Here is a 42,967-nt window from a genome sequence, read left to right as displayed (position 1 = left end):
CGCAATCGGAGCAGCTATCATGCCAAATGCTATTTTCTCGTAAAACAAAGCAAGGCAATGCCATTTGCTTTTTCTATTCTCAATCGCTATGAAACAAAGCTGGCAGAAACAGTAGTCGCTAATAATGAGCTATTGGCTAAGCCTAAGAATATTCGCGATGCTTATAGTTTCTTACGCATCAAAGAAATTGACAGTCTGGCGCTGGCCAATGCCATTCAGAACTATCATAAGGCTTGGAATAACTATCGCAAAATCGGGTATGGAATCCCGACTTTCCACAAGAAACGCAGTGATTGGGCTTATCAGACCAACTGTCAATACATTAAGCAGGATGAAGCTTATCTAAATAATGGGACAGCTAAATTTATTGACGCTAAGCACGTTAAATTGCCTAAGCTGGGTGTTGTCCGCATTGCTGGCTTGAGAAAGCTAATTAAAGAGCGTTTGTTTAAGCACATTCCAACTAGAATCGGAACAGTGACGCTTAAAAAGACCGCTGAAGATCAATTCTATTTGTCAATGCAGTCAGGCAGCGATTTAGCTTTTGTTAAAGAGCTGCCCAAAACACAGAATCAAATCGGCATTGATCTTAATTTAGACAACTTCTTGACCAATTCTAATGGTGCCATGGTCGCTAATCCGCACTTCTACCGCCAAGCTGAAAAGAAGCTCGCCCACGCCCAACGAGTACTCTCTCGCAGACAAAGACGGGCTAAGAAAGCAAGGCGCAATTTGCGGACGGCAAAGAACTATCAAAAGCAGCGCCTAATAGTCGCTAAACTGCACGACAGGATTCGCAGACAGCGTGAAGACTTCTTGCAGGTCCTCTCAACTGCATTAATCAAAAACCACGATTTAGTAGTTGCCGAGGAGCTAAGAAGCAAGAACCTGTTAAAGAATCATGCCTTGTCCCAAGCGATCTCTGATGTTGGCTGGCGCAAGTTTCTTAACATGCTTGCCTATAAAGGCAGGCTATACGGTAAAGAGTTCATTACTATTGACCCTAAGTACACGACTCAACGCTGTCATGCTTGTGGCACAATCATGGGACATAATGGCTATAAGAAATTAAAACTAAAAGACCGTGAATGGACATGTCCAATTTGTCATACTTACCATATTCGTGATTGGAATGCGGCGGTAAACATCCTTCAAAAAGGATTAGGCAGTTGGCAGAATCCTAAAAAACAAGCCACTTAAAAAGGTTGGAAGTCCGTTAGCAACTCGTGGACTAAAAAGGCTTTGGTAATTAGGCGACCTCTATCACTAATAGTCATAAGAATATTAGTGATAAGCCCAGCCCGTATCTAAGCAAGTTGGTGTTCTGGTTAGCGCAAGCTAACGAGCCACCAAGCCCCAGAATTTATTCTGGGGTAGTTGACTTGAACAATTTGGTACAGGAATTCAAAGAATTCGTGCAGCGTATGCTGAAAGTAAAATTCAGCCCCAGTTTTTAATTTTTGAAAATTCAATCAAGATTGTTTTACCGGTAATTAAAAAAGAACTTCAGGGTGTTTCACCAGATGCTAGTGAAATCTATACAGTGCTACAGACTGGATCATTATCAAGCTCTAATATTAGTAAACAGACTGATTTTAGTAAAAACAAAGTTCTAAAGTTACTTGATGAACTAATTCAACTAGGTTATGTTGTCAAAGTTGGTAATGGACGTGGAACCAAATATCAACAATCAAAATAGAATTTCTTGAATAAAGAAGCATCTCTTTTATTTATAAGAGGTGTTTTTTCGTATATAATGAATTTGTATATGATTTTTGCTCAAGAGAGGTAGCTATGGATAAAGAAGAGCTTCATAAGTTATTACATCCAATGAAGGTAATTGGGTTAGGCGGTAACCCAGCATTAAATGAAAAAATTGCTTCAATTTTGCACCAACCATTAATTGAAACTGCAGTCCATCACTTCAGCGATGGCGAAATTCAAGTTAATATTGGTGAAAGTGTCAGAGGTTGCGATGTTTTCGTTATTCAATCTATTCAAGATCCAGTTAACGAAAACTTCATGGAACTAGAAATCGTTTTAGATGCACTTCACCGTGCTTCTGCTCATGCTATTAATGTGGTTGTGCCATACTTAGCATATTCACGTTCAGACACTAAGACTGGTTCACGTGAACCAATCACTGCTAAGCTAGTTGCTAACTTACTTCAATTAACTGGCATGGATCGTTTAATTACAGTTGACTTGCATGCTTCACAAATTCAAGGCTTCTACAACATTCCTGTAGATCACTTGCACGCAATCCCACTTTTAGGTCAATACTTCTTAGATAATGGTATTGCTACTAAGGAAGACGATGATATCGTAGTTGTTTCACCTGACCACTCAGGTGCCAAGCTTGCTCGTAACTTTGGTCAATACTTCAATGCTACAATTGCTATTGTTGACCAAAGAGGGGCACGCTATGATACAGAAGTTCATGATATGATCGGGGATGTTAAGGATAAGAAGTGTATCATTGTTGATGATTTAATTGATACTGGTTCACGTATTTCATCTTCAACTAAGTCAGTGATGGCAGCAGGTGCTAAAAAGGTTTACGTTGCTGCAACTCATGCACTTCTTTCTAAGAATGCAACTGAAGTATTGAATGAATTGCCAATTGAACAAATTGTGGTAACTGATACTATTAAGCATAACCGTTACCCAGACAGAATGGTTCGTATTTCTGTTGATCAACTTTTGGCTCGCGGGATCGATTACGTTTACAATGATCGTTCAATTCACCAAATCTTTGACGAACAAAATCGTTTAAAGTAAAATCTATCTAACAGTTGATATATGATAATCCTCATTAAATTGAGGATTATTTTTTGTTAATGAATCATAAAACTATGTATAAATAGCAATGATTGATATAATTGACATGTATTGTATAGAAAGACAAAGAAAGTTAGAGGAATAACAATGGCACGACGGAAAAACATGAAGAGACGAAGAGTTATTCTGGGCAATACTTTTCATCTGATTAGAGAGAATGGAATGGATAATGTTTCTTTGCAAATGATTGCGGAAAAATCAGGCATTTCAAAGTCGCTTCTACAATCATACTATCCGCATAAAGCCAAATTGACTAATGACATTATCCGTAATCTTTTTAATACTTTAGGTCAACAAGTCAATAATTATGACATGGCTAACAGCAATGTCCCTTATGCTAGAACGAAGGCATTTATTTACACGATTGCGATTTTGGGGATGCATGATGAAGGGCTAGATCGAATTATTTCTGAAGCCTTTGTCAGCAATGCAACTCTAGATAATTGGGATATAATGCTTAATGATTGGATTAAAGAAAATCATTTGTTTGATGGCATTGATATTGACGAAAATGAGTTGGAAATTGGGATTGCCTTTGTTACAAGTGGTATTGGTCGTTTGTACCACGATCGTAAGAAGCATCATTTATCAGCAGAAGCCTTGGCGGATTATGCCACAAGTGCACTGATGTTTAGTTTCTTGCATTGTTCTTCAGATGAGATCGATCAAGCTTTGAAGGAAGGACATGAAATTATCGAATCAGCTGATATGGAAGTCGTTCACCGTGCAATTGATACGATGTTCGATGAAGGAAAAGAAATTTTCAGCTAAAGGGGAATCGTCATGGTGGAAGGCAGAAGAGCCGATTTGCGCCGAATGGGATCCGAACAGAATGCTCAGTATAAACGGATACTGGCATTTGTGATCTTTTTGACAGCAGCCTTGAGTTTGATTACAGCCACTTTTTTGAATCCGCATTTTATGAAGGGACAGATTCGAACAAGTTACAATCGAGCCGTAATCGTCCGTCAAGTGAATAAAAATTTTGATAATTTAGCCGATCTGGTTAATGCGCGCAGCGAGGATAATGCTAATCTGCTGGCAGAAGCGCAAACGGAACCGATTGCCGACCGAATGATTGATTATGCGCTGGGGATTCACTGGTTTAAAGTTAGCAATTTAAGTTTGGCTCAGCAGATTTTAAATGACATTGATCAAGGTATTGATAAGGGCTCGTCAACGGGCGCGCAGATTATCAATCGCAAATTGAAAAAGCAAGGCAGTAGCGCACCATATGCAATTATTAAAGCTTTTAACTTAAATGTGGTTACATTAGGTGCCAATATTGCTGGTTTGTTGCTGATGGTGAATATTATTATTGTCATCGTAACGATTATTTCGTTGTTCTCATTGATTAATGACATGCGTTCCAAAACAAACTTGCGTCTGCTGATTCACGATATTGCAGCAGCGGGGATGTGGGCTGGCTTTTGGCTAATTTTAATTTCTGGATTATTGGCCCTGGTTCCAGTGATTTTCGACGTAGATAATGTTGAATTTGGCTTTTTGCTAGAAATTAGCAGCAGCGTCTTCTTAGAATATGTAATTGCTGGTGTAATTATCTATATAATTTGTGCGATTCCATGGCAAGCTACATCAGCTAAATAAGAAAAAGTGAGTAGAGAAATTCTTTACTCACTATTTTTATAGCTTGCATAAATTGAATTCATTCTTTATAATTAAAAATAATTAATAAAAATTTAATAATTAAAAATAATTAATAAAAATTTAGACACATTTAACGAAAGAGTTAGGCGAACTTTATGAAAAAAGCAAAGATTATCAATCTATTTCTTGCTTTTATGACACTAATTTCAACTCTTTTTTTGTTTAATCAACCAGTTAAGGCCGCTTCTACTAAGAAAGTAGCAGACGGCACAGTGATGAAAAAGATTAAGCAATCGAAAGAGTTAGTGGTGGGGACATCAGCCGATTATCCTCCACTTGAATTTACTACTAGTGTTAATGGCAAGACCAAGTATGTCGGAGTAGATATTGAATTGGCTAAGGATATTGCCAAAGACCTGCATGCTAAGCTAGTTATTAAAAACATGAGCTTTGACTCGCTTTTAGTCGCTCTTGAAACGGGAAAAGTTGATATGGTTATCTCTGCGATGACGCCTAATCCTGAAAGAAAAAAGAGCGTAGATTTCTCTAGAATTTACTATAAGCCAAGTGGCGAATACTTCTTAATTAATAAGCGTGATCAAACCAAATATAAAAAAGGCAAGGATTTTGCTGGACAGACAGTTGGTGCTCAAACTGGTAGTATTCAATACCAATTGATCCAATCCCAAATGAAGAAGTCCAAAGTTAAGGGCTTAGGCAAGATCAACAACCTAGTTTTAGCCTTAAAGTCTGGCAAGATGTCTGGCGTGGTTATGGAAGAACTGACAGCGAAGTCTTATGCGCAAAACGATAATAGTTTAATGGCAGTTAGAAGCGATTTGCGTGAAGCACAAGCAGGTAACGCTGTTGCCATCGCTAAGGGACAACCTGATTTAGTTAAGGCAGTGAATAAAACCGTTAACCGGGTTGAAAAGCAAAATCTGATTAACAAAAAGTATTTACCAGAAGCTGCTAAATATATGAAGACGGCTCAAAAGACTAACACGATGGCCAAATATGCGCCATATTTTGTTAAAGGCGTCGGTTATACTATTGTCATTACCGTCTTTTCGGTTTTGATCGGTATTATATTAGGAATGCTCTTAGCACTAATGCGTTTGTCCAATAACAAGCTTTTGCATTGGATTGCAGTTTGCTACATTGAGTTTATTCGTGGTACGCCGCAAATGGTACAAATTTTATTCGTCTACTTCGGGGTTGGTGTTTTAATTTCTAATTTATCAGCTTTGGTAGCCGGAATTATTGCGATTGGGCTCAATTCCGGTGCCTATGTGGCTGAAGATATTCGTTCCGGGATTGCATCTGTGGCTAAAGGACAAACTGAGGCCGCAAGATCATTAGGATTAAGTCAGGCAAAGGCTTACCGTTATGTTATTATTCCCCAGGCTTTAAAGAATATCTGGCCAGCTTTGGACAATGAATTTATTACTTTATTAAAGGATAGTTCATTGGTCTCAGTAATTGGGGTAACTGAATTGATGTACCAAACCGAATTGATTCAGACATCAACTTATCGTGGCGTATTGCCATTATTCATTGCCATGATTATTTACTTCATTATGACCTTTACTTTAACTAGATTGCTTAATTACTTGGAAAGACGGATGAAACATAATGACTAATATGCTTGATATTCAACATTTAAAAAAGACTTTTGGCGAAAATGAAGTCCTAAAAGATATTTCAGCTTCAGTAGAAAAGGGCCAAGTAATTTGTATCATTGGTCCATCAGGATCAGGCAAGAGTACATTTTTGCGTTGCCTCAACGTATTGGAGCATCCTACTGCTGGAAAGATAATGTTCGATGGTACGGATCTAGCTAGTCTAAAGGACGGCAAAGAACTGGATCAATTACGTGAGAAAATGGGCATGGTGTTTCAAAGCTTCAACCTTTTTCCTAATATGAACGTCATTGAAAATATTAAGTTAGCACCTATGAAGGTTAAAGGAATTAGTGATCAGGAAGCCGAGCAAAAGGGCTTGGCTTTGCTTGAAAAAGTAGGGTTAGCTGATCGTGCGCAACAGTTTCCGGCCAGCTTGTCTGGTGGACAGCAGCAACGGGTAGCGATTGCTCGTGCTTTAGCCATGGATCCAGAAGTTATGCTTTTTGATGAACCGACTAGTGCTTTAGACCCGGAAATGGTCGGTGAAGTTCTGAAAACGATGCAGGATCTAGCAGATTCCGGAATGACAATGGTCATTGTTACTCATGAAATGGGTTTTGCACGAGAAGTAGCTGATGAAATTTGGTTCATGGCAGATGGCTACTTACAAGAAAAAGGCACGCCGGAAGAAGTCTTTGAACATCCAACTAGTCCTAGAGCAAAGGACTTTTTATCAAAAGTTTTATAAAATAAAAGCCAAGTGTTTGCTTGGCTTTTTTCGTTAGATTTTTTTCTTAATTCGCACGGTTTTGTGGAAATAATTTTGATTCCAACCCTTCTTAGTTAGTGTATGCAGTAAATCGTTTGTCTCGTTGGGGATAATAATTGTTTCCGAGGCGATAGTTGCCTGCAAGAGCTTATTTTGTAACACGAATGGTGATTGAACTGCCGTCTGACTGCTCATAGAAGCATTAGTATTGGTCTGGGGCTTAATATATTGGGTTGTGTCGGTAGTACCGTCTTGTTTGAAAACCTTGAAGCGATATTTATAAACGCCCTTAATATTGATCTCGTATTCATGACCAGCAACAATGTTGGTATTGCCTGGTGAGTAGGTAATAATCGTTTTAAAATGGCCATAGCCACTTGAACTGTAATTTTTAACTCGCGTGCCGTTAGTAGTAATGCCAGTATCTAGGTCTTTAATTGTAATAACCGGAATTGAGTTATAGCTCTGATCGGATAAATAAAGAGACCATAAGACATTTTTTCCTTTAGCTAGTTCTTCGGGGAAAAGTCGTACGCTCGGATAAGCAACAATTGGCTGACTGGCGGCGCGGAACATGTCATTACCGTTCAAAACTTTTTGGACAGAGTAACGGTAACCATTCTTGCCATATGCAGCTCCGATACCAGTGGTTGATAATCTGCTAGAGAGCAACCAGGCGCGGTGACCAGTGTCTGAACCAGTTAAATTATAATGATCTGTTACTAGGTCGGTGATTACATCGCCAGCTGACTGATGAGAGACGTTAAAGTTTAGGTTAGAAGTCTCCGTTGTGTATTTAGCCAATTTCCAAGTTGACTTAGAAATAAAAGATGGTTTTACTTCATTAGGCAAGCCATGCTGATTAACAAATGGATTGGCGTTAATCGCGGCCATTACAGCTGCTGTTTTTTGCGCATTAACGTTAGAAGTCTTAGTTGTATTGACACTGGTTAAACCAAATAAAGAACGATAATAATTAATATAATCAACTTGCGTCCGAATGTAGGCAGGTTTTAATACTCCGGCCTTGAATTTCTTTTTTAAATGCGGCTTTTTAGCATAAATATTAGCTTCTGTGTAACGTTTATGACTGAGATTAGCGTATTTTTTTTGAAATTGATGGATCTCATTGACTTCTTGCGTACTAAAATTAGCTGCTTGAGCATTCTGTCCTATCAAAGGCATTAATAAAAGAAATGCGGCAGCAGTGATTGAAAATTTCCGTAGAAGCATTTTAAACTCCCTTCTAGGGTTTCTTAGTCTATTTAATTAATTATAAACCATTGTGAAAAGGCTTTAGTAAAAAATATTCTACTATTTTAAGTTTCTCTGGTATTCTTTGTGTATAATAAAGGTTTAGAACATTTAAAAGAGGTAAAAAACAATGACTAAAAAAACACAAGTTGGATTAATTTTTGGTGGCAATTCATCAGAATATGAAGTATCAATCGTTTCGGGTCGTAACATTTATAAGGCAATCGATAAGGATAAGTTCGATGTGCACCCAATTTGGATTACCAATGAGGGCTACTTCGCTGATGAAAAGGAAAGCTTCAAGGTTTTAGAAGATCCTGCTTACCAAGTTAAAAACCCACATAAGGTTAATAATATTTCTAACTTAATTGAATTGACGAACTTACCAGAGATTGATGTCTTCTTCCCAATCGTGCACGGCAACTTAGGTGAAGATGGCGTTTTGCAAGGTTTATTCCGGTTGATGAATAAGCCATTTGTCGGTGATGATGTCTTAGCTGCGGCCGTAACCATGGATAAGGAATTCACCAAAATTCTGGCTCAAAGAGTCGGTGTTCCAGTTGCTGATTGGATTTCAATTAAACGCTTTGAATATAACGACAAGAATAATGATAAACTTAATTACGAGAAAGTTGCTGAAAAACTGGGTCGCGATATGTTCGTTAAGCCATCCAACCAGGGTTCTTCAGTTGGTGTAAACCATGTCACTAGTGCTGCTGAATATGCAGCAGCTTTAAAAGAAGCATTCAAGTATGACGACAAGGTTTTAGTTGAAGAAACCGTACCAGGTACTGAAGTAGAAACCGCGGTTCTCGGCAATGACAAGCCAATTGTAGCAGGCGTAGGTCAAATCACCAATGCCAAAGGCTCATTCTACACTTATGAAAATAAGTACGCTGACAACTCAACTTCTAAATTGCAAATTCCAGCTGATTTGCCACAAGAAATTATTGACACTGTTAGAACTAACGCTCGTAAGGTTTACGAGGTAACTGAATGCAGCGGCATGGCTAGAATCGATTCTATGCTTACCCCAGGTGGCAAGGTGGTCTTGACTGAGGTTAATGCTTTACCTGGCTTTACCAACATTAGTATGTATCCTAAGTTGTTTGAAGAAGCTGGTATTAAGTACAGCGATTTGATTACCCGCTTGATTGAAGCAGGAATGGAACGCTTTGACCATAAGAAGACTTTGCTTCATAAGCATGATTAATGCCAAAAATTATCGAGGTAGATTTTAATGACGACTAACAAGCATGATTTTGAAGAACTGGCTGCTCCTAAGGCAGCTGCTAAAGAATTAGGGATTAGTGTAGCTACATTAAGAAAATATTCCTTAATCGTGGAAAGGGTGACGGGTAAAGCAGATTATTTTGCCCGTACTAAGCAAAAGGCGCGTTTATATCATCAAAAAGATATTGACGATCTAAAGGCTTTTCACCGCTTATCTAAAAATAGTGGCTTAACTTTACAAGAAGCTGCTCGTCAAATTTATGCAGTTAGTGAAAAAGATGAAACTCCAGTAGCTAAAACAAAAACTGAGTATACGCCGCAAGATGTGATGGATACTCAGCAGGTGGTTAAATTGCTGAATACTCTGCAAAAGACAATTTCTAATCAGAATGAGGCGATTAGTTCCTTGCAAAAGCAGCTTAATGTCATTCAAAAGCAAAATGAAGATTTGATCAAAGCACAAAAGCAATTGGCAGCTCCTAAGGATAATACCGACAAGATAGAAGCTTTGCCTGATATTTCAGGAATTGTGCTTGATGATAAAAAGCCTAAGGATCCTGAAGAAAAGTGTGAAGAAGTAAAAGAGGACATGCATAAAAGCCAAGCAGAAATGCATGATGAAATTATTTCTAAAGCGAAGGAAAATGCCAAAAAGCGTGCTACTGCTAATGTTCACCGAACTTTGGAAGATATGCAACTGCCAGAACAGAAGGAACACTGGTGGCAAAGAATCTTTAAGTTTTAAACAAAAACCTTAAGAATTGGAAGACAACCTAACATTAGGTTGCCTTTTGTTTTAGAGTAAATACTATAACGATACATAATAGGAAGTTGTGAAAAATGAAGTTTAAATGGAAGAAGCGCTATACGGCGGCACTGATCGTCGCGCTTATCGGAGCAATCTTCACGATTTTGGCATATTTTGCGACGGATATTTATCAAAAAGATGACGTGGCAATTATCACCGATGCCAACATTAAAGATACGCTCGTCGAGAAAAACGAAGACGTTTATAAGAACCAGGATCAAACGCGTAAGCAGATCCTGCATTTGAAGGTTTTATCGGGTAAACACAAGGGTAAAACTTTTACGACGAAAAATATCTATTACCCTTCCCAGCTTACGACACAGAAATATCGCGCGCATCAGCGGATTTTCGTCAATATTAAAGAAGGCGATCCAGCGATCGTAAATCCAAAGCGTGACTGGGTCTTAGTCCTGGTTGTGACGATTACGATTGCATTGATGGTCGCCATTTCAGGTAAGCATGCAATTTTACTAGTAAGTTCGATGGCCCTCAGTTGGTTGATCTTTTACTTGATTATTATCTGGGATGTGCACTTGAATGGGTCACATATTATTTTGCTATTTAGTCTGGCCAATATTATTTTCTCATTCTTTAGCTTGCTAATCGTGCAGGGCCTTAATAAAAAGATGCTGGCTACTTGGCTAGCCACCTTATTGGGTGTGTTTGTCTCATTTGCACTGTGTTACGTGATCATGAAATTAACCGGTGAATCTGAGATGAAATATGAGACGGGTGATTATGCAACCCAAGACCCAAGAGGATTATTTTTGGCGCAAACCTTAATCGGAATCTTAGGTGCGGTCATGGATGAAGCTACCGATATTATTTCTAGTTTGTACGAATTAATCCAAACTAAGAAAGACATTACGATGAAGCAGCTAATTAAGAGTGGTCGAACCATGGGCCAAGAAATCATGGGGCCGCTGATCAACGTTTTGGTTCTAATTTTCATCGCTGGAGCTTTGCCTGAAACAATTCTATATTTGCGGGATAACAACACCCTGGGGTCAACCTTTGGCTTCACCTTGTCGCTAGGAGCTACACAGAGCGTAATTTCCGCAATTGGGATTGTCTTAACTGTAATCTTTGCTACGGGATGCAGTCTGCTCTTTATTAAAGATAGAGATTGGAAGAGCTTGTTTAAGAAAGAGGGTGAGAATAAATGAGTACCTTAACTGCTTTAATTATTATCTTGGCGATCTTGATGACGATCGTTGGCGGTGAGACGGGAATCCGTAGTTTCTTTAGTGTAATTATTAACACCCTGTTGCTAATTTTAGTAGCAATGTTGATCTCATGGGGCTTGAACATTGCAATTTTGACCTTGATTTTTATTCCACTAAAATTAGTAACTATCATTTTCTTAGGCACGCATGATTATACAGTTGCTAAAAACTCATTCTATTCTGCCTTCTTGGTGTGCTTGATTACTAGTTTATTTATTCTAGGTTGCCAATATTTGGCGCAAGCTGCCGGTTTGGGGCCAGAAGCAGGAGAAATTCTGGTTGGTTTATCACAGATGCCAGGATTGAGTTATCCAATGATCGCTGTTACTGTTGCGATTTTCTCAACGCTAGGTGCGATTGCGGAAGCCGCGGTAGCGATGAGCTCAGGTCTGTTAGAAATTAAGAAGCACAATCCGGATATCAGCGAAGAAGACTTGATGGGTAGTGGTACTAAGATCGGCAACGACGTCTTGGGGACCGCCATGAACACTATTTTATTTGGGATGTTTGGTAGCTTCCTATCATTATTCTTATGGTATTTCCGTTTGCATTACACAATTGGTGAAGTTCTTAATGAGAAGCTTTTTGTTAACGAAGCCTTGATTATCATGTATTCTTTAATTGGAGTTATATTAACAGTACCGCTGTCATCATTTATGTTGTCTAGAGGGATGAGCAAGAAGAGGTTAAAATATGGAAACAAAAAATCTAACGCTGACTAATTTTAATAATCGTGAATATCAAGTACATACTTATATGCTGGAACCGAATCCAGAACTAGTAGAGCAAAAGCGACCTTTGGCAGTTGTTGTCCCTGGTGGCAGCTTCGATCATTTGCCTAAAAGAGAAGGCGAACCAGTTGCTTTGGCTTTTAATAATCAAGGCTTTAACAGTGTGATAGTCGATTACAATTTAGTTAGCGATCCAGGCAAGATTTATCCTGATGCAGGGTTAGATGTTTTAACCACTATCAAGTACTTTAGAGAGCATGCGGCGGAATATCATTTGGATGTTGATAAGGTTTTAACGATCGGTTTTTCGGCAGGCGGTCATGTGGTTAGTGTAGCTAATAATATGGCGCTGAATGGTGATTATCAAAATAAATATGGCTTTACTAAAGAAGAAGTTATGCCGAATAAAACGATTTTAGGTTATCCATTGATCAATATTGCTAAAATTGGTTTTCCAATTCCGGATGATGAAAAGGATAAGATGCCGGAAGAGGCAGATTTATTAGATAGTGCGGTTGGTGTTACACGTGAAACACCGGACACATTTGTTTTTCAAGCATGGGATGATCCGGTTGTTTTGATTGATAATTCGATCGAATATATTACAGCATTGAATAAAAATAAGGTGAAAACTGAGGTTCACTTGTTTAATCATGGCTATCACGGTTTCTCTTTGGCTAGACATAATGTGCAAACCAAGGGATGCGAGTGGCAGGAAAATCCACATGTCGCTCATTGGTTTAATTTAGCGATGGAATGGCTGAAGAGCGAGTGGGGCGAATAGGCTCACAAATACAGTAAAAGAAATAAGATCTCTATTTTTCGATTGGGAAGAATAGAGATCTTTTTTGCTAATTTATTAAGTATAGTTAACAAAAATACTACTTTTCATTAACTATACTTAACGAAAACATGGTAATCTGTTAAGTATAGTTAATAAGGTGGCAAAAATGATAAATACAGATTTAATTAAAAGTGTAATTTACCTACAAAGAAGGATTATTAAAAAGCAAAAGATTATCCCACGAGATTATTTCTTTGAACCCAATGACAATTATGTGTTAGTAGGGATGCGGCGAGCTGGTAAAACGACAATTATGCATAAATTAGCTCGTGATTTGGTTGAAAAAGGTGCAGATTGGAATCAAATTATTTATGTTAATTTTGAAGATGAACGCTTAAACGAAATGAAGTTAAGCGATTTGGATACAATAGTCGCTGCGGCCAGTGAAATGACGGATAAACAACCATATTTCTTTTTTGATGAAATTCAAAATATTGATGGCTGGGAACGTTTTGCAAGAAGATTAGCCGATCAAGGTGAACGAGTTTACATTACTGGTAGCAATTCCAAGATGATGAGCTCAGAAATCATAAGTAGATTAGGTGGGCGATACATGATGAAGTATGTTACGCCCTATAACTTTACTGAATATCTGACTGCTAAAAATATCCAACACGATGAAGAAGCAATGCTGACAACGCAGATGCGAGCTAAAATAGTGCAAGGCTGTCAGTCTTATTTAGAAAATGGTGGCTTGCCAGATAGCTTAAACCAGATTGTACCGCGTAATTATTTGACTAATATCTATCAAAATATTTTCTTGGGAGATATTGTGACTAGGAATAGTGTTAGAAATGTTGAATCCTTAAGACTTTTAATCTCGAAGATCGCAGAGACTGTGATGCATGAGGTTAGTTATAGTCGTTTAGCTACTAGTGTTAAACAGACCCAAAATCCTATTAGTACGCAAATAGCGATTAAATATATTAATTATGCTAAAGAAGCATATTTATTATTTGATATAAAAAATTATGCTAGCAAGTTTGCTGAACGAGAATCTACCCCTAAATTTTATTTTTTGGATAATGGAATCTTAAACCTGTTTTTATTTCAAAAGGATCCCGTCTTATTGGAAAATATGGTGGCAATTACCTTATATAATAAATACAAAGAGGATATGTATTATCTTCACTCTGCAAAAAATAAAATTGATTTAGATTTCTATTTGCCCTCTGTTAAGACAGCCGTTCAAGTAGCATGGGAGTTAGACGATTTCTCAAAAGAAAGAGAAATTGCGGCATTGACGACCTTAGCTCAAAAAGATAAGAAAATTGATCATTTTGAGATAATTACCTGGAACCAAGAAGAAACTATTGAAGCTAATGAAATCCAAATACAAGTAAAGCCACTATATAAATTTTTGCTAGCTGCAGAAAAACACAATTATTAATCGCACTCAAAAAAGCCCTCAATTAAGAGAGCTTTTTTCATTTAGTCATTATTTTTCTTTTCTCTAAAGAAGATAACTTCCTTAGCAGCGACAAACGGACCAGATGATTTATAGACTTTCAGTTTAATTGCCTTAGCTTCGACATCTCTCAAGCCGACAACTTTATTCTTGCTGTCTGACTTCCAAGCAAGTCGTTCGCCGTATGGCTTGAAGTTAGTACCATCAGTTGAAGTCTCAACGCTAACTTCGACTGGATTGCCTTGATGATCAATTTTTCTTGGCACCCATACCATTCGACTTAGGTGCTCTAATTGATTGAACTTGAAGTTAAGTACTAATGGCTTGTCTTCGCTAACGCCATTAATCGTTTCCCATTCGCTAGCTAGCTTTAGGTCAGTCAAATATTCGATTGGATGATCTTTTTGGCTGATTAAACTGCTAGTAGCTTGAATATCGTCAATCGCGTAAGTCATCGGATCTGGTTTAGTAATAGCACCGAACGGGTCGGACCATTCAGAAACTTTGTTTTTAGCAACGTAGCGTAGACGTAGAGTGTAGCGCGTGTTTGGCACTAATTCGTGGAAAGTGAAGGAGTTGCCGTCAATTCCATCATGCAGAATACCATTGACTTCAATTTGAACTTGATCAGTTAATTGTGGCCAAACTACTGTCAGTGAATGTGAGCTAAGCTTATCAGGATCAACTGTTGGCTGCTTAGGTGAACGCAATAGCGAATCTGTAATGGCGTGGACTAAAGTCTCATTGCCATATCTAAAGTTGCGGATCGTAATTTCAATCTTAGAATCCGTGATATCACGCTTAGCCAATTTAATCTGCAAAGCCGTTTGTTTCTTTTCTTGGTATTGATCAAACTCTGGTATCCAGCTGTAATTGGTATTAAAGAAGAATCCTTCCTTAGCATGAGCAAAGGTATCAACTGTACCATATTCTTGCATATTGATTTCGTGATCGTTGACTTTAACAGTAATGCCGTCAGGATAACCATCACACATGATATTGAGGTTGGTCGTATTTTCTGTTTGGAAAGTGCTGAAGTCGCCTTGAGTTGGATCGATAGTAATGGTTAACTTGCTGGCTTCTAGATCACTGCTGATTTGCGTTGCTACATGATTTCTCGAATAATCATTATAGCCGTTGTCATCGTAGGTGACCATCTTGCTTCTGCCTTGTGGGTAGAGAACATAATTCCGATCGCCTAAGTCAAAGATTGACCCACCACGTACGAAGACCGGTAAGTGCCAAGATGGATAAGACTGTTTGTTATAAACGCGGCCACCTAAGTATTTTTGCCCATTGAACAAGTCGACCCACATTGTCCGATGATTTGGCAGATAGAGATTGTCCTTTCTCGAATTGCCATTGCCATCTTCACGACCATTAACGATTGGAGAAATTAATAAGTTAGGTCCCAACATAAATTCATGTCCAACTTGTGGCGTGTAGTTGATCTGCTCATGTGGAAATTCTAAGAATAGCGGCCGCATGATTGGCTCACCAACTTGAGCACGATAGATTAAGGTGTAGAGATAAGTCTGCAGCTGCTCACGCAATTTTAAGTAAGCGCGGTTAATCTTGGTCATCTTGCTGTTATAAGCAAATGGCGTTTTGCTAAAATCGCCTTGGTCGTCTAGGTTAAATAAAATTGGCGTAAATGCCTTCCACTCAAAATCACGAATGCTAATCTGCGCGTTGCCACCTCCGGCGGTTCCGTCAACGGCACTACCAACTAATGGCTGCCCTGATAAGCTCGCACCTAAAAAGCCTGCTACTTGAGTAGGGATGTTCTCCCAATTGCCACCAATATCACCGAAGGCTAGCATGGTTCGATACTGACTGCCAGCGATTCCTGTATTAGAAAAAATCAGTGGCCGCTTGCGTTTCAAATTATCGCGCAAGATTAGCGCGTCATCTTTTAAAATTTTGGGATCACTAGTATTAGTTTGAATAAAAGTAGTGTCAGGCGTGGCTTTAGGCGTTTCATGTTCGCTCCATAAACCAGCGTTCACGCCGTGACTAGCTGCATAATCGCTGAAGCTAGTCATTGCCTCCGCGTCAATATCTTGGACTTGATAATTAGGAATCATCCAGCTTAATTTGAAGTGCTGCTTTTCATAACGGTCTACCATTGCTCGTGCAGAGAATTGAAATTCTTCTTCGCCGTTAAGTGAAGCCTTGCCGTTAGAATGCTCAGGATTAGTGGTACGAGTATAGTAGTTGCCATCTTCAAACATAGTAGCATTGCGTTCTTTAGCTTCGCCAGGCTGCCACATCGTGGTTAAAAAGTTGCCAATATGGCCTAAGCCTAATGCATACTTAGGCGGCATTAGTGGTTTACCAGTCAGTGCAAAGTATTTAGTCAAAATATCTTTAGGTGAGTTGCCTAATAAGTAAAAGGTATCGAAAATAGCAGTATCATGTCTTAAAATAGTTGCTTCTTGACTAGTCTTGCCAAAATCATAAGTGCCACTAGCTTCGGTATTTCTTAATTCACCAAAACCGGAATTAGCCCAGAAAAATGGTATTTGGGTAAGGACGCCACCTTTACCAGTAATATGGTCACGCTTAATATTAATAATTTGACCTTTATGACTGAAATAGCCATTCTGCATCCCACCGCCAAAGTAAAATTCATTGGTGTGCTGTTTCAAGATTTCAGTAGTTTGTCCGCCACCTAATTCTAGCGGGCTTGATTGCATTACTCGGCTGCGATGCAGAGTTTCATCAAAGATATTCATCACAGCAGGTTTTTGTTGGAAAATAAGCTGATAATTGCCTGAACTGATGATTAAAGAATCGCTAGTTGCTTTAGGCTTGGATTTTTCGAAATAACTATTATTAAATTGCGATAGGTCAACGAAAGAAGAATGATTCTCGTCAAACTTCTTAGTCGGATCAAGAAAATAACGGAATATTCCTTCAGCTAAGATATAGAGACGAGCGATCTCCCCGGTGGAGTAATGAAGCTCATAATAATGATCACATTTATTAGCACCGATAAGTTGGCCTAATTGGTGTCTTTCTGTTTGCGTATTTTGTGTCATATTGCTTTCTTCCTAAATTAATTTGTTACCTTTATTATAACGAAAAAAAGAAAAAGTTTTTGTGCAAATGTAATAAAACTGGTATTGACCAATTTTATTAGATATAATAAAGATATTGAAAGCGATTATTATTAAAAAGTAAAGAGAGAAGATTCATATGGCTTATTACATTCATGCAGACAAGTTTTTCTTAGAAAATAGAACGGAAAATGGCGGCTACTTGGAAATTCAAGATGATGGCAAGTTTGGCTTCTTTTATCCAGAACAGGAAAAGCCGGCGGGCAAGATTGTTGATTACTCCGGTAAATGGGTGGCTCCGGGCTTAGTTGATACGCACATTCACGGTTCGCTTCGTGAAGATACAATGAAGAGCGACTGGGAAGGCATTAATAAGATTTCTAAGGGATTGCTTAGCGCAGGGGTAACTTCCTGGATGCCAACTACGATTACGGCTGCTAGCTCAACTTTGATCAGAATTTGTGAAATGTTTGCAAAGCACAAGGGTCAAGAAGAAGGAGCCAAGATTCAAGGGATTCACTTTGAAGGACCATTCTTTACCGAAGAGCATGCTGGTGCAGAAAATCCTAAGTATATGATGGATCCAGATATTGATGAGTTTAATAAATGGCTTAAAGCTTCTGATGGGATGCTGCGTAAGATTTCAATGGCGCCAGAAAGAAAGGGCTCTAAAGAATTTATTCGTGAAGCAGTTAAGGAAGGAGTCGTTGTAGCCTTAGGTCACTCAAGCGCTAGCTTTGAAGAAGCAGTGCGTGGCGTTGAAGCAGGGGCAACAATGTTCACCCATACTTATAACGGGATGCCTGATCCAAGTCACCACACCCCATCAATCTCTAATGCTGCCATGGCTTTGAATAATGTAACCGATGAATTGATCTGTGATGGTCACCACGTTCAGCCTTCAATGGCCAAGGCCTTGATTAATGCCGTTGGTCCAGAACATATTGCCTTGATTACTGACTGTATGGAAGCTGGCATGATGCCTGATGGCGACTACATGCTAGGTGAATTGCCAGTTTATGTAAAAGATGGAATGGCTCGCCTGAAGGATGGCGATAACTTAGCCGGCTCAATTTTGCAATTAAAGCAAGCAATTAAGAATGTAGTTGACTGGAACATCGTTACTCCGGAAAAGGCTGTGATGATGGCAAGTTACGTTCCTGCTAAGAGTGCTCATATTTTGGATCAATGTGGGACAATCGCACCAGATAAAGATGCTGATTTCTTAATTTTAAATCCAGATATGACTTTGAGCGAAACTTATTTGAACGGCAAATCTAGATATAAGGCTTAAGAATGGGGATACTTGCTAGTTGTTTGTGACTAGAAGTATCTTTTTTGTCATTTTAGATGTAAGCGCTTTTATTTTTTGAAAAGAATATGGTATATTATTGGTGTAACGAAGATGAAATCAATAAAGAAAAGGTGAGTCCAATGACCTAGTGATGAATGAAGTTAGGTTTTAAGAAAGGTTTGTGATACCAATGGGCACTGAAAATTGAATTTCACGCGTTAACCAAACTATCAAAAGAGTGACATTTTACATACCAGGCTCGCAAGATGGAGCATAGAATAATAACTTTAAATAAAAGTCACTTGAAATAATTAGAAAGATACAATTATTTATGATAGATCAAATTAAAAAATGACCCTTTGTGCAAGAATAACGAAGGGTCATTTAGTTTGCTTAATTTTTTAATAAACCGCGCCGTCGTAGAAGTTAAAGCGTGGGCGGTTGAAGTCAAAGTCTTTTAGTTCGCTGATCTTGATGACGTTGTCGCAAACGCCCCAGCTCATTAAGTTGATTGGTTTGCCATAATCTTCGTCAGGAATGACGAGCAAGATATATTTGCCCTTTGATAAGGCATAACCAAGTTCCATGCCAAGCCCCACATCTTCTTCTTCGGGCAGATAAACGCCGAGCATGATATCGGAAGACTTAATGCCAACCAAGTCATTATGGTAAGTAGCTGAAGCCCATTCAATATCGTGCAAGTATTCGGGATGTTCATCCACGCGGATGCCTTTATATTGATTATCCAGAGGCACGTAGCTATTTTCTAAGTCAACTGTAGGATTTTGCTTCAACGCTGCCATTGCTTCTTGATAAGCTTTATTTTGCTTTTCGTTGAACCAACCAGCACCAAAATAAAGAGTCTTTGTTTTTGCCATTATTTTTTCCTCCATCAAAAATTATTAAGTTAACTTTACCATCTTTTGGGTTGAAAAAAAGATCTTGTTAACTTATGGTGAAAATGTTAGTTCCACATTAGGGAGGAAAAATCCAATGACAAATACTAGAAATCTTTTCACACCCGATGCAGTCTTTGTAACTGATCAAACTAAGCAAGATTTGGTTTTAAAAGAAGTTTATGATAATTTATTGCAGCGTGGCTATGTAAAGGGCAATTTTTTATCTCATATTGTAAAGCGTGAGCATGATTTCCCTACAGGTCTAGATACCTCAACTTTAGGCAAAAATATTCCCAATATTGCGATCCCGCATACAGAAGGCGAGTTCGTTAATACTCGGCTTATTGTTCCCGTTTCATTGCGGGAACCGGTAGTTTTTCATAATATGATTAAGCCGGATGAAGCATTAGAAGTAAAGTTTTTGTTTATGTTGCTGGATAATGATCCAGATGGACAAGCCCAACTTTTGGCAAGCGTGATGGATTTTTTGGCTAAAACACCAGCTAACGAGTTGCGCGAAGTCTTTAATTTTACCGATGCGCAAGCGATTTATGCATTTTTAGAGCAGAAATTCATGGCAAAAATAAAAGAAGGCTGATGCCTTCTTCGCTAGAAATTATTTTTCAAGATAAATATTGCGTAGTTGCATAATGTCGACGCTGGAGAGCTGCATTACCTCGCGCAGATAATTGTTAATACTGCCGTAATCATCATTTAATACCTTGACCGCATGGTCTAGATATTCAGGTCGAACGCTTTGAATGTCGCGGATTGATTGTAAAACATTATCGTTCCGACCATTTTGGCGCGCATGTTCAACCATGTTGTCGATAAAGTCCTTAGTAGTGATGTTGGTTAACAGGTAATCTTTTTTGATGATGTTTAGTGGCACGCCTAATGCTGTTAAGATAAGCAGCGCACCAAAACCGGTCCTGTCTTTACCCGCGGTGCAGTGGAAGATGACGCTTTCGCCATCGCCAGTATTTTCAAGTAAAACATCGAAAAATTTACGGTAAGCTTTTTGGGCAGATTTGCTTTCGATCATGTCTTCATAAGCATAATGCATATGGTCGAAGCCAAAGTCCGCGTCATCGTGAGCTTGCGTGTTTAAGTCATTGATACTCTTAGATGAGTTGGTTAAGTCTTCGCTAAAGACAGGATCATAAATATATTTCACGCCATCAGGTACGCGATCTGGCTGCTGATCGACTTCCGCTTTACTTCTGAAGTCAACGTCGTATTTCACGCCATAGTCAGTCAAGAATTGCTTGTCAAATGGTGAAAGATCAGCTAAATTGCCGGTTCTAAGCAATTTATGCATCTTGATTTTTTTGCCAGATAGAGTTTCGTAGCCTCCGAGTTCACGGAAGTTGCGACCACTGGTGACGCCGATTAATTGATTGGTTAATTTTTTAGTCAAAAAATTCTCCCCTTTCTTTAGACAGTTTCACGAACAATATTGTAACAACAAAAAACGCATCAAACAATCATTTGAAAAAGTAACAGCTTACAAAATTATGTTAAAATAAGAGAGAGTAAATATTAGTACAACTTATAGGAGATGAACAAGATGGCAAAGGATAAAGAAAGCATTTTAGTTCCAGTAGATGGTTCAGAATCAGCTGAAAGAGCCTTTGACAAAGCAGTACGCGTTGGATTAAGAGATGGCGCCCACGTTGATGTATTGAGTGTCATTGATACCCGTCAATTCATGGGTGAAATGCAAGATACTTTAATTTCAGGCGATACGATCTATCAAATGACCCAAGACTCTGAAGAATATTTGAAGAGCTTGAAGAAATGGGCTCATGATAACTACAACTTTGATGATGTTGATTATCACATTCGTTATGGCAGTCCTAAGCGCATTATTTCTTACGACTTCATTAAAGACCACCATGATGATTTAATTGTCATGGGTGCAACTGGTTTGAATGCCGTTGAAAGAATGCTCATGGGTTCAGTAACTGAATATGTTAACCAACATGCTTTAGCTGATGTATTAATCGTTAAAACTGATATGGCTAATAACCCAGTTAAGCCAACGATGAAAAAGAATTAATTAAAATATAAATAATCGCTAGATGTACATAAATACATTTAGCGATTTTTTTGTAAAAAAGTCTTAAAAGCCTTGATAGAACCCGAATGCTTTTGGTATTATTTTAACAAACGAACGTAGAAGCATGAGGGGGAGTTGATGAAGTTGCTTATGCAGGGAAAAGATTTTAATGATGCTTTTGTTGCTGCGCTTAAGTCTTCCACTCGTGAAGGCGCTTTTCTCGTTCGTTTATTTAATAATGATGTTATTTAGAGACTTAATCATTGATCGTCTTTGGCGATTCGTGGTTAAGTCTTTTTTATAACTTTTGTTTATTTGTTTTATCACTATATTTTGTTCATGGAGGACATAATGAAAAGATTTAAAAAAATCTTGGTAGCTGTAGTGGCACTTTTTGTTGCAGTAGTTGCAACAGCGTGTTCAAGCAAGGACAGTAGTTCATCAAAGGAAAACTACACTCCAAAGTCATTAACTATTCAATTTGTGCCAAGTCAGGCTGCAACTAAACTGCAAGCTCGTGCTAAGCCGCTTGAAAAGATGCTTTCCAAGAGATTGGGCATCCCTGTTCATGTTTCTATGTCAACTGACTACAACACCGTTGTAGAAGCTATGAAGTCAAAGAAGGTTGATGTAGGTTTCCTTCCACCAGATGGATATGTTTTAGCTCACAAGCAAGGCGCTGCAGATCTTCTTTTGCAAGCTGAACGTTACGGCGTTAAGCAACCAGGTGGTAAAGCAACTAAGAACTTAGTCAAGAATTACCGTGCCGAAATTTTGGTTAAGAAGGGTTCAAAGATTAAGTCCTGGAAAGACCTTAAGGGTAAGTCAATTTCAGTTCAAAACCCAACTTCATCAGCTGGTTACGTATTCCCAGTTGCTGAACTTAAGGAAAAGGGTTTGGATGTAACCAAGGATTCTAAGTTGGTTACTGTAACTGGTCACGACCAAGCTGTTTTGAACGTATTAAACGGCGATACTGATGCTGCCTTTGTCTTTGAAGATGCACGTAACACTGTTTTAAAGGATAATCCTAAGATTATGAAGCAAGTTGTTCCAATTTACTTCACTAAGCCAATTCCAAACGACACCATCTCAGTAATTCCAAGCATGTCTAAGTCATTCCGCAAGAAGCTGGCTAAGGCATTTATCGCTGTAGGTAAGTCAAAGGAAGGTCAAAAGGTTATTGAAAGCGTATATAGTCACGAAGGCTACGATTACGCTAAGGATAGCGACTTCAACATCGTTCGTAAGTACGACAAGATGGTTGAATCAACTAAGAAATAATAATTCAAATTAAGGGAGTTAAGTTTAATGGCAGATAAGCCAATGATCCAATTAAAGGATGTTTCTAAGGTCTATGACAATGGTACTGTCGGTCTGAAGGATATCAATTTAACAATTAATAAAGGCGAATTCGTAGTAGTTGTTGGTCTTTCTGGTGCAGGTAAGTCAACCTTGCTGCGTTCAATCAACCGTCTGCACAATACAACTTCAGGCGATATTTTGATCGATGGTCAATCGATTATTAAGGCCAAGGGTAAGCAGCTGCGTGAATTGCGTCGCGATATTGGGATGATTTTCCAGAACTTTAACTTAGTTAAGCGTTCTAGCGTTTTGCGCAACGTCTTAGTTGGTCGAGTAGCATATTATCCAACTTGGAAGACAACGTTTAACTTGTTTTCTAAGGAAGATAAGCAAAGGGCCTATGAAGCTTTGCAAAAAGTGGACTTGACTGACAAGGTTTATACGCGAGCAGATGAATTATCCGGTGGTCAGCAGCAACGTGTTGCTATTGCACGTGTATTAATGCAGAACCCGAAGATCATCTTAGCCGATGAACCAACTGCCTCACTTGACCCGCAAACTTCAGTCAGAGTCATGAATGACCTGAAGATGCTTAATGAAAAATATGGCATGACAGTTCTGGCTAACTTGCACAGCATTGAACTAGCTCAGCAATTTGGCGAACGCGTAATTGGGATTCGCGCTGGTCAAGTAGTTTACGACGGCAAGATGAAGGATACTCCTAAGTCAGTCTTCACCGATATTTATAATGGTGGCGACGGCAGCGAGGAGGCAGAATAATGCCTGATAAAGCTTTACCTAAGCGTAAGTTCAAGATCATGAACTTGGTCTGGACAATTATCATGATTGCAGGACTCTTCATTTCAATCAATGTTACTAACACTCATATCAGTGCATTGTTTGAAAACTGGAGTCAATTCGCTGATATTTTTGTTCAAATGTGTCATCCGGACTGGAGCTATCTGAATGTTGTCTGGCCGAAACTAATTGAAACTATTAAAATGGCCGTATTGGGGACCGTAATCGGCTCAGTGGTCGCATTTATTTATTCACTATTAATTGCGCGTAATATTATTAAAAATAAGGCGGTAACTGGCGTACTTCGTTTTATTATGAACATCGTCAGAACTATTCCTGACTTGTTGCTCGGTGCAATCTTTGTAGCGATCGTGGGTATTGGTCCAGTTGCTGGTATTATGGCTTTGGCAGTCTTCACCTTCGGTGTGGTGGTTAAGCTGTTTTACGAAGCAATTGAAACGATTGATCCTGGTCCAATTGAGGCTTTAACTGCCGTTGGTGCTAACAAGTTCCAAATTATTCGAACCGCGGTTTTGCCTCAGATTATCACCTACTTTATTTCTTATGTTTTATATGCAGTTGAAATCAACGTCAGAGCTTCAACCGTCCTTGGTTATATCGGTGCCGGTGGTATTGGTTTGAACTTGCAGCAGACTTTGCAGGTCTTCAACTATGCCCAAACTGGGACGATCATCATTGTCATTATCATCGTCGTAGTCTTGATTGACTATGTTTCATCTAAGTCACGGGAGGCGTTAATGAAATAATGGATAATACTATGAAGCAATTACCTGCTAAACCCGTTGACCGTAAGAAACAAACCATTCATTGGCTGATCGCTATTTTTACGATTATCTTGATTGTTTGGTCATGTACCGGCATTAACTTTGGTGGGATTAAGGCAACCGCTGGTCAAATCGCGGGTGCGATCTTTGCCGGTATTTTCCATCCTGATTGGAAATATGTTTATAACGGTTCCGGTGAAGACTTGATCTCACAATTGTGGCAGACCATTTGTATCGCCTTTTTAGGTACTTTTATTTCTGCCATTATCTCATTGCCATTTGCCTTCTGGGCAGCACATACCAAGCACAAGCATTGGTATACTTCTAGAATTGGTAAGATTGTTTTGGCAATCATTAGATCATTCCCTGAGATTGTTTTAGCCTTGATGTTTATTAAGGCTGTGGGACCTGGCTCAGCTGCCGGTGTTTTGGCATTAGGCTTTCACTCAGTGGGGATGCTGGCAAAATTGTTCTCAGAAGCAATTGAAAACTTGGAAGATGGGCCTAATGAAGCAGTCATTGCTGCCGGTGGTTCCAAGTTCCACGTCATTATGTTTTCAACGATGCCGAACTTGATGCCAGCTCTAATCTCCAATACTTTATACCGTTTCGATGTTTCCATTCGTTCCGCATCTATCCTTGGTTTAGTAGGTGCCGGTGGTATCGGTTATCCATTGATCATTGCTTTGCAATATCGTCAGTGGGACCGCGTAGGCATTATCTTGCTCGGAATCATCATCATGGTTGTGATTATTGACTGGATCTCAGGTTGGATTCGGAAGAAGTTAGTTTAATTTTGTAAAAAAATAAAGCGAGAGCAGCTGCTCTCGCTTTTTCTTAACCATTATATTTGAATGCGCAGCTTTCTAAGTGATCATTGATCAAGCCGATTCCTTGCAAATAAGAATAAATAATTACTGGTCCAACAAAGAAAAAGCCATCTTTTTTCATCTGTTTTGTCATTTCTTGAGCGATTTCGTTTGAAGCAGGTACCTCGTCGACTGTTTCTGGATGATGCACGATCTGGGTTGGCACAAAGCTTTGCAAATATTTAGCCAAGCTGCCGTATTTCTCCTTTACTTTGCTAATTGCTCGGGCATTCTTAATCGCTGCCCTAATCTTAATCTGATTGCGAATAATGCTTTTATCCTGTAGCAATAGGCTGACATCGTCATCTGCCATCAATGCCACTTGCTTAATGTCAAAGTTCTTGAACGCCTTTCTAAAGTTTTCCCGTTTATGCAAAATTGTGCTCCAGCTTAAGCCTGATTGGAACAGTTCCAGTACCAGCATCTCATAGAGATACTGATCGTCTAAATTCAGTTTGCCCCATTCGTGATCGTGGTAGTCCTGCACAATTTTGTCTTTAGTGTCGCCCCAAGGACAACGAGAGATGGTTGGTTTAGTCATGAAAATTCTCCTTTAAATTATATTTTTAACCTTCTATTATTTATTACGCAAAAAAATGCGCTTTTTTCCTAAGAAATTTTATTTTCATGCGTTAAAGTAAGGCGTAATAGGCTTTTTTTGTTATAATTAAGGTTGAATTTTGAGGAGGACCATATGGGAAAGTTAGATACCATGATGTTGGCTGATGATTTAGCCTTATCACAAGACAAAATTTTAAATGGTGAGCAAGACTTTGACGCTGAAGCTGTTTACAAGGTAATTGATAATTTAGGCGTTTTGAATAATCCAATCAAGGATTACTTTGATATGACCGAAGAACAATACTATGAAGCAGAAAGCGACCATAAGTTGACTTTGATCAAGCTAGCAAGCAAGTTGTCTGATTTGCATGACCGTATTTTAACTAATCACGTTGACGGTTATGTTGACAAGGATGAGATTAACTTAACTTATAACCACGAGAATCCGTATGAAGACGATCTATATAACCCAACTATTGATTATCGGGTTATTGTTTACAGCTTGAAAGTTATTGGTGCAGTTCAATCAATTGCTGCTAAGGATTTAGAAGAAGTATTGTCTAAGGATGCTTTATTATCAGTTGGACTTGCTGCTCACGCTTTAGCACATAACGCATAAATTATTTGAGTCGGACCATGAGAGCCGGCTTTTTTTGTCTTTGAGGCGAAAATATGAACTTGTTTAAACAGACAAAGGGATTAGTTGATAGGCTTGTTGGAGCACGGAAACGCTCTGTAATAAACAAAAGCAGGGATCTGCTTGATCTAATGCAAAAGTATACTACGATTGGCGAATATCATGTAGGTGCAGAAGATGGAACGCCTAACGGCAAGAAGTTCGTTTTGACAGTCTACCAGGGTGATGATGGCGTCTTGCATCAAGCTCTCAGTTCTGAGGCAACTGCAAATCTAGCACCAGAATATGTGCGCAAGTATAGTGAAGAATTGGGTCGCTTTCGTGATTTTCATAGTAAGAAGACCGGGCGTCGCTATTTAGTGGAAGAATTTCTAGACACTTTCACCGCTGAAGTAAAAAAGCACATCCGTGAAGGCTATAATTCAGTTAATCTCAGTGTCATTACTGACACGCATTTTAAGGATAAGGATAGCATTGATTTTTATGGCTGGAATGGTTTGCAGCATGTGCAAGAATTCTCTTACCTAGATCAATCTGGCTTAATTGATCTCAAGGCGCATTTAGGTGATTGGATTGATGGTTCGGACGCCGGCTTATTAGGCGAAAGCGAATTAATCAAATTAGAGAAATCCTTTAAGTCAGATACTGTGCCGTATTTAGCTATTAAGGGCAATCATGATGAAAATGACAAATTTGATGAACATCATGATTTAAAGGCTTCTTTCCCTGATCATGAATTTGAAAATATTATGTGGCCAGAGATGTATCGTCAAAAGGACATTCATTATATTTCTCGTCAGCATGGAGTTGCTTATTTTGACATCGATGATGTTCGGATAATTTCTGTTAATACGTCAGACTTGCCTTATGAGTTAAACAATAAGGGACAAAAGAAATACGATACTAAAATTACGCTTGCCGTGCGTGAAGATCAGATTGAAGAGATCATTGAGATTTTAACCAGATCCTCTAATAAACGCATTATCTTCATGAGTCATGCCAATCCAATTAACCGCAAAGGTTCAAATGCATTGAAATATAATGGTAGATCTTTACATGAATTGCTGGTTGCCTTTAATCAACGCGAAAAAGGCCGAATGCATGCGAGTGCTGGACAGCCTGCGGAATTTCGTTTATCTAATGATTTTGACTTTACTAATGTTAAAAATGCTCGTATTGTGGCTTACCTGTGTGGTCATCGTCATCGCGAAGACCAATATCACATTAACGGCATTCAATATATTTTATTTAATTGCTCTGCATTAATGGGTCCTAACCATTCTTTGACGACCAAATATAATAAAAATCTAAAGCGCAAAATTGATCAGGCTAATGAAGCAGCTGGCTATATTGTGAATGTGGATTTGAAGCGACACCGTATTCAAGTCTTTGGTTATGGTGCGGCTTCAAGAAGACGGCTTTACTTTATTTGATTAAGGAAAGGTAAAGCTATTTGGCTATTACAAGTCTTTAGCTTATAATAAAAAAGTTAACGTAAAAACAAGTATACAAACAATATTCAGAATTAGAGAGATTAACTTAGGGGAAGAATAATTATGTGCGGAATTGTCGCATTTTATGATCCAAAGATAAATGAAAAACAAGCCGTAATCGGTAAGATGATGGCTACGATCAAGCACCGTGGACCTGGCTCCGACGGTTACTACACTAATGATGAGGTTGCACTAGGCTTTAGAAGATTATCGATTATCGACCTTCAAGGCGGCAGTCAGCCTATTTATAATGAAGATAAAACAAGAGCAATTATTTTTAATGGTGAAATCTATAACTTCAAGCCATTAAGAGAAGAATTAATTAAAGCAGGGCATGTATTTACCACGCAAGCTGATACTGAAGTATTGCTTCACGGCTATGAAGAATGGGGAATGGATGGCCTGCTTAAGCGCGTTCGCGGGATGTTTGCTTTCCTGATCTGGGATGACAACAATAAGACCCTTTATGGTGCGCGCGACTTCTTTGGCATTAAGCCAATGTACTACAGCAATCAAGATGGACACTTATTAGTTGGCTCAGAATTAAAGAGCTTCTTAGAATTTCCGAAGTTTAAGCGTGAATTGAATGTAGAAGCAGTTAAGCCATATTTGATGAACCAATATAACGACTTGGAAGAGACCTTCTTCAAGGGTGTTTATCGTTTCCCTGCAGGACACTGGTTCGAATATAAGAATGGCGAGATGAAGACGCACCAATACTGGGACGCTGAATATAAAGAGAACAGCTTGAGCTTTGAAGAAACGTTGAAGCGGATCAACGATGACTTGAAGGAAACCGTTGATTTGTATAGAAACGCCGATGTTAAGGTTGGGGCTTTCTTATCAGAAGGGATTGACTCATCATACTTGACGAGTTTGTTAAACCCTGATGATGTTTTTTCTGTCAGCTTCGATGACTCAACTTATGATGAGGCTTCCAAGGCTAAGGCTTTGGCTGATATCAACCATTGGAAGTTCTTTAGCGATAAGGTTGATGCTGATGAAGCCATGCGTGACTTCCCAGAGATGCAATATCACATGGATGAACCGGATGCCAATCCATCAATTATTCCTTTATGGTACCTGTGTAAGTTGGCTCGTAAGCATGTTACTGTGGCCCTATCTGGTGAAGGGGCCGATGAATTGTTTGCAGGCTATGTCAACTACGGGATGCACACGCACAATAATGTCATCAAGATCTTTACTAGTGAACTCAAGAAGCTGCCTAAGAAGAAGCAAGTGAAATTGGCACACAAGATTAAAAAGATGCCGAACTTCCCAGGTAAGGTGCATCTGTATACCAATTTGGCTGAACCAAGCGAATTTTACGTTGGTCAATCAGTGATCTATGACATGGATTATCCGACGATCTTCACTTCTAAAGATGCTAACAGCATCTTGCAGCCAACTTACCGCAATAAGTTAACGGTTAACGGTATTTACCAAAAGGACTTCAAGAAGGTTAAGGGCATCGATAACGTTAAGCAAATGCAATATATCGACTTGCATCACTTCATGATTAACGATATCGAACAAAAAGCTGACAAGATTTCTATGGCGCACTCATTAGAAGTTCGTGTACCATATCTTGATAAGAAGATCGCGGAATTGGCTAACTCAATTCCAACTAAATATTTGGTTAACCGCCATGACACTAAGTATGCTTTGCGTAAGGCCTCAGAGAAGGTTTTACCAGATGAATGGGCTAGGCGACCAAAGCTTGGCTTCCCAACACCAATCAAGCAATGGCTAAAGGAACCACGTTTTTACAAGCAAGTCCGCAGCTTATTTGAAGAAGAATTCGTCAATGATATTTTTGATCAAAAGAAGATCATTAAATTGCTTGACGATAACTATGAAGGCGATGGCTCACATAGAAGACAAATCTGGGCTATCTATACCTTCCTAGTTTGGTACAAGTTGTTCTTCGTTGATTATGAAAACACGGTTAAGAAGTACCAGCACGTTCAACCTGAAGTTGCTAGTTTAATTAAACAAGGCAAGTTGCTTTAATTTAGGGGAATATTGAGAATAATGACTAAAAAATTTACGCCAATTTTACTTGGCAGTGATATTAATGTTTATGGTATGGCTCGTTCGTTTAATGAAGCTTACGGGATCAAGGTAAAGGCACTAGCTGACGTCCAATTGGCCGCTACGCGTTATTCGAGCATTGTTGATGTAGAATTGCATCACGGCTTTAGTGCAGATCCAGTTTTCATGGATGTAATGCACAAGAAGATGGAGATTTATAAGGATCACAAAGAACCAGTAATCTTGATCGCCTGTGGTGACGGTTACGCTGAACTTTTGGCTAAGCACAAGGAAGAATTGAGCAAGGTCTTCATCGTACCTTATATTGATTATGATTTATTAGAGGTTCTGATCTCTAAGGAAGGTTTCTATAAGACTGCAGAAGAATATGGTTTGCCATATCCTAAGACCAAGATTATTACGATGGCTGATTACAAGTCTGAAAAGTATTTGGATGTGCCATTTGACTTTCCAGTTGAACTTAAGCCAGAAGATCCTGTTTCTTGGTTAAACTGCCAATTTGAAGGTCGAAAGAAGACTTTCGCCATTCAAGATAAGGCTGAATTTAAGGATATCGTAACTAAGATCTATACTCACGGCTACAAGGCTGACTTGATCTTACAGGACTTTATCCCAGGCGATGACTCTAATATGCGGACTTTGAATGCTTATGTTGATCAGAATCATCAAGTTAAGATGATGTGCTTGGGTCACCCATTGCTTGAAGACCCAACGCCACAATCAATTGGTAACTATATGGCAATCTTGCCAGAATACAACGAAAAGCTGTATGAACAAGTCCAACAATTCCTTGAAAAGTTGAACTACACTGGAATGGCCAACTTCGATATTAAGTACGACCCAAGAGACAAGGAATTCAAGTTCTTTGAAATCAACTTGCGTCAAGGTCGTTCTAGCTTCTATGTAACTTTGAATGGTTGCAACTTGGCTAAGTGGTACATTGATGATTATGTAGAAGATGCCTTGAAGGACAAGAAGACTGTTTATGGCAACAAGCTTGAGTCTAAGTATAAATTGTGGCTTGGCGTGCCAAAGAAGATCTTTAACGAATATGCTTTTGAAAATGAGGCTAAGGACAAGGCAGACGAATTGATTCGTGAAGGTCGTTACGGTACGACTGTCTTCTACGATAACGACAAGAATTTTAAGCGCTGGCTCTTGATGAAGTACATGTTCCATAACTACTACAAGCGCTACAAGACATACTATGAAGTTAACAAGGGCAAGATCTTCAAAGAAGAAAATGCTAAATTAGATAAATAATTATAATTTAAGCTACTGATCAATATCAGTAGCTTTTTGTATGGTCTAGTTCCACAATGGGCATGAACAGAGTATTTTTGAGGAAAGAGGTATTATCGATGGATGATCACAAGACAAAAAAGTCGGGAGATAAGCCTGATTTAGCAAAAGAAGATTTGCAGCAGGCACTCACGCAACTAAATGTTGATCCGAAAAAAGGATTATCTGATCAAGAAGCTAATAAACGGTTAGCTCAATATGGACCGAATGCAATTACGGCCAAAAGTGAACCGTTATGGCTTAAGTTTTTGAAGGACTTTACTGGTCCAATTGCATATATGATTGAAGCAGCAGCGATTGTTTCCGCAATTATCAATCACTGGGATGACTTTGTTATCATTATTGTTCTGCTTTTATTTAACGCATGTATTGAACTGTGGCAGGATCGCAAAGCCTCAAATGTATTAGCTGCTTTGAAGAAGGGCTTAGCTCCTAATGCAACGGTAATGCGTGATGGCAAGTTTAAAACTATTCCAGCTTCCAAACTGGTTCCAGGCGATATCGTTAAGGTGCGCTTAGGCCAAATTGTGCCAGCTGATCTGCGTTTTACCGGCGGTGATTATGTTTCAATTGATCAGGCTGCTTTAACCGGTGAAAGTTTGCCAGTTACCAAAAAAATTGGTGACGAAGCCTATTCTGGCAGTATCGTAAAACAAGGTGAAATGACTGGCGTAGTTATTGCCACCGGCTCGAATACCTTCTTTGGTAGAACTGCTAAATTGGTTGCTTCCGCAGGTGGCAAGAGTCACGCACAAGAAGCAATGTTCAAAATTGGTAATTTCTTAATTATCGTGGCAGTTATTTTGGCCCTGATAATTTAGATACTAATAGATACAATATAGATACTCAAAAGTTGGACTTTTCCACAGCCAATTTCTCACCAGCAGAAATTCAAAAGCAAAACCAGGATTTGGTGAACCATGCTAATGACTTCTTAACTGATGAAGACAGTGGCTTACCGGTTTTCTTAGAACCAGAAGCCGTGCAATTACTTAGCTTCTGGTGCCGAACTCCGCAACAAATGCGCCGGTTTATTGGTATCATCCTGAATGCTAAATATCGAGTTGAAAAGGATCATCAAGATATTGGGGTTCTAATCCCACTGGACGATGAAGAACTTAAACCTTTAATGACTAAAGCCTTGAGACGCTACTTTAACGCCCTTAGAAGCAATGAGAAGCACATCAAGAACGTGGAAAACTACTTGTACGGCACCATGCAAAACCTATTTGGCGTTTGGTGGAATAAACAAGCGGCTAGAAAATATGCTGCCAAACACCCTAAAGAACAAAATATTGATAACGAGCATACTCGAAATTAAACGCCGTATAAGCTCATTTAAGCCGCTTTAAGTGTTACATGCATAATTATTATATTAAAATCACTTTAAAACCGCTTAGAAGCAAAAATAGGCATCTTGAGTGGCTGAATTGGCAATGACTGAACTAAGGGAATGTGAAAGGAGCTTTTTAAATGACCAAATCCAGCAAAGAAGTCGAAACAATTGATCAATTGTTGGCTGACCCATGGACAGTCGATATTCAAGACATTTGGGAGCAAGCAGCTCATAATCCAGATCCTGATAAACGCAAGCTGTTTGACGCGTTACACACTTACCTCTTAGATAAGTGCCAAGAGCAAATTATCAACGAAAAGCATTTTGTGATTTAACATGGACAGGTCAAATAATCAGTGACTGAAATAAAAAGGAGGCACAAAATATGGCTAAGACACGAACATATATGGACAAGTATAAATTCACAGCTGCAGAAAACCAACGGTTTGCCCGAGCAAATTTTACCAAGCTAGTGCACACTAATGCCCGCTTTGAAGGCGTTAATACCACTTTGCCACAAACACAAACTATTATGGACGGTATGAGCGTAGCAGGAGTACCTGTTGAAGATGTTTTGACGATTATTAATTTAAAGCGTGGGTGGCAATATATCACTGCTCAAAATTCCCCTTTAACGTTAACCATGGAAAAACAAATCAACAAGATTGTGGCAGCGGAAGACGCCTTAGTACCAGGAGAATTACGGCAAGGAAAAGGAGGAGTTGATTTAGGTAGTGAAGACTTTTTTGAACCACCTTTAATTAACGAAAAACAAGAACAATCCTTTTTACAAAAAATCTTGGCTGATCCACGAATGACGATTACTGATAAAGCATTGACTGTCATGTATCATAATATGCGCCAACAAATCTTTTGGGACGGAAACAAAAGGACGGCAACTTTAAGTGCCAATAAAATTATGATTGACGGTGGCGCTGGTTTAATTAATATCCCATTAGATAAGTGGGATCAATGGAACGAACTAATTGCCAATTATTATCAGACTAATGACATGACTAAAATTAAACAGTGGACATATGATAATGGTATTCAAGGATTACAAATTCGAGCAAACAAAAAATTAAGTGCTAATGAATTAAACCAGATGTACAAGCAACTAAAAAAACGGATAAATTAGAACTTAAACTAGTTGAAGACGAGATTAGTAAAAGAACCCAAAACCATCTCAAATACTTTGCTAAAAATAATCTAGAAGTTAAGTCAAAAAATAATCCTGAAAATAAAAACGATCGGCCTAGTTATTAGGTTGATCGTTTTTGAGTTTATTTGGTTTATGGGCATTAACGTAATCGGCAAATATTTTTAAAAGCTCTTCGGTTTGTTCAACCGAGAGATTATCAGCTTGAAAGTATTTTTCGAGCAAAGCCCCTTTTTGAATTAATCGGCGAGAACGGGCTTTGCGGGCTTGCCGATTTTCGTAGTATTTAGATTGCCGTAATTTAAAATCTTCTCGCTCAATTTTTTGTTTTAAACGCGCTTGTTGCTCAACTAGTTTTTCATATTGATTAGGCATAGTCATTACCACCTAACTATTATCGGTTATTTTGAGCTTGATTTAAAAAGACGGCAACTTTTTTAGCAATCATTTTAATCTGTGGAGTGGTAAGTGTCCCATAATCCAAATTGGCTGATCTAATGATTTGCTTACCGAGGTTTTGTTCAATCTTATTTTTTTCAGCTTTAATCTTTTGATTAAGCTGTTTTAATTTAACTTCTTGTTTTTCTAAGTTACTTTGAGACATAATGATCCCTACAATCATATTAAAAATAATCACCGACACTATATCATACAAAGAATGTTAAGTCAAAGGATAAAAGTTGAAATAGCGAAGCGGAAGGCATACACTAAATTAAAGTTAAGAGAATCAGAAGACCGAGTGAAACGAGGTCAATGCGCACTTATACTCCACTAAATACTTGTGGGGTAAATCGTGCTAAAGACTTGTATCAGAAGTCGCCGTTGGCGACAACAAAATCAACCAATAGATCCAAAGAAAGGCGGTGACTAGTATGGCAATTTTTCATATGAGTTTTAGTAATATTAGTGCTGGTAAAGGACGCAGTGCCATTGCCAGTGCCGCTTATAGAAGTGGTGAAAAATTATTTGATAATCAAGAAGGCCGCCACTATTTTTATGCCCGCTCGGTTATGCCAGAAAGCTTTATTTTAACCCCAAAAAACGCACCAGAATGGGTCAGTAATCGAGACAATTATGGAATGAAGTTGAAAAGAAAGATCGAAAATCAAACTCACGGTATGCAAAAGAATTTAACGTGGCTTTACCGGTAGAATTAAGTGAATCCGAACAGAAAGAATTACTGACAAAATATGTGCAAGAAAATTTTGTCGATCAAGGTATGGTAGCTGACGTAGCAATTCATCGCGATCACCCAGACAATCCGCACGCACATGTGATGTTAACTAACCGTCCATTTAACCCAGACGGAACATGGGGAATCAAGAGTAAAAAGCAATATATTTTAGATGAGAATGGCAATAAAATGTATACCGGAACTAACAAGTACCCTAAGAGTAGAAAGATACTGATGGTCGATTGGGATAAGAAAGAAAAAATAATTGAATGGCGTCATAATTGGGCAGTTAGTGTCGATCAGGTTTTAGAGCAAAAAAATATTCCGGATCGGATCAGTGAAAAATCCTTTGAAAATCAAGGAATAGATGAAGTTCCAACTCAACATGAGGGAATCAATAGTAAGCGGAGTAAAAGGAAAGAATTTAACCAACAAGTTAAGAAATATCGTAAGACCAAAGCGAATTATAAAAACAATCAAGAAAAAGTAATTAATCGAGGTCACTTGGATAGCCTAAGTAAACACTTCTCGTTTAACGAGAAAAAAGTGGTCAAAGAGTTAAGCCACGAACTGAAAACTTATATTAGTTTGGAAAGTTTAGATGATAAGCGGCGCATGCTATTTAATTGGAAAAACAGCACTTTAATTAAACATGCGGTTGGTGAAGATGTGACTAAACAATTATTGACAATTAACCAACAAGAAAGCTCACTCAAAAAAGCAGATGAACTCTTAAATAAAGTGGTCGATCGCACTACGAAAAAACTTTATCCAGAGCTTAATTTTGAACAGACCACGCAAGCTGAAAGACGAGAATTAATTAAGGAAACCGATAGCGAACAAACAGTTTTCAAGGGTAGTGAATTAAACGAACGTTTAATGAATATTCGTGATGATTTATTGGTCCGACAATTATTGACCTTTACCAAGCGGCCATATACCAGCTGGCAGTTATTAATGCAACAAGAAAAGGAAGTCAAAATCGAGCTTAAATATACGCTGATGATTCATGATGATAGCTTAGAAAGTCTAGAACACGTTGATCATCACTTCTTAAATGATAAGCTGAACAGGTTGGTCAATGGACTTTGGACTTGTTTCGAAATGATTGGGTTTATAATGATGATAATTCCCAAAACTTAGGAGATGTCAATTATGGACAAACTCATTCACCCAACGTCTAAAAATATTTATTTATGGGGACTTGTTGATGCATTTTGTCTATTCTCATTTGTGCTTTATGGTGCGTTTTATATTAGTAACTCGATAATGCACGTAATTTTTGGTGTGTATACGCTCATCTTTTTATATAGCTTATTTAAATCAGTGAGTGGCCTTATTTTTAATAAATTTTATGATGATGGCGGTATTTTGTCGATTACGTTTATTGAGGTTTGCTTTTTAGTTGGGTTATTGCTGATTGACTTTCGTTAGCCATTATTTTGTTAAGCGCCTTTTGTCCCGTATCTTGCCCTTCAAAGTTGATATCTTTAAAATAAGCTTTTTCTGGAGATGGGTTAGGGTCTCTAAAAACACCACATTATCGAAGACATTTTACTACGTTTGCCTCTTGGCACATGCTAAGATAAAGACAACTTGTGATACCGATTACATCACACAATCGGGTTGAAAATTGGCTGAAGGGGGAGTAGTGAAATGTCATCTGGGAAAATCAAGCAGTTAAGTTTCCTAAGCGTTTTCTTGTTAGGTGTCGACGGCATTATTGGCTCCGGAATATTTTTGATGCCAAGTCGGATTTATGCCAAATTGGGTGATTTAAGCTTGCTGTTAATGCCACTAGCCGGGGTGGCAGTTTTAATGATTGCACTGTGTTTTGCCAATTTGGCAAGTAAAATTCCGGGAGATGGCGGTGCTTGGCTATATACGTATACAGCATTTGGTAGATTTGCCGGTTTTGAAATTGGTATTTTTACATGGTTGCTGGGCATCATTACAATGGCCACCGAAATTTCAGCGTTTGTGACAAGTTTGCGAAGTGTCTTTCCCAGTCTTGATGTCCATCGAAATTATTTAATTGTGGCACTTGGTATTTTGGCGATCTTGACTTGTTTAAATTTATTTGGATCAAAGTTTATGGATTGGGTGGATAATATTTCGACGGTTGCCAAAATGGGTGTGTTGATTTTGTTTGTGGTGGCGGGGTTATTCTTTGTCCGACATGCCAATTTTGCAAATCTAACCGGTGCGACAACCAATTCAAGCCCATTGTTCGGTCGTTTTAATGAAGGCTTTGGGATGGTTTTCTACATGTTTACCGGCTTTTCGTTTCTGCCGATTGCCGCTTCCAAAATGAAAAATCCAGAAAAAACGCTGCCTAAAGCCTTAATTGCGGTTTTACTGACATCGGCTTTGTTGTATATGATTGTACAATTTGCTGCAATTGGCGTCTCTGGTAGTCATTTAGCGACAGATAATGTCCCAATTGCGGCATCATTCTATCATTTTGCCGGGCAGTTTGGTTATGATCTTGCGTTGGTGGGGATGCTGATTTCGATTATGGGAGTGGCGCTATCAATTTCATTCTCAACGCCGCTAATTGCGAGCTCGCTAGCGTCCGAACACCAATTGTTGCCGAGAGTTTTGGGACATCAGAACAAACGTGGTGTGCCGATCGTGTCACTACTGTTATCATGCGCGATTTGTGGGGTTATGTTGCTTTCAGGAAATTATTTATTCCTAGCGTCTGCGATTGTCTTTACATCATTCGTGCAATATATTCCAACAATTTTGGCGTCAATTAAATTACGAAAGCATGAAAAGTTACCGCAAGGATTTAAGCTGCCGGGGGGATTATTAATTCCGATCTTTGCGTTTTTGGTCACGCTGTATCTAATCCTGAGTTTTTCGGTTGAATTAATCGTCGCTGGAATCATCGTCTTTGCGCTGAGTGGCTTGTGGTACTGGTATGATGACAGAGACCGGCAGGCAAAGGGATTGAGAAGAGATATCGCGGAGGGGGATAAGGTGTTGCAGAGAGTGCAAAAGGGAGCGCTTAAATCCCAGAATATAACTGACTTAACGGAATATTCCTGATTTTGGAATATTCCGTTAAGTCAGTTATGGCCGGGATTTGCTCCTCTTTTGCACGTTTAGACTCGGCTACCATCCCATTCCTGTTTTTGGAATATTAGATTGGAAGGCTTATATGGCCGGGGCCTGCTTCTGCTTTGCACGTTTAGACTCGGTAGCCAGCCATTCCTGATTTTGGAATATTCCGTTAAGTTAGTTATATGGCCGGGATTTGCTCCTCTTTTGCACGTTTAGACTCGGTAGCCAGCTTACTCCAAAATATTCCGTATTAAACAAAACATAAGCTTCAAGAAGAAAAAAGACCAAGTCACAACCGCAAAAACTATTAAAGTCGACTTGACTTTTATCAAAACAGTCGTACAATGTTTTTAATTAGATTAAAGTTATAAATTACTTTTAAATAAAAGTAATTTATACCTTTATTTAAAATAATTAAGCAAATGAGGTGCGGATTTTGAGAGTCCAAAATATTAAGCGGTCAAGTATCTGGAAGTTTCGGTTGTCAACAGCAACGATGACGTTGATTCCTGCAGCAGTCGGAATTAATTATGTTGCCAAGGCGTTTGCCGAAGGATTAAAATTACCGGTTTGGTTAGGAACGTTGGGAACTTTTCTGGCAAGTATGTTAGCTGGCCCGGTGGCTGGTGCAATTAGTGGCTTTATTAATCACGTCATCTATGGATTGACGCTATCACCGCTTTCAACGGTCTATGCAATTACTAGTATTGCAATTGGGATTGCCGTTGGGGTCCTCCACGCCAAGGGATGGTTTTCATCCGCAAAGAAAGTATTCGTATCCGCTATTATTATTGCAATTGTATCTGCTGTCATTTCAACACCACTCAATGTCATTTTTTGGGGTGGCCAAACTGGGATTCCTTGGGGTGATTCAATTTTCGCTGTGATGATCGCTAATCACATTCCGGTTTGGATTTCATCATTTACTGATGAATTTATTTTGGACATTTTGGATAAAGTTGTTGTTGCCTACTTGGCATTCTTTATCTATCGGCAACTGCCACAGCGAATGATTCGCTTTTTCAGGGATGATAAATAATGAATGAACCAAATTCAATTTTACAAGGTTCGGTAGCTCACCGTGGCTGGACGTCGGTAGTTGATCCGGTAACGAAATTATTGATGGCCCTTGATCTGGCCTTATTAAGCTTTTGTTTCACCAATTTGTTAGTTGAAATTGCGCTTGTATTCGTTGCGCTAGTGATTCTACTGATTTCGAAAGCCGGCAAGTTGGCGGTTCACGCAATTGAATTCAGCTCATTCTTAATTTTTACAATGCTGATTATTCAGGGCCTCTTTTACAGTCACAATCAGACTCTGTTGGTTTCAGTGGTCGGGATTCGATTCTATCAAGAAGGGCTGTTGTATGCAGCAACGATGGGGTGTCGAATTTTTGTCATTATTTTAGCAACCAGCTTTTTTATGACAACGACTACAGTGTCAGAAAATTCTAAATATTTGGAGCAGGTCGGTCTCTCCTATAAAGCGGTCTATGTATTGATGTCGGTTTGCTATATTTTACCGGAAATGATGGCCAACATGAAAAAAATTCAAATGGCGCAACGGGCACGTGGCATTAATCAACAGAAAACCATTCTTGAAAAGATTAAATCAATTTTACCAGTGCTGGTTCCGTTAGTGATCAAAACGCTTTATCAATCAATGGAACGGTCGATCGCCCTGCGATTACGTGGATTTAATAGTCCCCATCGGGTGGCACTAAAATCGGCAAATCTTTATCGGCACGAAATGGTTAATCATCGTGGCTTGAGTTTATTAGCAATTATATTGATTGGGTGGAAATTATGGATAATCGGCAGCAAATTCATTTAGAAAATTTGAGTCTACGTTACCGAGGGATTGAAACATCCGCGCTAAAACATATTTCGGTTGACGCCGAATTTGGGCACGTTATTGGCATCATTGGTAATCATCATGCAGGTAAAACATCGTTATGTCGGGCATTAGCCGGAATTGTACCAACAATTATTTCAGGTGATGTAACGGGAACCATTCAAGTTGGATCATTATCGCCAAATTTGGATTGGCAGAAGTATAATCAGCAAACCGGTGTTGTGCTGCAGAATCCGGCTGGTCAATTGAGTGGGCTTGCCGATACGGTTGCCGATGAAATTGCGTTTGACCTCATTAATCAAGGAGTTCCAGCCGATCAAATTAAACGGCGAGTCCTCAATGTTGCCGATCAGTTGGGGTTAGGCGACCAATTAAATCAATCACCGGGAACGCTGTCTGGCGGACAAAAACAACGGCTGGCAATTGCCACAGCAATCGTAACTGATCCGTCAATTTTGGTTTTAGATGATCCCACCAGTGAAATGGATTCACTTGGACGTCAGCATTTCTTCAGTTGGTTAGTCAGTGTTGAAAAAAAGACGATCTTCATTGTGTCAAATGAAGTCGACGATCTCTGTGAAATTGCTGACCAAATTTGGGTTCTGAAAGCTGGCGAGTTAGTTGCGGCAGGAAAACCGCTGACTGTTTTTAATCATCTGAAGCCGGACTGGCAGCTTGCTGAACCGACTGTGTTTCGATTGGCAAAATTAATGAAGTGGTCAATCCCTGGTGCAGCAGACGAATTTCCGGTTACCAATCAACAATTAGAGGAGGCTTATTATGCCGCAAATTGAAATTAGTGGGTTGCGTTACACTTATCCAGAACACTCATTTCAGGTGGAAATTGATCGGCAATCTTTTGACAGTCCACTAACCGCAATTGTTGGTCAGAACGGCGCTGGTAAATCAACTTTGTTAAAGTTACTGATCGGATTGATAACACCGCAAGAAGGGACCATTATGATTAATGGCGTTTCAATAGATGAGTTGAAACCACAGACAAAGTTGAAACAAATTGGCGTGACATTTCAAGATCCAGATGATCAATTATTTAACGCAACGGTTCAAAAAGAAGTGGCTTGGGGGCTTTCTCAAATTGAATCGGATCAATTGATGATTAAAAAAGCGGCTGATCAAGCTTTGGTTGCGGTTGGATTAGCTGATAAAGCAGCCGAAAATCCATATGACCTTTCGTTATCTGAACAAAAGTTATTAACGTTTGCAACGGTTTTGGCCATTAATCCTGCAATTTATTTGTTTGACGAGCCGATGATGTCGTTAGACTGGCCCAGTCGAAAGCGAATGACTAACATTTTTCATCAACTTGTAAAAAGTGGTCATCAGGTGATCACGATTACTCATGATATGGATTGGGTAGCGGCTGAATTTTCAACAGTTCACGTGATGGCGCATGGTCAGATTGCCTTTTCCGGGACACCTTCAGCCTTATTTGGTAATTCAGGACTGGTTAAGCGGGTGGGATTGCTGCCACCAAGAATTATGACGATAACGAGGGCATTAGGTGATCACTCGGTTTATTTAACCCCAGAGGATTACTGCAGGAAGCATAAACAAGTTGCCAACAATTTAAATTGATAAAGATGATAATAGCAACATCTAATTAAAAGTAACAAACATTAAAGAGTGGGACGAAAGGCGGTTACGTGGCAGGAAGTTGCCTTTTGGCGCACGTTTCCGCTCGGTAATAATGATGATAATAGTAGCATTTAATTAAAAGTAATAAACATTAAGGATTGGTCATTGTGGTGACCAATCCTTTTGCATATAATGAAAATATTAACCTTGAATTTACACTTTAAGTGCAACACTAATTAAATAAAGAATGGCCCATGGCCAAATTTCTGTAAAATGATGTTTGCGAAAACAATCATGAAAGGAATTCAGCCATGGACCACTACAAGCATATTACCATAGATGAACGGGAAACTATCTTTTTAATGAGGAATCATGGAAACTCACTTCGTGAGATTGCCAGCCATATCAAGAAAAGTTACTCAACCATTTCTCGAGAATTAAGCCGTAATTCTACTGGTAAATCCTATTCACCTTCGAAGGCTCAGGAGAAGTACAAACAGCGCAAAGGCAACTGTGGCAGAGTCTCTCTTTTGAGTAATCCTCAGGTGTTTGAAGTGGTGAGAGAACACTTCTGCGAAGACCTTTGGTCTCCGGAGGAAATATCGAATCGCTTGGCAGTCGAAAAGTATCCGGTGCAGATCAGTACCACGACTATTTACCGTGGGATTTTCAATGGCTTATTTGATAATTTGTTTAAATCTGGCAGCTCTAGTGCCGTGCGCCATCTAAGGCATCACGGCAAGTCTCGCCACAATAAAGCTTATCAGGAAAAACGAGGCAAGATTCCAATCCCCAACAAGATTCATGATCGTCCGCGAGAAGCTGACAACCGTGTAGAAATTGGTCACTGGGAAGGTGATACCGTGTTAGGCAAAAGCGGAAAGGCTTGTGTCGTTACATTGGTTGACCGAAAATCTCGTTACCTGCTTATTGGTAAAGCTGCTAAAAGAACTTCAGAAGCAGTCACGGATACTTTGAGCGACTTAATGAAGCTATGGCCTGGTAGATCGTTAACGATTACCCCGGATAGGGGTAAAGAGTTTGCCAAAGTTCAATGTTTAACTGATAAGTTTGGTACGCCCTTCTACTTTCCCGATCCTCACTCTCCTTGGCAACGAGGAACTAACGAAAATACTAACGGCTTGCTTCGCGAATATTTGCCAAAAGGAACTGACCTTGATTCAATTACTGACCGCCGGATACAAGCATATGCAGAACAAATGAATAATCGTCCCCGTAAATGTCTCGGATGGAAAACGCCTTATGAAATATTCTTTAATGTAGTGTTGCACTTAATTTGACAATTCAAG

General features: G+C 39.0%; 40 protein-coding genes and 2 pseudogenes. 35 read left to right on the top strand and 7 right to left on the bottom strand.

Translation table 11 applies throughout. From position 1 onward, the window contains the following. From BLP58_RS07530 to BLP58_RS07500, 6 genes are all read left to right on the top strand, one after another. A partial coding sequence (locus tag BLP58_RS07530; RefSeq protein ID WP_143000332.1) for an RNA-guided endonuclease InsQ/TnpB family protein occupies positions 1 to 1,200 on the top strand: 1,200 nt, incomplete at its 5' end. Between the two features lie 594 nt (positions 1,201 to 1,794). After that, a complete protein-coding gene (locus tag BLP58_RS07520; protein WP_013855135.1) occupies positions 1,795 to 2,781 on the top strand; it encodes a ribose-phosphate diphosphokinase in 987 nt (328 codons plus the stop codon). Positions 2,782 to 2,928: 147 nt separating this feature from the next. Continuing rightward, on the top strand, positions 2,929 to 3,612 hold the full coding sequence (locus BLP58_RS07515; RefSeq protein WP_013855136.1) for a TetR/AcrR family transcriptional regulator: 684 nt from the start codon (positions 2,929 to 2,931) through the stop codon (positions 3,610 to 3,612). A gap of 12 nt (positions 3,613 to 3,624) precedes the next feature. Then, positions 3,625 to 4,449, top strand: coding sequence for a hypothetical protein (locus tag BLP58_RS07510; protein WP_013855137.1), 825 nt, complete (start codon positions 3,625 to 3,627; stop codon positions 4,447 to 4,449). A 155-nt stretch (positions 4,450 to 4,604) separates the two neighbouring features. Beyond that, complete coding sequence (locus BLP58_RS07505) at positions 4,605 to 6,092, top strand: ABC transporter substrate-binding protein/permease (RefSeq protein ID WP_013855138.1); 1,488 nt, start codon at positions 4,605 to 4,607, stop codon at positions 6,090 to 6,092. After that, positions 6,085 to 6,822 carry an amino acid ABC transporter ATP-binding protein gene (locus tag BLP58_RS07500; RefSeq protein WP_013855139.1) on the top strand — a complete coding sequence of 246 codons (738 nt, stop codon included), beginning with the start codon at positions 6,085 to 6,087 and terminating at the stop codon, positions 6,820 to 6,822. The genes BLP58_RS07505 and BLP58_RS07500 overlap by 8 nt, the downstream gene beginning before the upstream one ends. Before the next feature lie 33 nt (positions 6,823 to 6,855). On the opposite strand, the gene BLP58_RS07495 is transcribed toward BLP58_RS07500, so the two are convergent. After that, positions 6,856 to 8,076 carry a CAP domain-containing protein gene (locus BLP58_RS07495; protein WP_013855140.1) on the bottom strand — a complete coding sequence of 407 codons (1,221 nt, stop codon included), beginning with the start codon at positions 8,074 to 8,076 and terminating at the stop codon, positions 6,856 to 6,858. A 151-nt stretch (positions 8,077 to 8,227) separates the two neighbouring features. Here BLP58_RS07495 and BLP58_RS07490 point away from each other — a divergent pair, with 151 nt between their 5' ends. From BLP58_RS07490 to BLP58_RS07465, 6 genes are all read left to right on the top strand, one after another. Beyond that, entirely contained in the window at positions 8,228 to 9,310 is a 1,083-nt protein-coding gene (locus tag BLP58_RS07490) for a D-alanine--D-alanine ligase family protein (RefSeq protein WP_013855141.1), read from the top strand. A 27-nt stretch (positions 9,311 to 9,337) separates the two neighbouring features. After that, positions 9,338 to 10,075: a MerR family transcriptional regulator gene (locus BLP58_RS07485; protein ID WP_013855142.1), complete on the top strand. Its 738-nt coding sequence runs from the start codon at positions 9,338 to 9,340 to the stop codon at positions 10,073 to 10,075. A gap of 95 nt (positions 10,076 to 10,170) precedes the next feature. Then, entirely contained in the window at positions 10,171 to 11,304 is a 1,134-nt protein-coding gene (locus BLP58_RS07480) for a YibE/F family protein (RefSeq protein WP_013855143.1), read from the top strand. Next, positions 11,301 to 12,086, top strand: coding sequence for a YibE/F family protein (locus BLP58_RS07475; protein WP_013855144.1), 786 nt, complete (start codon positions 11,301 to 11,303; stop codon positions 12,084 to 12,086). Before BLP58_RS07480 ends, BLP58_RS07475 begins: the two co-directional genes overlap by 4 nt. Continuing rightward, the gene (locus BLP58_RS07470) at positions 12,058 to 12,879 is read left to right on the top strand and encodes an alpha/beta hydrolase (protein ID WP_013855145.1); all 822 of its coding nucleotides are present in this window, start codon (positions 12,058 to 12,060) and stop codon (positions 12,877 to 12,879) included. Before BLP58_RS07475 ends, BLP58_RS07470 begins: the two co-directional genes overlap by 29 nt. Positions 12,880 to 13,045: 166 nt before the next feature. Next, positions 13,046 to 14,329, top strand: coding sequence for an ATP-binding protein (locus BLP58_RS07465; protein ID WP_081780107.1), 1,284 nt, complete (start codon positions 13,046 to 13,048; stop codon positions 14,327 to 14,329). 41 nt (positions 14,330 to 14,370) lie between these two features. Here BLP58_RS07465 and BLP58_RS07460 read toward each other — a convergent pair whose 3' ends face one another. Then, positions 14,371 to 17,391: a glycoside hydrolase family 31 family protein gene (locus BLP58_RS07460; protein ID WP_013855147.1), complete on the bottom strand. Its 3,021-nt coding sequence runs from the start codon at positions 17,389 to 17,391 to the stop codon at positions 14,371 to 14,373. A gap of 157 nt (positions 17,392 to 17,548) precedes the next feature. Here BLP58_RS07460 and nagA point away from each other — a divergent pair, with 157 nt between their 5' ends. Then, positions 17,549 to 18,703 (top strand): N-acetylglucosamine-6-phosphate deacetylase, encoded by a 1,155-nt coding sequence (nagA, locus tag BLP58_RS07455; protein WP_013855148.1) that lies wholly within the window; start codon positions 17,549 to 17,551, stop codon positions 18,701 to 18,703. 401 nt (positions 18,704 to 19,104) lie between these two features. On the opposite strand, the gene BLP58_RS07450 is transcribed toward nagA, so the two are convergent. Beyond that, positions 19,105 to 19,581: a nucleoside 2-deoxyribosyltransferase gene (locus tag BLP58_RS07450; protein WP_013855149.1), complete on the bottom strand. Its 477-nt coding sequence runs from the start codon at positions 19,579 to 19,581 to the stop codon at positions 19,105 to 19,107. A gap of 115 nt (positions 19,582 to 19,696) precedes the next feature. Here BLP58_RS07450 and BLP58_RS07445 point away from each other — a divergent pair, with 115 nt between their 5' ends. Further along, positions 19,697 to 20,200 carry a PTS sugar transporter subunit IIA gene (locus BLP58_RS07445; RefSeq protein WP_013855150.1) on the top strand — a complete coding sequence of 168 codons (504 nt, stop codon included), beginning with the start codon at positions 19,697 to 19,699 and terminating at the stop codon, positions 20,198 to 20,200. 18 nt (positions 20,201 to 20,218) lie between these two features. Here BLP58_RS07445 and BLP58_RS07440 read toward each other — a convergent pair whose 3' ends face one another. Continuing rightward, complete coding sequence (locus BLP58_RS07440) at positions 20,219 to 21,022, bottom strand: tyrosine-protein phosphatase (protein ID WP_013855151.1); 804 nt, start codon at positions 21,020 to 21,022, stop codon at positions 20,219 to 20,221. 150 nt (positions 21,023 to 21,172) lie between these two features. Here BLP58_RS07440 and BLP58_RS07435 point away from each other — a divergent pair, with 150 nt between their 5' ends. The 5 genes from BLP58_RS07435 to phnE (BLP58_RS07415) all read left to right on the top strand — a co-directional run bounded on the left by BLP58_RS07435 (position 21,173) and on the right by phnE (BLP58_RS07415) (position 25,346). Next, positions 21,173 to 21,664, top strand: a complete 492-nt coding sequence (locus BLP58_RS07435; RefSeq protein WP_013855152.1) for a universal stress protein — start codon at positions 21,173 to 21,175, stop codon at positions 21,662 to 21,664. A 351-nt stretch (positions 21,665 to 22,015) separates the two neighbouring features. After that, positions 22,016 to 22,948, top strand: a complete 933-nt coding sequence (locus BLP58_RS07430; protein WP_013855154.1) for a phosphate/phosphite/phosphonate ABC transporter substrate-binding protein — start codon at positions 22,016 to 22,018, stop codon at positions 22,946 to 22,948. Positions 22,949 to 22,975: 27 nt separating this feature from the next. Then, the gene (gene phnC, locus BLP58_RS07425) at positions 22,976 to 23,749 is read left to right on the top strand and encodes a phosphonate ABC transporter ATP-binding protein (protein WP_013855155.1); all 774 of its coding nucleotides are present in this window, start codon (positions 22,976 to 22,978) and stop codon (positions 23,747 to 23,749) included. Continuing rightward, positions 23,749 to 24,534 carry a phosphonate ABC transporter, permease protein PhnE gene (phnE, locus tag BLP58_RS07420; protein WP_013855156.1) on the top strand — a complete coding sequence of 262 codons (786 nt, stop codon included), beginning with the start codon at positions 23,749 to 23,751 and terminating at the stop codon, positions 24,532 to 24,534. Before phnC ends, phnE (BLP58_RS07420) begins: the two co-directional genes overlap by 1 nt. Then, positions 24,534 to 25,346 carry a phosphonate ABC transporter, permease protein PhnE gene (gene phnE, locus BLP58_RS07415; protein ID WP_013855157.1) on the top strand — a complete coding sequence of 271 codons (813 nt, stop codon included), beginning with the start codon at positions 24,534 to 24,536 and terminating at the stop codon, positions 25,344 to 25,346. Before phnE (BLP58_RS07420) ends, phnE (BLP58_RS07415) begins: the two co-directional genes overlap by 1 nt. A gap of 43 nt (positions 25,347 to 25,389) precedes the next feature. Here phnE (BLP58_RS07415) and BLP58_RS07410 read toward each other — a convergent pair whose 3' ends face one another. Continuing rightward, positions 25,390 to 25,962, bottom strand: a complete 573-nt coding sequence (locus BLP58_RS07410) for a DNA-3-methyladenine glycosylase I (protein WP_013855158.1) — start codon at positions 25,960 to 25,962, stop codon at positions 25,390 to 25,392. 153 nt (positions 25,963 to 26,115) lie between these two features. Between BLP58_RS07410 and BLP58_RS07405 the strand changes: the two genes are divergently transcribed. From BLP58_RS07405 to BLP58_RS07370, 8 genes and pseudogenes are all read left to right on the top strand, one after another. Beyond that, entirely contained in the window at positions 26,116 to 26,601 is a 486-nt protein-coding gene (locus tag BLP58_RS07405) for a hypothetical protein (protein ID WP_013855159.1), read from the top strand. A 53-nt stretch (positions 26,602 to 26,654) separates the two neighbouring features. Beyond that, the gene (locus BLP58_RS07400; RefSeq protein WP_025084220.1) at positions 26,655 to 28,052 is read left to right on the top strand and encodes a metallophosphoesterase family protein; all 1,398 of its coding nucleotides are present in this window, start codon (positions 26,655 to 26,657) and stop codon (positions 28,050 to 28,052) included. A 123-nt stretch (positions 28,053 to 28,175) separates the two neighbouring features. After that, positions 28,176 to 30,125 carry an asparagine synthase (glutamine-hydrolyzing) gene (gene asnB, locus BLP58_RS07395; RefSeq protein WP_013855161.1) on the top strand — a complete coding sequence of 650 codons (1,950 nt, stop codon included), beginning with the start codon at positions 28,176 to 28,178 and terminating at the stop codon, positions 30,123 to 30,125. A gap of 21 nt (positions 30,126 to 30,146) precedes the next feature. Beyond that, positions 30,147 to 31,430, top strand: a complete 1,284-nt coding sequence (locus tag BLP58_RS07390; protein ID WP_013855162.1) for a carboxylate--amine ligase — start codon at positions 30,147 to 30,149, stop codon at positions 31,428 to 31,430. Between the two features lie 56 nt (positions 31,431 to 31,486). Continuing rightward, complete coding sequence (locus tag BLP58_RS07385) at positions 31,487 to 32,290, top strand: HAD-IC family P-type ATPase (protein ID WP_081462960.1); 804 nt, start codon at positions 31,487 to 31,489, stop codon at positions 32,288 to 32,290. Then, positions 32,284 to 32,790, top strand: a pseudogene (locus BLP58_RS07380) (replication initiator protein A); the annotation flags it as partial. The gene BLP58_RS07385 and the pseudogene BLP58_RS07380, both read left to right, overlap by 7 nt. Before the next feature lie 152 nt (positions 32,791 to 32,942). After that, complete coding sequence (locus tag BLP58_RS07375) at positions 32,943 to 33,140, top strand: hypothetical protein (RefSeq protein ID WP_013855165.1); 198 nt, start codon at positions 32,943 to 32,945, stop codon at positions 33,138 to 33,140. Positions 33,141 to 33,190: 50 nt separating this feature from the next. Then, the gene (locus tag BLP58_RS07370) at positions 33,191 to 33,943 is read left to right on the top strand and encodes a Fic family protein (RefSeq protein WP_013855166.1); all 753 of its coding nucleotides are present in this window, start codon (positions 33,191 to 33,193) and stop codon (positions 33,941 to 33,943) included. A gap of 117 nt (positions 33,944 to 34,060) precedes the next feature. Here the strand turns inward: BLP58_RS07370 and BLP58_RS07365 are convergent, their stop codons facing one another. Continuing rightward, positions 34,061 to 34,339 (bottom strand): hypothetical protein, encoded by a 279-nt coding sequence (locus BLP58_RS07365; RefSeq protein WP_013855167.1) that lies wholly within the window; start codon positions 34,337 to 34,339, stop codon positions 34,061 to 34,063. A gap of 19 nt (positions 34,340 to 34,358) precedes the next feature. Beyond that, complete coding sequence (locus tag BLP58_RS07360) at positions 34,359 to 34,568, bottom strand: hypothetical protein (protein ID WP_025084221.1); 210 nt, start codon at positions 34,566 to 34,568, stop codon at positions 34,359 to 34,361. A gap of 268 nt (positions 34,569 to 34,836) precedes the next feature. Here BLP58_RS07360 and mobQ point away from each other — a divergent pair. The 8 genes and pseudogenes from mobQ to BLP58_RS07320 form a co-directional block, all read left to right on the top strand. After that, positions 34,837 to 36,233, top strand: a pseudogene (gene mobQ, locus BLP58_RS07355) (MobQ family relaxase); the annotation flags it as partial. Between the two features lie 60 nt (positions 36,234 to 36,293). Next, entirely contained in the window at positions 36,294 to 36,572 is a 279-nt protein-coding gene (locus tag BLP58_RS07350) for a hypothetical protein (protein WP_025084225.1), read from the top strand. Between the two features lie 222 nt (positions 36,573 to 36,794). Beyond that, on the top strand, positions 36,795 to 38,192 hold the full coding sequence (locus BLP58_RS07345; protein ID WP_013855169.1) for an APC family permease: 1,398 nt from the start codon (positions 36,795 to 36,797) through the stop codon (positions 38,190 to 38,192). A 511-nt stretch (positions 38,193 to 38,703) separates the two neighbouring features. After that, complete coding sequence (locus tag BLP58_RS07340) at positions 38,704 to 39,246, top strand: ECF transporter S component (RefSeq protein WP_404804760.1); 543 nt, start codon at positions 38,704 to 38,706, stop codon at positions 39,244 to 39,246. Continuing rightward, positions 39,246 to 40,040, top strand: a complete 795-nt coding sequence (locus BLP58_RS07335; RefSeq protein ID WP_013855171.1) for an energy-coupling factor transporter transmembrane component T — start codon at positions 39,246 to 39,248, stop codon at positions 40,038 to 40,040. The genes BLP58_RS07340 and BLP58_RS07335 overlap by 1 nt, the downstream gene beginning before the upstream one ends. After that, positions 40,013 to 40,855 carry an ABC transporter ATP-binding protein gene (locus tag BLP58_RS07330; RefSeq protein ID WP_013855172.1) on the top strand — a complete coding sequence of 281 codons (843 nt, stop codon included), beginning with the start codon at positions 40,013 to 40,015 and terminating at the stop codon, positions 40,853 to 40,855. The genes BLP58_RS07335 and BLP58_RS07330 overlap by 28 nt, the downstream gene beginning before the upstream one ends. Beyond that, positions 40,842 to 41,657 carry an energy-coupling factor ABC transporter ATP-binding protein gene (locus BLP58_RS07325; protein WP_013855173.1) on the top strand — a complete coding sequence of 272 codons (816 nt, stop codon included), beginning with the start codon at positions 40,842 to 40,844 and terminating at the stop codon, positions 41,655 to 41,657. Before BLP58_RS07330 ends, BLP58_RS07325 begins: the two co-directional genes overlap by 14 nt. A 311-nt stretch (positions 41,658 to 41,968) precedes the next feature. After that, positions 41,969 to 42,958, top strand: a complete 990-nt coding sequence (locus BLP58_RS07320) for an IS30 family transposase (RefSeq protein WP_004561985.1) — start codon at positions 41,969 to 41,971, stop codon at positions 42,956 to 42,958. Positions 42,959 to 42,967: the final 9 nt, after the last annotated feature.

The sequence above is a fragment of the Lactobacillus kefiranofaciens genome, from assembly GCF_900103655.1.
GTDB lineage: Bacteria > Bacillota > Bacilli > Lactobacillales > Lactobacillaceae > Lactobacillus > Lactobacillus kefiranofaciens.
The sequence above is the reverse complement of the archived record's forward strand: the minus strand, read 5'-3'. Positions and strand labels throughout refer to the sequence as shown.

What these genes read in the sequence shown, in the direction of transcription:
- BLP58_RS07450 (WP_013855149.1), bottom strand. Translation starts at nt 19,581, where the DNA reads ATGGCAAAAACAAAGACTCTTTATTTTGGTGCTGGTTGGTTCAACGAA.
- BLP58_RS07365 (WP_013855167.1), bottom strand. Translation starts at nt 34,339, where the DNA reads ATGCCTAATCAATATGAAAAACTAGTTGAGCAACAAGCGCGTTTAAAA.
- phnC (WP_013855155.1), top strand. Translation starts at nt 22,976, where the DNA reads ATGGCAGATAAGCCAATGATCCAATTAAAGGATGTTTCTAAGGTCTAT.
- BLP58_RS07320 (WP_004561985.1), top strand. Translation starts at nt 41,969, where the DNA reads ATGGACCACTACAAGCATATTACCATAGATGAACGGGAAACTATCTTT.
- BLP58_RS07400 (WP_025084220.1), top strand. Translation starts at nt 26,655, where the DNA reads ATGAACTTGTTTAAACAGACAAAGGGATTAGTTGATAGGCTTGTTGGA.
- BLP58_RS07330 (WP_013855172.1), top strand. Translation starts at nt 40,013, where the DNA reads ATGGATAATCGGCAGCAAATTCATTTAGAAAATTTGAGTCTACGTTAC.
- BLP58_RS07360 (WP_025084221.1), bottom strand. Translation starts at nt 34,568, where the DNA reads ATGTCTCAAAGTAACTTAGAAAAACAAGAAGTTAAATTAAAACAGCTT.
- BLP58_RS07335 (WP_013855171.1), top strand. Translation starts at nt 39,246, where the DNA reads ATGAATGAACCAAATTCAATTTTACAAGGTTCGGTAGCTCACCGTGGC.
- nagA (WP_013855148.1), top strand. Translation starts at nt 17,549, where the DNA reads ATGGCTTATTACATTCATGCAGACAAGTTTTTCTTAGAAAATAGAACG.
- BLP58_RS07445 (WP_013855150.1), top strand. Translation starts at nt 19,697, where the DNA reads ATGACAAATACTAGAAATCTTTTCACACCCGATGCAGTCTTTGTAACT.
- BLP58_RS07390 (WP_013855162.1), top strand. Translation starts at nt 30,147, where the DNA reads ATGACTAAAAAATTTACGCCAATTTTACTTGGCAGTGATATTAATGTT.
- BLP58_RS07345 (WP_013855169.1), top strand. Translation starts at nt 36,795, where the DNA reads ATGTCATCTGGGAAAATCAAGCAGTTAAGTTTCCTAAGCGTTTTCTTG.
- BLP58_RS07385 (WP_081462960.1), top strand. Translation starts at nt 31,487, where the DNA reads ATGGGCATGAACAGAGTATTTTTGAGGAAAGAGGTATTATCGATGGAT.
- BLP58_RS07505 (WP_013855138.1), top strand. Translation starts at nt 4,605, where the DNA reads ATGAAAAAAGCAAAGATTATCAATCTATTTCTTGCTTTTATGACACTA.
- BLP58_RS07430 (WP_013855154.1), top strand. Translation starts at nt 22,016, where the DNA reads ATGAAAAGATTTAAAAAAATCTTGGTAGCTGTAGTGGCACTTTTTGTT.
- BLP58_RS07510 (WP_013855137.1), top strand. Translation starts at nt 3,625, where the DNA reads ATGGTGGAAGGCAGAAGAGCCGATTTGCGCCGAATGGGATCCGAACAG.
- phnE (WP_013855156.1), top strand. Translation starts at nt 23,749, where the DNA reads ATGCCTGATAAAGCTTTACCTAAGCGTAAGTTCAAGATCATGAACTTG.
- BLP58_RS07460 (WP_013855147.1), bottom strand. Translation starts at nt 17,391, where the DNA reads ATGACACAAAATACGCAAACAGAAAGACACCAATTAGGCCAACTTATC.
- BLP58_RS07410 (WP_013855158.1), bottom strand. Translation starts at nt 25,962, where the DNA reads ATGACTAAACCAACCATCTCTCGTTGTCCTTGGGGCGACACTAAAGAC.
- BLP58_RS07490 (WP_013855141.1), top strand. Translation starts at nt 8,228, where the DNA reads ATGACTAAAAAAACACAAGTTGGATTAATTTTTGGTGGCAATTCATCA.
- BLP58_RS07465 (WP_081780107.1), top strand. Translation starts at nt 13,046, where the DNA reads ATGATAAATACAGATTTAATTAAAAGTGTAATTTACCTACAAAGAAGG.
- BLP58_RS07340 (WP_404804760.1), top strand. Translation starts at nt 38,704, where the DNA reads ATGACGTTGATTCCTGCAGCAGTCGGAATTAATTATGTTGCCAAGGCG.
- BLP58_RS07515 (WP_013855136.1), top strand. Translation starts at nt 2,929, where the DNA reads ATGGCACGACGGAAAAACATGAAGAGACGAAGAGTTATTCTGGGCAAT.
- BLP58_RS07500 (WP_013855139.1), top strand. Translation starts at nt 6,085, where the DNA reads ATGACTAATATGCTTGATATTCAACATTTAAAAAAGACTTTTGGCGAA.
- BLP58_RS07495 (WP_013855140.1), bottom strand. Translation starts at nt 8,076, where the DNA reads ATGCTTCTACGGAAATTTTCAATCACTGCTGCCGCATTTCTTTTATTA.
- BLP58_RS07370 (WP_013855166.1), top strand. Translation starts at nt 33,191, where the DNA reads ATGGCTAAGACACGAACATATATGGACAAGTATAAATTCACAGCTGCA.
- BLP58_RS07325 (WP_013855173.1), top strand. Translation starts at nt 40,842, where the DNA reads ATGCCGCAAATTGAAATTAGTGGGTTGCGTTACACTTATCCAGAACAC.
- BLP58_RS07405 (WP_013855159.1), top strand. Translation starts at nt 26,116, where the DNA reads ATGGGAAAGTTAGATACCATGATGTTGGCTGATGATTTAGCCTTATCA.
- BLP58_RS07485 (WP_013855142.1), top strand. Translation starts at nt 9,338, where the DNA reads ATGACGACTAACAAGCATGATTTTGAAGAACTGGCTGCTCCTAAGGCA.
- BLP58_RS07470 (WP_013855145.1), top strand. Translation starts at nt 12,058, where the DNA reads ATGGAAACAAAAAATCTAACGCTGACTAATTTTAATAATCGTGAATAT.
- BLP58_RS07520 (WP_013855135.1), top strand. Translation starts at nt 1,795, where the DNA reads ATGGATAAAGAAGAGCTTCATAAGTTATTACATCCAATGAAGGTAATT.
- phnE (WP_013855157.1), top strand. Translation starts at nt 24,534, where the DNA reads ATGGATAATACTATGAAGCAATTACCTGCTAAACCCGTTGACCGTAAG.
- BLP58_RS07480 (WP_013855143.1), top strand. Translation starts at nt 10,171, where the DNA reads ATGAAGTTTAAATGGAAGAAGCGCTATACGGCGGCACTGATCGTCGCG.
- asnB (WP_013855161.1), top strand. Translation starts at nt 28,176, where the DNA reads ATGTGCGGAATTGTCGCATTTTATGATCCAAAGATAAATGAAAAACAA.
- BLP58_RS07435 (WP_013855152.1), top strand. Translation starts at nt 21,173, where the DNA reads ATGGCAAAGGATAAAGAAAGCATTTTAGTTCCAGTAGATGGTTCAGAA.
- BLP58_RS07350 (WP_025084225.1), top strand. Translation starts at nt 36,294, where the DNA reads ATGGACAAACTCATTCACCCAACGTCTAAAAATATTTATTTATGGGGA.
- BLP58_RS07375 (WP_013855165.1), top strand. Translation starts at nt 32,943, where the DNA reads ATGACCAAATCCAGCAAAGAAGTCGAAACAATTGATCAATTGTTGGCT.
- BLP58_RS07475 (WP_013855144.1), top strand. Translation starts at nt 11,301, where the DNA reads ATGAGTACCTTAACTGCTTTAATTATTATCTTGGCGATCTTGATGACG.